At 36.0% G+C, this 57,671-nt stretch carries 28 protein-coding genes (2 of these 28 cut by a window edge); 1 reads left to right on the top strand and 27 read right to left on the bottom strand.

Annotation, left to right across the window (positions count from 1 at the left end; genetic code table 11):
- The 13 genes from QMO11_RS01760 to QMO11_RS01700 all read right to left on the bottom strand — a co-directional run.
- A protein-coding gene (locus tag QMO11_RS01760) for an endo-acting ulvan lysase-like protein (protein WP_282035746.1) crosses the window boundary here: on the bottom strand, positions 1 to 2,945 show its 5' portion. Its footprint begins 961 nt before the window's first position; the window shows 2,945 of its 3,906 coding nt (coding positions 1-2,945); the start codon lies at positions 2,943 to 2,945; the stop codon falls past the left edge of the window.
- Between the two features lie 79 nt (positions 2,946 to 3,024).
- Positions 3,025 to 4,443: a sulfatase gene (locus tag QMO11_RS01755; RefSeq protein WP_282035745.1), complete on the bottom strand. Its 1,419-nt coding sequence runs from the start codon at positions 4,441 to 4,443 to the stop codon at positions 3,025 to 3,027.
- A gap of 434 nt (positions 4,444 to 4,877) precedes the next feature.
- Entirely contained in the window at positions 4,878 to 6,644 is a 1,767-nt protein-coding gene (locus QMO11_RS01750) for a sulfatase family protein (RefSeq protein ID WP_282035744.1), read from the bottom strand.
- A 74-nt stretch (positions 6,645 to 6,718) separates the two neighbouring features.
- Positions 6,719 to 7,600: a hypothetical protein gene (locus QMO11_RS01745; RefSeq protein ID WP_282035743.1), complete on the bottom strand. Its 882-nt coding sequence runs from the start codon at positions 7,598 to 7,600 to the stop codon at positions 6,719 to 6,721.
- 143 nt (positions 7,601 to 7,743) lie between these two features.
- Positions 7,744 to 10,722 carry a glycoside hydrolase family 2 protein gene (locus QMO11_RS01740; protein ID WP_282035742.1) on the bottom strand — a complete coding sequence of 993 codons (2,979 nt, stop codon included), beginning with the start codon at positions 10,720 to 10,722 and terminating at the stop codon, positions 7,744 to 7,746.
- A 32-nt stretch (positions 10,723 to 10,754) separates the two neighbouring features.
- Complete coding sequence (locus QMO11_RS01735) at positions 10,755 to 13,481, bottom strand: alpha-L-rhamnosidase (RefSeq protein WP_282035741.1); 2,727 nt, start codon at positions 13,479 to 13,481, stop codon at positions 10,755 to 10,757.
- A 98-nt stretch (positions 13,482 to 13,579) separates the two neighbouring features.
- Positions 13,580 to 15,751, bottom strand: coding sequence for a beta-xylosidase (locus tag QMO11_RS01730; protein WP_282035740.1), 2,172 nt, complete (start codon positions 15,749 to 15,751; stop codon positions 13,580 to 13,582).
- Positions 15,752 to 15,918: 167 nt separating this feature from the next.
- On the bottom strand, positions 15,919 to 17,304 hold the full coding sequence (locus QMO11_RS01725; protein ID WP_282035739.1) for a cellulase family glycosylhydrolase: 1,386 nt from the start codon (positions 17,302 to 17,304) through the stop codon (positions 15,919 to 15,921).
- 106 nt (positions 17,305 to 17,410) lie between these two features.
- Positions 17,411 to 18,346: a hypothetical protein gene (locus tag QMO11_RS01720; protein ID WP_282035738.1), complete on the bottom strand. Its 936-nt coding sequence runs from the start codon at positions 18,344 to 18,346 to the stop codon at positions 17,411 to 17,413.
- 119 nt (positions 18,347 to 18,465) lie between these two features.
- Positions 18,466 to 20,181 (bottom strand): RagB/SusD family nutrient uptake outer membrane protein, encoded by a 1,716-nt coding sequence (locus tag QMO11_RS01715; RefSeq protein ID WP_282035737.1) that lies wholly within the window; start codon positions 20,179 to 20,181, stop codon positions 18,466 to 18,468.
- Between the two features lie 19 nt (positions 20,182 to 20,200).
- On the bottom strand, positions 20,201 to 22,999 hold the full coding sequence (locus QMO11_RS01710) for a SusC/RagA family TonB-linked outer membrane protein (RefSeq protein ID WP_282035736.1): 2,799 nt from the start codon (positions 22,997 to 22,999) through the stop codon (positions 20,201 to 20,203).
- Between the two features lie 39 nt (positions 23,000 to 23,038).
- Complete coding sequence (locus tag QMO11_RS01705; RefSeq protein WP_282035735.1) at positions 23,039 to 24,886, bottom strand: RagB/SusD family nutrient uptake outer membrane protein; 1,848 nt, start codon at positions 24,884 to 24,886, stop codon at positions 23,039 to 23,041.
- A gap of 20 nt (positions 24,887 to 24,906) precedes the next feature.
- A complete protein-coding gene (locus QMO11_RS01700; RefSeq protein ID WP_282035734.1) occupies positions 24,907 to 28,083 on the bottom strand; it encodes a SusC/RagA family TonB-linked outer membrane protein in 3,177 nt (1,058 codons plus the stop codon).
- A 574-nt stretch (positions 28,084 to 28,657) separates the two neighbouring features.
- Between QMO11_RS01700 and QMO11_RS01695 the strand changes: the two genes are divergently transcribed.
- Positions 28,658 to 32,707 (top strand): hybrid sensor histidine kinase/response regulator transcription factor, encoded by a 4,050-nt coding sequence (locus QMO11_RS01695; RefSeq protein ID WP_282035733.1) that lies wholly within the window; start codon positions 28,658 to 28,660, stop codon positions 32,705 to 32,707.
- Positions 32,708 to 32,951: 244 nt separating this feature from the next.
- On the opposite strand, the gene QMO11_RS01690 is transcribed toward QMO11_RS01695, so the two are convergent.
- The 14 genes from QMO11_RS01690 to lpdA form a co-directional block, all read right to left on the bottom strand.
- Positions 32,952 to 36,479 (bottom strand): alpha-L-rhamnosidase-related protein, encoded by a 3,528-nt coding sequence (locus QMO11_RS01690; protein WP_282035732.1) that lies wholly within the window; start codon positions 36,477 to 36,479, stop codon positions 32,952 to 32,954.
- A 102-nt stretch (positions 36,480 to 36,581) separates the two neighbouring features.
- Complete coding sequence (locus tag QMO11_RS01685) at positions 36,582 to 38,828, bottom strand: glycoside hydrolase family 3 N-terminal domain-containing protein (RefSeq protein ID WP_282035731.1); 2,247 nt, start codon at positions 38,826 to 38,828, stop codon at positions 36,582 to 36,584.
- Positions 38,829 to 39,031: 203 nt separating this feature from the next.
- Positions 39,032 to 41,878 (bottom strand): family 78 glycoside hydrolase catalytic domain, encoded by a 2,847-nt coding sequence (locus QMO11_RS01680; protein WP_282035730.1) that lies wholly within the window; start codon positions 41,876 to 41,878, stop codon positions 39,032 to 39,034.
- Between the two features lie 106 nt (positions 41,879 to 41,984).
- Positions 41,985 to 43,100: a glycoside hydrolase family 88/105 protein gene (locus tag QMO11_RS01675; RefSeq protein WP_282035729.1), complete on the bottom strand. Its 1,116-nt coding sequence runs from the start codon at positions 43,098 to 43,100 to the stop codon at positions 41,985 to 41,987.
- Between the two features lie 94 nt (positions 43,101 to 43,194).
- Positions 43,195 to 45,102, bottom strand: a complete 1,908-nt coding sequence (locus QMO11_RS01670) for an ulvan lysase-like protein (protein ID WP_282035728.1) — start codon at positions 45,100 to 45,102, stop codon at positions 43,195 to 43,197.
- 387 nt (positions 45,103 to 45,489) lie between these two features.
- Positions 45,490 to 46,512, bottom strand: a complete 1,023-nt coding sequence (locus QMO11_RS01665; RefSeq protein ID WP_282035727.1) for a transaldolase family protein — start codon at positions 46,510 to 46,512, stop codon at positions 45,490 to 45,492.
- A 161-nt stretch (positions 46,513 to 46,673) separates the two neighbouring features.
- Positions 46,674 to 48,716, bottom strand: coding sequence for a transketolase family protein (locus tag QMO11_RS01660; protein WP_282035726.1), 2,043 nt, complete (start codon positions 48,714 to 48,716; stop codon positions 46,674 to 46,676).
- Positions 48,717 to 48,795: 79 nt separating this feature from the next.
- Positions 48,796 to 49,461 carry a transaldolase family protein gene (locus tag QMO11_RS01655; RefSeq protein ID WP_282035725.1) on the bottom strand — a complete coding sequence of 222 codons (666 nt, stop codon included), beginning with the start codon at positions 49,459 to 49,461 and terminating at the stop codon, positions 48,796 to 48,798.
- 145 nt (positions 49,462 to 49,606) lie between these two features.
- The gene (locus QMO11_RS01650) at positions 49,607 to 50,887 is read right to left on the bottom strand and encodes a zinc-binding dehydrogenase (RefSeq protein WP_282035724.1); all 1,281 of its coding nucleotides are present in this window, start codon (positions 50,885 to 50,887) and stop codon (positions 49,607 to 49,609) included.
- A complete protein-coding gene (locus QMO11_RS01645) occupies positions 50,856 to 51,539 on the bottom strand; it encodes an HAD family hydrolase (RefSeq protein ID WP_282035723.1) in 684 nt (227 codons plus the stop codon). The genes QMO11_RS01650 and QMO11_RS01645 overlap by 32 nt, the downstream gene beginning before the upstream one ends.
- Positions 51,540 to 51,573: 34 nt before the next feature.
- On the bottom strand, positions 51,574 to 52,713 hold the full coding sequence (locus tag QMO11_RS01640; protein ID WP_282035722.1) for an SDR family NAD(P)-dependent oxidoreductase: 1,140 nt from the start codon (positions 52,711 to 52,713) through the stop codon (positions 51,574 to 51,576).
- A 65-nt stretch (positions 52,714 to 52,778) separates the two neighbouring features.
- Positions 52,779 to 53,987 (bottom strand): PHP domain-containing protein, encoded by a 1,209-nt coding sequence (locus QMO11_RS01635; RefSeq protein ID WP_282035721.1) that lies wholly within the window; start codon positions 53,985 to 53,987, stop codon positions 52,779 to 52,781.
- An 85-nt stretch (positions 53,988 to 54,072) separates the two neighbouring features.
- Positions 54,073 to 56,541: an alpha-ketoacid dehydrogenase subunit alpha/beta gene (locus QMO11_RS01630; RefSeq protein WP_282035720.1), complete on the bottom strand. Its 2,469-nt coding sequence runs from the start codon at positions 56,539 to 56,541 to the stop codon at positions 54,073 to 54,075.
- 46 nt (positions 56,542 to 56,587) lie between these two features.
- A protein-coding gene (gene lpdA, locus QMO11_RS01625) for a dihydrolipoyl dehydrogenase (RefSeq protein ID WP_282035719.1) crosses the window boundary here: on the bottom strand, positions 56,588 to 57,671 show its 3' portion. It continues 278 nt past the right edge of the window; 1,084 of the gene's 1,362 nt are visible here — the last part of the coding sequence; the start codon falls outside the window, past its right edge — the gene reads right to left on this strand; the stop codon is at positions 56,588 to 56,590.

Raw genomic sequence — 57,671 nt, 5'->3', positions numbered from 1 at the left:
TCGCGCACTACTGTACCAGCTGAATTTAGATCAACCATCTCATCAATTCTAAAACCTGATGCAGATGAGTTCATATTTACTTTATCCCAATAGGCAATATCAATCCCTCCATGATCATAATGTTCAAATTCCACTTTACCAGGAATTGTATGTGGTTCCTGATTATCGGTAAAAGCCCATTGGCTTGGCGTTAAAATGGTAAGAGTGCGCTCTTCGATTTGTCCTTGAGCATCTTTAGCCTGCAATTTTAAAAGATAAGTAAGCTCGTTCATATTGGTCAGCTCAGGTACTGATGACCAAAAAAAAGGGGACTCAGTTTTGACACCCACATTTATATCGTTCACAAATAAAGTAACTTCAGTGAAATCAGTCCCTACAATGGCTTCAACTGCTAAATCAGACCCTTTTGTAATCTCTTGGTTATTGGCCAAATCCTTAAATCCCAACACACGACTTAAATCGGCTGAAACTTCAATTTTTTTTTGACCTTTTTTATCACTGTCTGCATCTAAAGAATACTCACCATAAACCAAGCTAGTCCCTTCTCCAATGTAAAGTGTTACATAAGCCTTGTCTAAAACCTGCTCGGCACGCACAATGGCAAACCTACCCGTAAATGAGATTCCTTCCTCAGCTAGGTTGAGTACTTCAGTATCATCCTCTTGGCAAATAATATAATCTGTAATTACCTTATCGCCAATTTGACTATTAACTTTTGCACCAACAATTTTATCACCGTTGTATAAATGCTCAACGGATTTAACACTTGTATTAATTGATTTTGATGGCTCAAAAATATGTACATATGGTTTATCCCATGCTTCTCCTTGTTGCCTGATGGCGATAATCTGAGTTTCTTTATCTTCGTAACCTCCCTTTGCTTCTCGGGTGCCAGGCCCCACAGCTTTAGTGTATTCGCGAGCTACCCCTGCAGCAGTAAACATATTCATATAAGTATTGGTAGTAGTTAGATCGAAACGAACTTTTGTAGCCTCACTTATAGATGCAGTTACTTCAGTATCTTCAAAGAATCGCCACCCTGGTGATTGGTGCGTATCGCCAATATCATTCTGATATCGATTTGTAGTACTTGTACTTAACTCATTATTACTAATATCAAAAATGTGCATTTCATCACCTAAATTATGATAGACATAATCATGAAAATTATTCTCCCCCAAAGATTTAGAGCGAAACATATCAAAATAATATGCCGTTGTTTCACTTGTTCTAATGGTACTTAATGTACGTTGCTGCTGATCGTTATTTATTTGATCATCTAAAAATTGCGTAGCAAAACTAAAATTCTCATTAATTGGATCCTCTAGATGTTTTGGTTCTGCAGCTACATTAACGGTAGTGTTCATGTATAAATCAGAATTTGAATTCCACGCACCACTTTGTATACCATGCGATGTGCCATTCACAATCATAGTATTATTACCTGCATGTCGCCAAAAATACCCTGTATGTATTGGATCGCTCCTTTCTGCTAAAGTATGTGGCAAGCCACCATTAGCTGCCATTATATAACCTGCACCATACAATTCCATAGTTATACCGGTACAATGCGAGTGTACATAATGTGCACCGCCTATTATACCACAAAGACCATAATCCTCGTTGTTGTTCTCAACATAATTACGCTGTAAGGCAACACCTGCATGTTCAATTATAACCGTTGGTTTTTGAAAATCTATTTGTGAATCCGATAATTCTGGAATATCTACACCCCAAAATAATTGATCAAATGCTCTGTAGTTTCCAAATGTGGTAATAGGTACAATTGGATCGTATCCACCCTTAGCATCGTAACCTTGGCGTAATGCCACTTTAGCTTTTTGAGCATATGCCTCAAAGCCTCTCCTCATGGCTAAATTAAGGGTATATCTATATATTTCAGGTGTTTTATCAATATCTCTATGCGAGTCACCATAACGAACAAAACGCCTGTTAGGTAATCTTAAATTATCGAATAAGAAATTTCCGTCAAGAATATGCATATTCCCATTCATCACATTCATACTCGGCTTAAGCCTATCCACAAGGTTAAGTATCAACGTTACATTTTGCATAAAACTATAACTAGTAGACTCGGGCCAAACGCCTTGTGCTCCAAACATTGGTAGTATGGTTTGTGTAAATGAGTTTTGTTCTTTTGTTCCTGTATTCCAAAATACATTAAACATGCGCTCGCGTTCCGTATCATCATCAACACATAGAATGCTAAACAATACGCCTGGTGCCCTTAAAATAGGGTGGTTACTCACCATTTTACCATATTTAGTATCATTACCTCCATGTTCGTGAAGGGCATTCATGGCAATATTATAAACTGCTTTTTGTGCTTTTACATGATCGTAATTAATGGTTGAACCTGTAGATTTTTGGTAGACTCTGGTTCCTGTTGTTTTCATGAAATTAACCACAAAATCGTAGGCAATGGCAAACTGAGCATAACCTGCTCTTGGATCATAAAAGTCACTGCCACTCATAGCGGTATTGTGCGGAGAACGATTCGCTAATTCTTCTATGTAATACCATAAAATATCGGCTGCAAATTGTGCGTATTTTTCTTCTCCACTTACATAGTATACCATACCGGCATATGAAGCATAGTTAAGAACTTTGGAATGTTTAGTATTGTTAGCGCTAGCAGCTGCTTCAGATAAGTTATCATCTGATGCCAATTCCGGAATGGTATTTAAAATTGCATCGGGATTTGACACATGCGTATTTACAATATCGTCGATTGCAGCTTTGGCCTTTGTTATAACAGCATTTGCCCATGGGTAAGTCTCCATTTTCTGTAGAATGGCATCTTTATCTGCCTCAGTACCCCAAATAACAGGATGCTGCATAGATTGAGCTGACAAAACCGTTGTAGACACTAGTAGTACTAGCACTAATATTCTACTAAATAAAGGTGTAAATCTCTTTTTCATTATATAGATTTGAAGGTTTTCAATGTGTTTTTTGGGCGTTTTGGTGCATACTCATTTGGGTACTCGCCATGGATTTGAATTAATTTTTATTGGGGTAAAAAGATCTTCCGTCGGAAGGAAATTGCTTTTCTAAAAGTAGTTTCATTCTCTTCTCTTGTTTAGAAAACTCGGGATTACCTGCATAATTTTGCGTTGCAATTACACTATTTTTATGATGGTATAATTCTTTCCCAATCAACTCTTGTGTATCGCTCATGCGCCATTCTGTATAGCGCCATTCACCATCGGTACACGTTACACCCATATATTTTTCGCCTCTTGGATAAAGACTATAAGCGGCCTTACTCCATTTCTTATTGGGATTTTTTAATAGAGGTAACAAACTATTACCATCTAATTGATGGGTACTTAATCCACATGCCTCAGCAAGTGTTGGAAATATATCCACATACTCAACAAGGGCCTTTGTTTGTGCATTGCGTAATGTTTTAGTATTACTAGTAGGCAGGGTAATAATGAGTGGTGCATTAACATCAATCTCAAAGTTAGTATGTTTACACCAAGCCCCATATTCTCCTAATTTCCAACCATGGTCGCTCATTACAATTACAATTGTATTTTCTCTTAAATTGAGTTCTTCAAGCGTTTGCATCACTTTACCAATCTGAGCATCAGTGTAGCTGATACAAGCATGGTAACCATGTGCCAACTCCTTTGATAAATCATCTGTTAACAAACCTTCTTTAGGAATTCCATTATAAGCACGCAACTCGTTCCATTTTGTTAAGGCCAATGAATTCATATTTTTAGGGGTTTCTTTGCTGGGCACAATAAATTGGTCTCTATCATATAAATCCCAATATTTTTTAGGTGCATTAAATGGTAAATGAGGCTTTGTAAAGCCAACGAACATCGCAAAACTCTCGTCTTTTACTTTACGAAGCGTCTCAATGGCTGCATTGGCTGCCCTACCATCTTTATATGCTTCATCATTTACATCAGTACATTCAAAAGCTGGCCCTTTAGAGCCTTTTTTATTATTCATAGCTATGTTTTCTGGTTTAGCATATGAATTCGGCTCCTTCTGTATATGTATTGAGAAACTTTCTTTATCATCGTGCCCATGATGATATACTTTACCTACACTAACTGTGGTATAACCATTGTCCTTTAAAAACTGCGGCATGGTAACTATTTCCTTATTCACCTTTCGCAAAGGCGTGAACAAATCGTAAATACCAACTGATTCTGGTCGCATCCCTGTTAGTATACTAATACGCGATGGTGCGCAAATAGCCTCTTGACAATAGGCATTTTTAAATAACATACCCTGCTTTGCAAGAGCATCAATATTTGGGCTTTTAACAATATCATCTCCGTAACACCCCAAATCAGACCTGAGGTCATCGACCATGAAAACTAAAATATTGGGTTTATCAGCAGCTGATGATACACCTATTACATAAAAAAGTGCTACTATGATTAATGATAATTTCATCATAATTTATTTACTCTATTAATCGATTCTATTAAATACTTATTGATTATAGAATAAAAATATGGCAATAACATTTTTTAACTTAGCACTAAAGTCTCATTACTAAAAGTGTTGTTGCGAAAGGAAACATATGTGACACTCTTGCAACATATGTGACATTATTACACATAACATACTCTAAAATAGAACTTATATGATATTAAGAGGCTGTCTCAAAACTCATTTTTTTCGGACCACTAACTTTCAATTTATAAGTTGACTCAATTAAAGACACCTTCATTATTATCAATTCAAGGAGAAGTATTGAGTGATGGATTGTTTTGGTATTTTTAAGTTAACGTTAGCTTACGAATTATAACTAAAGAGAAGAGGCTGTCTCATTCTGAGACAGCCTCTTAAATACTTTGTATATACACATTACCCTATGGATACAATCACTTATAATTAATAATTTGAGTAACAGTATTCGCCTTAAATCCGATGCGGTGTGCTTGAACTTGCAAAGTAATACCTTGAGGCACATTAAATGGATTGGTATATATTTCCCATGGTCCTTGGGCTTTTTTTCCTTTCTTTACTATTCTATATCCAATAGAAGCTCCCTCTGTTGCACATGTTATAGTCACCAATTGATTTTCGATTTGTACTTTTGGTTTTTGAGTTACGGGTTGAGTATCGGAACCACCCCATAAATCATTAATCAATTCACGCTCTGGTAAATTAGGGCGATCACCAACATTCCTTATCCATCTATCCATTTCTACACGTAACTCCACTAGCTTATCTTTGTACTGTGGCAAACTTGCAATATTATTTAACTCGTAAGGATCGGATTCGCAATCGAAAAGCTCCTCTGTTGGCTTACTCTCCCTAAACCATTGTGCTTGTATACTATTGAGCTGTCCTAAATCGCGTAATCTAAGTAACTCCTGCATAGAAGGAATTTGTTCTCTGTACGAAATTGGCAAATAATACCCCTGCTCTGGACGATAATTGCGGATATATTTAAAACGAGAGTCTCTAACAGCCCGGATAGCATCCGTTATTTCATCGAATCTATCAGCTGCTCCATAAATATATTTGCGTTTCTCTGGTTCTGTATATTTGCCCAAGAAAGCTTGACCCTGTAGGTATTCAGGAGGTTCAATTCCTGTTAAAGATAAAAGTGTAGGTGCAAAATCAACAAAACTTAATAACTGCTTATCAATTTTGCCGGCCTCTTGCTGTTTAGGGAAACGAATAATTAAAGGCGTATTTAAACCCGAATCGTATATCAAACGCTTTTCGCGAGGTAATGGACCGCCATGATCTCCATAAAAGAAAATGATCGTATTATCTAATAGCCCATCCTCTTCTAATTGTTTTAACACCACGCCAATTTGGCAATCCATCTCAGCAATGTTGTTGTATAATTTCCACATATCACGTCGGGTAATTTCATCATCAACTAAATATGGAGGAATAGTAAACTTGGTATCTTTGGAAAGATGTTTACTTGTATTTTCTTCGCTTAAACGCTTTGGTCCCCATTTGTATGATCGATCACCTGAATGATAATGACGCGTTTCTATTTTTCGAAATCCGTAAGGTTCAAATAGGCCCGATTCATGCGTTTCTGTAAAATTAAAAACGGCAAAAAAGGGTTGCCCTTCCTTTTTGTTTCGCCAATGCGCATATGGGCTACTTTCGTCCCATGCTGTAACTGGAGCTTTAAATTGATAATCGGTTTTATAATTATTAGAGCAATAATAGCCCTGACGCCTTAGTAACTCACTAAGCATCTTCACTTCGGTATTAGGAACTCCTTCGTAAGCTGGCAAGCCCGTTATATGCATATCTGAGTTGGTTCGCATATTGTTTGTGCCAATGCTAGTTGGGTACATTCCTGTGGCAATTGCCGAGCGACTAGGTGCGCAAACGCCCGAAACCGAATACATATTAGGATACCTAATTCCTTCGGCAGCTAATTTGCTTAGGTTTGGTGTTTCTATGGTTGAATCGCCAAAAGATGGAATATAAGCACCCATATCTTCTGTAACCAACCACAAAATATTTGGTTTTTCATCGAGCTTTAAGTGCGAATAATCTGGTTCTTCTGATACCTTAAGTTTTGAATTATTATTTGTGCACGAAGACAGAATAAATAAAACTACTATAATTGCCAAGCTGCTATAGTGAAGTTGAATTCTTGTGTTTTTCATTTTATTGATGATAAAAGAATTAGACTAATAAATTGACTGTTATACCAAAAGGTTATTTGGCAACCTATTGAAGGTTATTTCTTCTTTGGATTACTCTGTAGATAATTCAGTAAGGTTACTTTTAGCTGTTCAACAGTTCCTTGCTCAACACCATTATTCACATTTGCTCCAGTAATCCAATACCAAACCATGCCAGCATCAGAACAGTCCCATCTTCCTTTCTGAAATTTAACAACATCATCTATCTCGGCCATTTTACCCATTAGCCATACAAATTGCATCCGATCGTCGGGATGATTTTTGGCCCAATCCCATTCCGACTCATTTACCTTTAATTTTACGTTTTGATCGGGAATACGCACTTCTTCAACCCCAAAATCAAGAATCTGCTGCCATGTATAAAAATCCCCAGCATCGTCGTTAGCCGGATGGTGTGTAATCACTTTTACAAACTTGCGTTTTTCTTTTATGGAAAGTGCTAAGGCAAAGCCAATGATATCTGGTTCTCCTGCCTCAATAATCCAAAGTGGATCTTCGGCTGTTGAAGCATCAATTTCTTTACACAATTCCTGTATTGTTTCGTCGCTTTGCCATTTTGCATCCCAAAAGGTAATATGCTCAAATCCTCCCCAACGGCGGGCAGTTCCATCGCAAGTAGTTTGCATCATGGCATGTCTTTCGCACTCTGCTTTACGAGAGATTCTATGAGGCACCACTAAATCACAGCAATGAGAATAATGTACCAATCTATCGGATAAACCTGTAGCCTGCAATAATGCTAAAGATATGGCGGTTCCTCCTAAATCATCAGGATCAGGAGAATTTCCATCGGCAACAATGGCAATACGCCCTTTGGGTGGTGAGATCGTAAATTCCTCAGAAACCTTTTGCGCCTTAGTAATGGTAAATAATTGACCTATAAAAGCGATGCTAAATATTATTAATTTCGTTTTCATGTGTTTGTTTTTTATCTGTGCTCACAAATACAACTCTCTAATACTTTAATATTATTATTAAGTTGATTATTGCATTTTACTTTTACCTACAAATGGCAAATTCAGTATATCGAATTCACCATCTGCTTTTATTATATTTACGTTTATTTCTTTTTGGCTATTACCACATACATTCTAGCATCTTCAGGAGCATCGCCATCGCAGTTTCCTGCCATAACCACACTTTCTCCGGCTTTTACTTCGCGTTTATAGAGGGACATTTTTACTTTTCCAATCTTAAAATCATCACCCGTATCTTGATATTCTTCTTTGATAAAATCGGGCAAATTAACACGATCATCATGTCCAATATATAGCGTTAAATCCTTACCTGCAATAAACTGCAATAAATCACGTGCCCAATAACGACTATCAGAATTTGGAATACGAACATACTCTGCTCCATGCAAATAACTAGGAATTACCGTGTAATTAATCATTAAATCGGTATACGGTTTTTTGCCCCAAAATACATTGGTACGCAACATAGCTTCAGAATCGCCGGTATAACTAAACTTTTTAAACAATTCACTTTTGTTAGTTACGCCAGGAACATACGGCGGAATATAAGGAATATGTGCAGGCAATGGTTCATCTTTTGGAATTACCTTACTCACTTGTGGTAAGTCTGTAGATAAACCGTTTTTGAAATCTACTTGCTTAGATTTTAGTGTTATTGATGCCGATTTAATTCCATCGCGCTTTGCGGTAACCGTTACTTTACCATCAGCAAGTAGGGAGCGAACTGCAACTCGATTGATACCACATTCAGTATCGAGGTATAAATTATTGGTTGAGTTCTCTTTTCCGCTATTGTATCCGCCACGCCAAATGGCAGGGCCTGATATTTCAAAGTCAACTCTTCCCTTGTCCAAAGGACAGCGCATACCATTTTCATCCACAAGCTCTACATCTATAAGTGCAATATCAGAACCATCAGCTAACCAACCTTTGGGTCCTGTTATTGGCGTTAGTTTTATGGCTACAGGGTTACCTGTCGTTTTTTTAATTTGAGAAGTTTTGAGTTTTCCATCAATAAATGCTTCTGCCCTTATTTCACCAGCTTTCCATTTTACGGCATCAAACTTATATACATAACCATTGTTTGGTTCGGTATCTTCGCCTATCAACTCATCGTTTACATATAACTTAACAGATGCACAATTTGAGATAACATAAATTGGTTTTTCTGTTGTTTCGGTATAATTCCAATGTCCAACAATATGCACTTGCGGCTCTGGGCGCCACATTGCTTTTAAAGCATAAAAAGCTTCTTTTGGTAATCGAACACCATCAACCTCACCACTGGCTCTTGTTACTTCAGTGGGGCATCGGCCTCCATGAGGGCCATCGGTAAATACCCAGTTAGCACCACCTGAATGGTAAGGCTTTTTACCCATTTTTTTCCACCAATGCTCAGCTTGTCTTACTGCAAATTGTTCCGAACCAAATTTATATGTATTTCGTTTAATGTTTTTATGATTGAAATAATTATCATCCGGAGTATATTTATCCCAGGCCCTACGTGGCGCTTCATCTCTACAATATTCACTTTCGATAATTGGTAAATTAGGATATTCACCTTCCCAACCCTCTGTACCAATTTCTATACTGATGTATTTTTCTGAGCATGCTGCATTATCTGCACGCCTATTTCCCATTAATCGCTTTCCATTAGGATCGTATGTATCAATTACATCTAAAATTTGCTCGTAGTGTGCTGCTGATTCAGCCCAGTTACCGCCTTCCCAAATAAAAATTGAAGGATGGTTTCTATAATAGACAATCATATCTCGGAATGCCGCAATGCGAATATCCCAAGTTTCACCTTCATCTTCCGACTCTCCTGCAACGCCAGGCATTAAGGTTACAAAACCATATTTATCGCCCATGGCAATTTCGGCAGGAGAACCCGCACAATGTCCCCAACGAATAAAATTACCACCCGCTTCGTCCATCAGTTGATAGGTAAAATCTCTTAACCAATCTGGTAAAGCCGCGCCTAAGCCAGCCCAACTATTGGTAGGTTTTTGTCCCCAACCATGCAGTTTTGCGTGTTCGCCATTAATATGAAAACCCGAATCTTTATTGAATTCGAAATTACGTATCCCTAAAGGCGATTCGTAGCTATCAATAACCTTATCCCCCTCTTTAACAATAGAAAGAACCGAATACATATAGGGGTTACGGGTATACCATAATTTCGGATTTTGAATCTTTAAGGTGTTTTCAAATATTAGCTTACTATCCGCATTTAGTATTCCATTCGTTGCGGTCTTCTTAACTAAGTTACCATCGTTATCTAAAATATGCGCTTCGATGGTGATGTTCTTATAGCTATCATATTCGTTTTGAACTTCTGTTTTAACGCTTACTGTAGCACTTTCTTCGCTAATTTGATCAGCATATACATACGTACCCACCGTTTTTAAATTATCGTATATGGGAAGTGTAATATGTAATGGATCCATGGTGTATAAAAACACATTGCGATAGATACCTCCATGTGTTGGATGCCAATGCTCGTGATTCCAAACTAGTGGAAAATTGTCTCTAAAATGATCCCCTCTATCGTTATTTACTTTAACGGCAATTACATTGTCCTCGCCAAAGTTAATATACGGTGATAAATCGTATCCAAAGGGAATAAAACCGGTTTGATTTTTACCGATAAATGTACCGTTAATATATACATCTGCAATTTGACGAACAGATTCAAACTCAATAAACACTTTTTTGCTACTTTCTGATTTTGGTAGGGTAAAATGTTTTCGGTACCAAACCGTTCCTCGCCATTGATTGGCTTCTCCATCATGATGCCCCAGACTTAAATCGTCGAAAGTATCAATATCATTAAATGTATGCGGACAACTCACTACAGACCACTTATCATCCGCATAGTTTTGCGCTTCTGCTCCTGCCGGATTCTCTTTTATAAACCGCCAATCTAAATTAAAATTATACTTGGTTCGATTACTTTTGAGGTCATCTGCATCATATTTCTTTGCATTACATTCTATCACGATGCTAAAACATAAGGAAAGTGCTATGAGCAATAATATATTGGTTTTTTTATACCACATAAGAGTTGATTTTATATAATTACACTTTGGGATTAATACACTATTTTATATTCACCTGATCCTAAGTTAAAGGATACATCGTTCCCAATATTTGTGCTTTCGTTCACTATTTTATTTAAAGGTTTTTTATTAACCACGATGTTTTTCCCAAGTGCTTTAGGCAAGGTTATACTAGCTGTTGCATTGGGAGGAATACATATATTATAAGTCATTTCTCCATCTTGAAGCGACCATTCAGACTTAACCTCTCCGTACATTGAATTAATTTTGGCACTTGCATTTGTTAATCCTCCACCTGGGTGCGGACTAAATAATATGTGCTTATATCCAGGGTTTTCTTCGTCGATTGCTACGCCAGCTACATAATTATATAACCACTCACCAATGGCTCCGTATGCGTAATGGTTAAAACTATTCATACCATCAATTATGGTTCCATCTGGTTTTTGAGTATCCCAACGCTCCCATATGGTTGTAGCCCCCATAGTAACTGGGTATAACCACGATGGATATTCTTTACGGTTTAATAGCATAAAGGCTAAATCGTCTCTATTTACAGCCGATAAGCTGCTACATAATAGTGGCGTGCCTAAAAATCCTGTAGTTAAGTGCTTAAACTTTTTAACATCGTTTGCAAAATAATTACTGGCTTGTTCCTTTAGATCTTCCGGTATCAAATCGAACGATATAGCAAGTGCATAAGCTGTTTGTGTATGTGAAACTAAGCGCCCATTAGGTGTAATATACTCTTTAGCAAAAGCAGCCTTTATTTTGGTAACCATATCTGCAAACTCTGCCGCATCATTATCTTTACCTAATATCTTAGCAACCTTTGCCATAATAGAAGTAGAATATGAATAATAAGCTGTGGCTATTAGATCTTGCTCTGTGTACGCACCTGGATAAGCCGGTTTATCAGTATTATATGATAACCAATCGCCCCAATGAAAATGTCTTTCATTCCAAAGGTAGTCATCACCCGATTTATTTTTCATGTATCCAATCCAAGCTTTCATACTTTTGTATTGCTCCTCCAAAATTCGTTTATCGCCGTAAGCACGATAAACTGTCCAAGGCACAATTACTGCTGCATCGGCCCACCCTGTTGCGCCTCCTAATTTGTTATTCCACATATCAGGAATAATATTGGGCACCTGCCCATTGGGTTGTTGATCCAAGGCAAGATCTTTCAACCATTTTGTATAGAAGGCTGCCACATCAAAATTAAAGGCTGCAGTCATACTAAAAACCTGAGCATCTCCAGTCCACCCTACACGTTCATCGCGCTGCGGACAATCGGTTGGTATGTCCAAGAAATTGCAGCGTTGTCCCCATTGAATATTGCTTTGTAGCTGATTTATTAATGAATCGGAACAAGCAAATGTACCTGTAGGTTTCATATCAGAATGAATGACAATTCCTGTAATATCATCTGTTGTTGCAGTGCCAGGATAACCTTCTAATTTCACATATCTAAAGCCATGAAACGTAAAGAAAGGCTCATAAACTTCTTCTTGATTGCCCTTTAAAACGTACACATCGGTTGACTTAGCTGAACGAAGATTTTCAGTAAAAAAGTTACCTTCCTTATCTAAAACCTCTGCAAACTGCAAAGTTACCTTATCTCCTTTTTTTCCTTTTACCTTTAAACGAGTATAGCCAACTATATTCTGGCCTAAATCCATTACTAACTCACCTTTAGGTGTAGTAATTATTTCTATTGGTTTGATTTCTTTAGTAACCTTTACTGGTATGCTATTAGAGGCTACAAGTATTTCTTTAGAATGGTTAATTTGTTCTACATTGTTCCATTTTTCACTGTTGAAGTTGTAGTTTGCCCATCCTTCTTGTTCGAGATTGGCATCGTAAAACTCACCATTATAAATATCCGATTCTTTAATGGCTCCATAGGATGCTTTCCAATTATCATTGCTTGTAACAAGCTTACTTGTACCATCGGTATATTTGATATGTAATTGTGCTATTAATGCCAATTTATCGCCATAATGACTATGATCGCCATCCCAACCAATATAACCACGATACCAACCATCACCAAGCATGGCTCCGATGGCATTATTTGAACTTAGCATATCCGTTACATCATAGGTTTGATATTGTATGCGTTTGTGAAAAGAAGTAAATCCGGGTGTAAAAAGCTGATCGCCTACTTTTTTACCATTGATAAACATTTGATATAAACCCAAAGAGCTTACATATAAACGAGCAGACTTAATTTCTTTATCTAATGTAAAATCGTTACGGTAATATTGAGATGGTAAAGATGTTTTGGATGGTTTTTCATCTTTCAATGAAATCCATTGGGCTTTCCAATCCGAAGTATTTAATAAGCCTAATTCGAAATAAGCCGGCTCACTCCATGCGCTAAGCTTATTTTTATTATCCCAAATACGAACCTGCCAATAAACGCGATCGCCCGATTTTAATGTTGCACCTTGATAGGGTACATTGATTGATTGGTTTGAGTTAATCTTGCCCGTAGACCATAATTGGGCTGATTGTGTACCCAAATTTTGAATAGTTTTGGCAGCTCTAATTTCGTAAGCAGTTTGACTTACATTTGAGCTAGTTGATTGGATCTTCCAACTAAATCGAGGTGATGTAACATCAATACCTATAGGATTATTTAGGTACTCGCAAGTTAAACTCCCCACCTTGTTTTTAGCATTTAGTTGAATGCTAAAAGACATTGTAATACCTAGTAAAATGGAAATAATTATAGACCGAATATATTTCATAATAGTGCTATACAATTAATTGATTATTTGGAAGTAATATATATTGAAAAACCAATATTAGTAATGGAAAAACCATACTAATATTGGTATATTATTTACTATTTATTAACCGTTAATATTACTGTTTTCAAATCCGATTCTTGCGATGATGAACCTACTGAAACCGTAAAAGTTCCTGGTTCAACCACCTTATTTAAATCTTTGTCTAATAAGGATAGGTTTTCAAAGTTGAGTTCAAATTCAACTGTTTTTGTTTCGCCAGCCTTAAGGCTAATACGCTCAAATCCTTTTAACATCTTATTGTATCTGCCCACCGAGGCATAATCATCGCGAATGTACATTTGAACAACTTCATCTCCATCTCGTGAGCCTGTATTGGTCACCTTTACAGAAACAGTTGCTTTGCCATCTGCTTTAATTGAGCTTGCACTCAAGCTTGGCTGACTATATTCGAATGTTGTATAGCTAAGTCCGTAACCAAATGGAAATAATGGAGACTTGTCTGAATATCTATATTTACCCTTACCTGAGCCAATAAAATCAGGACGCTCTAGATATGTGACAGGAACTTGTCCGACCGAACGAGGAAAAGACATGGTTAATTTACCTCCTGGATTAACATCTCCAAAGATAACATTCGCAACAGCATCACCTGCTCGCATACCACCATACCAAGTCTCAAGCACAGACGGAATATTTTCTGCAATATAGTTTATACTTAAGGGACGACCATTAATCAGAACAACAATAACTGGTTTCCCTGTTTTATGAATGGCTTCTACTAATTCCTTTTGAACACCATACAAATCTAGATCAGAACGATCACCGCCTTCGCCACACGTTTTATGTGAGCTACCTACAACTAATACAACTGCATCTGATTTTTTTGCTGCAGAAACGGCTCCTGCAAATCCATCTTTTGAAAAACTATCAATATCGCAGCCTTTAGCGTAGTTTATTTGTACTTTGTTTCCTACTTTTTTCTTTAAACCATCCAAAACCGAAACATAATATGGAGGTAAGCCTGAGTATCCTCCTAACAACTTATAGGTTCCTTTTTTTGGCTTTTTTTCGTGAGCATTAGGCCCAATAACAGCTAAAGATTTAATTTTTGATAAATCAAGAGGTAGTAGATCATTATCATTTTTAAGCATGATAATAGATTTCTCGGCTATCTCTAGTGCGAACTCACGATGCTCTTCACGACCAGCATTTGCAGTTTTCTCATCAATTTCTATTGGTTCCGCATCGAATAAACCCAATTTATATTTTGCCGTTAAGATACGTGATGTAGCTTCGTCTATATACTTCATCAATGAATGGTCCTGCTTTACAGTATCCAACAATACATTTTCGTGATAGGTAGATAATTCAACATTTTTGCCAATTACCAAGTCCATATCTACACCTGCTTTCAATCCTGCGATAGCTGCTTTAGTTCTGGTTTCAGAGATAAAATGCATGGTTTCTAATCTGCCCACATCATTATTATCTGAAACAATAAAACCATCGAAACCAAGCTCATCTCGTAAAATATCTTTCAATAACCAAGTATTCATATGACATGGAATGCCATTAAAATCCTGATGCCCCGGCATAACAGAACCAACCTCTGCTTCCTTTACAGCGGCCTCAAACGATGGAAGATAAACTTCACGTAGACGACGCTCCGACATATCACTAAATCCACCATTAATACCACGGCGATTCTCAGGATATCCCACAAAGTGCTTTGCTGTTGCAATCACATGATTTTCATCGAACTGCTCCTCTCCTGTCCCTTGCAAACCTTGAATAAATGCAACTCCCATTCGTGAAACCAAATAAGGGTCTTCTCCATATGATTCTTCCACACGACCATAGCGGGCATCTCCTGCATAAACATCTAAGTTAGGTGAGTAACAATGTGTAACACCTAAAGCACGAGCTTCTAGCGCTGTTTGTGAAGCCATTTTTTTGATTAATTCTGGTTCCCAAGTAGATGCACAAGCAACAGCCTGAGGGTAAACAGTTGTGTTACCATAGTAGTCAAGCACTAGCCATAAACCGTGCAATGCCTCTCCGTATTTCATAACAGGAATACCTAATCGTTCGTTAGCAGGGGCATCTTGTGTCATTTCTGCTATTTTCTCTTCGAGTGTCATCTGTGCCAAAAGAACTTCTACTTTATTGGCAATTTCTGCATCTCTACTATTTGTATCTGTTGCTTTTTGTGACTGACACCCCATTAATAGTAGGGTGAAAAGTGCTATGATTATAGGTTGTTTCATGTGTTTATTTTTTTTATTGTACAGAAATTGCAAACCAAAATTGCAATATTGTTTTTTTAAGTGTATAGTGTTTCCTAGTAAATAAAATGAAATGTATACCAGGTGTACAATAATAATTACTGAGTATTAAAAATAGATTCGATCAATAAACTCAGTCTATACTGATCTTAATTTTTATGATAAGTTATAATACCTGGAACTATGCGAAAATGAATTTCCTCCATATTATCTGGCCATTTTAAAATTTGTAATTGCTGTTTTTGACTGTTCCAAATAAAATCACTAGGATTAAAGTTAGAATCTGGCTTAGAAACTTCCAATCCTATTTCCTTTAACGGATTATGATATAAAACCATTTTATCATTAATAATAATTGAAAATCCGTCGGGGTAATGTCTGTTGGCTCCAACAAAAATGCATGAGTTACCTTTAGCATTATCTGGTGTAAGAAATACATCTAAACTTCTTGTTGGGAAATTATACTTAAAACTTTTAATACTACCTGCTATTGCTTGAGGATAGGGACGTGCAATAATATCTGTAATATATTTTCGCTCTATGGTGCCAACTGCATGTTCGTCTTGAAAAATAGCCCAAGTTGATGGTCCACCTGCCATAAAATGTTGTTTATGCGGATTACCCGAAAACCAAGCTTTAATTGAATTTACACCAAGGCTATCGAATAATTCGGCGGTACGCATGTAAAAATCCATATAGTTTAACTGCCCTAACCTTCCATTCATTGTAGAATCTGTAGTATCAAATGTAGGGAAACCCCACTCGCCAATATACACAGGTGCCTTTAATAGTTTTGATTCTTTTTCGAATCGTAACATGGTTGGTTTAACTAGATGTTTGTCTTTTTGATAAATATGAGGTGCAAATAGAATTTTATTTCTATTAATTGGTTTACTAAACTCAGCATATTGATTGCCATTGATGGCTTCCCCTTTATTCATAAAAATGGACTGTACCATACAATATTTTTCGGGGTTGATGGCTTGACATTCATCTATCAAACGCTGATATAATGGAATCAGATATTTGTTGGTTAGTTTATCGTAAGAAATATCCATTGATAATTTACGAGGTTCGTTCACTATATCGTATCCAATTACCGACTGTTCATCTTTATATCTATTCCAAATTACTTTCCATGCATCAATATAAGCTTCGTTAAGCTTGTTTTTATTTTGCCAAAACTCTTCCCATGAAAAGCCTTTAACTCCATAAACAGTCATTTTAAATACTGTATTTATGCCAACGTTTTTGCCTAAACTAACTAAGGTATCTAACTTAAGTAAATAGTTTTTATCTAGTGCTCCATTTTTAATATTTCCCAACTTACCTAATTCCAAACGCACTACCTGGCTATTGGCTCCTAAACGAACCATTCTCATATAATCATCTGAAGAAAAATAAGTATTGTTAGTTACCACCACAAAACCACGATTGATAACCGTTCTACCCTGGGCATCATGCAATCCATGCGTGCCTTTTGCAGCTAGTGTTACTGTAGTGATAATAAATATAGTTAAAAGAAAACTTCGCATTGTATGATATTTAGAAAAGTGGAAACGTTATGGTATAACCTTACAATAGAAATAATTGTTGCCCTACCCTTTTTAAGCGGTAAGGCAACACAAAATTTAGATATCACTAGTTCAAATAGTGCAAGTATTCACGTGTTTCGTTAACTCCATCTCTCAGTCTGTTTCTAAATATTAGCTCATTAGAAACGTGATATATAGTATCGTTAACTACTCCATTTACAGGTAGCATTTGGTATTTGAAATTCAACTCAAAATCCCTTGTTTTCGGATCGTAAGTATTTGTTCCTTCTAACTCTACAACAGGCTGACCATCTATTGACTCTATACTAATAGCATCGCCATTAACCGTTAAATCAAAAGCCAAACCACTTGTAAATGCCGAAGTTGCAGAGGTTGCAGTTACTGAGAAAGGTGCACTTGTTACAAAACTCCATGCATTTTTATCTTCCTCACTTGAATACATTTCAGTAACTGTTGCATCACTTACAATACTTCCGTTTAGTTCCTTTTCAATAACAGACTTATATAGATACATTCCTTCGATACCAGCCATATATCTAACAGAAACATTAACAGAATCGGCACGAATAGAATCCAAAGAAGAACTTACTAATTTAACCGGTAAGGTATATTCACCTGTTAAGGCCATTGGATCTGCTAAAAAAGATGTTGAATCCATTGATACTGAAAAATACCCGAGAAACTTTCCTTTTGGTATAACAGTCATAATAGAACCACTTAAATCTTCAGAATTATAATAAGTTTTAGGCATTAAAACTCTCATGTCATCAGCGCCATCAAAATTTACATTTTCTTGATAGATCATGTACTCTAACTCGCGATCTTCTCTATTTTCAATTACACCAGCCATTGCAGCTCCAATTTTAAAATTTAACCCCTCTCCTACAACAAGAGTACGAGTGTAATCAACATCTGAAGCAAAATAAGCAATGGTTTCATCGAGCTTAGGATCTAAATAACTATCATCGTAACAAGATGTTAAACCTATGACGCAAACTAAAATTAATAATATATTTTTCATGTGTTTAAATTTTTATTAATGTTCGCATGGAACGTCCAAGTATCTTATATTATCTAATTGATCAATTTCGATAATATAGATTACTTGTTCGTTTCATGGTATACATTATTTATTAAAAATTACCATCCCTTATTATTAAGAAGATTTTCTGTTTTTACCATTTCTTTAAATGGCAGTGGCATGTATGGAGATGCAAATGAACGACCTTCTGCAGGTTCATCTGAATAGATACCATAGGCAGGTGTATTTATATAAGATACATCCTCAGCTCCAGCACTCCATCTTCTTTGGTCCCAAAACCTAAAATCTTCAAAACAAAGTTCTATTCGTCTTTCATTTTTCAATAGTTCAACAAAATCATCTTTACCTGAAATAGTAGGTAAGTAAACATCTGCTGTTCCTAAAGAACGCTTTCTTACTTTAGCTAGGATAGCACGAGCTGTATATCCATATGTTGCATCATCAGGGCTGCCTGTTGCATTTACTGCTGCTTCAGCAAAATTTAAATATAATTCAGGACGAGTTAATAGGAAAACTGCTCTTGTTGTTTTCTTTTGTTTACCTGGTTCAAGACTCACGCTTGGATCTAATAACTTCTTCAAATAATAACCAGAGCGTGTTGCATTAGGCTCTGAGCCCAAAGCATCTTGCCCCCCCTCTTTAGTATCTAAAGTAATACCTGCAAAACTTTGACCATCGCTCGCAATAAACTTATTCAAACGTTGATCGCGATTTGCCATCTGGTTATCTGGATCATAAGTATATGTTGGCGATTGGTTGATAGGGTATCCATCTTTCATAGGAAATGCCTCAACTAAATTTTGCGAAGGGTTAAACCTTCCGTTACCACCATATGCTCTTGGAGGGAAGTTCTCTTTCTCTAAGGTAAAATCTGTTGCTACAATAGGCCCTCTGAAAAATAAATCCTTGTTATTGTATTTGGCATCATTTAAATTGTTTTTATTAAAATATGCACTAAATGCCAATAAATCATCATCTCCAATTGCGTCAATCGCTTCTTTTGCAGCTGCAGCAGCACTTTTCCATAATTCCGTATTATTATCCTTATTAAACGCAGGACTAGCATTTAAAAGTAAAGTACGCGCTTTAAGTGCAAGTGCAGATATTCCATTTGCTCTACCAGCATCGTTAGTTAAACCTTCACCTACGGTACCATTACTCTTTGTATATGCAAGAGGCAAGTACTTAAATGCGGTGTCGCAGTCTGCTGCAATTTGATTTACACATTCTTGATAGGTGTTACGCTTTAAGTCCAATTCATCAGAATACGTTAGATACTTTGTTGAAATAGGAAAACCATAAACCTTATCGTCTTCGGCAAGACCACCATACTTTTTTAATAAATCGAACTGATACCAAGCTCGTAAAAAATAGGCTTCTCCTAAACTAAGATAAAATATCTCCATGTTCACCACTGAATCAAGATCAAATCGAACGGGTGTAGGTATTAATTTGGTAGTATCAATAACCATATGCTCTATAAACCAATTTACTGAATTGATTTGCATATAGCTGCTTTCCCAAGTATCTCCTAATGGATTATTTGTGAATGAAATACCACCACGTGCTGCCTTTGATGACTTGTAATACTCTCTGTTTGCAATAGCATTATCTGTTGCTGCCTCGTAATCAAATGTTACGCGATCTTCGATACCATCATAAGCTTGATATAAAAACCCCAAAAAATAATTTGGCGATTGTATCGCTGTTTCAGTTGGCATCGATTGATCCGGTACAGTATCTAAAAAATCGGAACAGGAACTCAATATCAATATAGATACCAAAGCTGAAAGTGAAAATTTATATAATTTCATAATATTCGTTTTTAAAGTATTAGAATGAAATTGATAACCCTGCGGCGTATGTACTAAACAATGGATAATCAACAACCCCTGCTGTTAACGATTCAGGATCTAAATCATTGATCTCAGAAACTGTAAATAAATTAGTTCCGTAAACATAGAATTTAACTTCTCCAAGATGGATAGTCTCAGACAAATGACTTGGTAGTGTATAAGATAAGGTTACATTCTTGAGTTTTAAGAAAGATCCATCAGCTATCCAATACGAAGACGTTTGGGTATCATTAACTGGAGTACCTGTTGTTAACATTGGATGCGCATTTCCGTTTGGTAAGCCATTAACAACTGCAGTAGAATACTTACGTGTATCGTAGGCATGATAATAATTTGTATTATTAATCAATCTATCATACTGTCCATAACCTAAAAAGGATGCGTATAACTCAATACCTTTCCAACCAAGATTAATATTGGCTCCATACATTAAACGCGGTGTAGAGTTACCAATTACCTCTTGGTCATACTTATCAATTACACCATCTTCGTTTACATCTTGATACATAATATTACCGACACGTATATCACTCGGATCCATATAAGAAGGAACTGCTCCGTTACCTGCTAACATATTATCAATATCAGATTGGGAGTAATAGCCTATCGCATTATATCCTCTAATATCATCAACAGCATCTCCTACTGTGGTGTAATTAGGATCGGGCAATTCATTTATCTTAATTTTCTCGCTCTTAGACATAGTCATATGTGTACCAATAGAGTAGGTCCAATCACCAGTTTTACCAAAGTAGCTTAGCTCAAGTTCTGTTCCTCTTAAGGCTCTTTCGCCATAGTTTACACTTGGCAAATAAGAATTACCTCCAATTATACCTGGCATAACATTATTCAACTTGTTAATTGTACCTGTAGTTAGATAATCAAAGTAAGTGGCTTTAAATCCAAAGTGTTTAAACAAACGTCCTTCAACATTTATATCGATTTCTCTTGTTGTGGGCCAATCGATATTTTCGTTAGCAATACGAGAAAATTTAGCTGGGTTTAACAATACAGATGAGTTTAATTTATAAGCATTGTTATCAACTGAATTAATGGTCCAGCTGTCTTGCCACAATCTATTACCAATAGTACCATCAGCTGTTATACCCCAAGCACCATTAAGCTTAAGAAAGTTAAGCACAAAACTATTTTCTAAAAAGCTTTCCTTAGAAATAACCCATCCTGCTCCTAAAGCCGGTAATAATTTATACCTATTTTCTTTTGCATAACTTGTAGAGCCCACATAAGCTAAAGCACCTTCAGCATTATATTTACCTTTATAAGAATAATGTGCACGTCCGCTGATGCTAGTTTTATTGTAATCATCTAAAGTACGTGCTATTGCTAATGATGACATATGATACAATAAATCTGCATTTACCTTATGATCACCAAATGTTCTATTCCAATTACCTTGAATGTTTAAAGCCCAACGTTTTGAATAGTTATCATCTCCCAATGTTTGAGATGTTGCTAAATTTTCAAGCTGCAACTCATTTAAAGTTAAGGGATTTCCATCTTCATCAAACTCTGCAATTTCGTATATACCTACTGTATTTACTTTATTTAAGTTCTGTTGGTGTGCAATGTCAAATGCAAATGTTGGTTTAATGCTTAAACCTTTTACAACATTTCTTAAATCAAATTCGAAACCAATTGTTGATTGCATTTGTACGTAGGTTTCTTTAATATATCCACTTTGAGCTTGTGCTCCGTAAGGATTATCCTTAAAACTTGCAGTACCCGCAACTGTATCTTGTGCAGCAAATATTGGATAATCATTTGGTCTACGATCTGAAAGTGTAGCCATTTCAAATTTACCCGATCTGCTTCTTTCACCTAGGTAACCAGAAAAATCGGCTAGTACTTTAATGTAATCGTTGAAATTTGCATCCAAATTACCTCTCAGGTTAATTAAATCCATTCCCAAAGGATATTCACCATATTTTTCAAGGCCTCCTTCGTTTTGATAACCAGCCTGAAAATAAACTTGGGTTTTTTCATTACCTCCATAATACTCTGTATTAACACGGGTAATATTCATTGAATTGTTTAAGAATTCATCGTAGTAGTCAACGTCAGGATACTGATAAGGACGCGATTGGTCTTTGTAGTAAGCAATCTGCTCGTCAGTATAACCTGCTCCATCAGGCATTATACCACCATTGTCGTTTTCAATAGCTTTATTATATTGGGTTGCATAATCTGCAGCATTTAAATATTCGGGTATTGCAGTTGGCATTTTAATACCTCGCTGTATTGTAGCACGAAACTCGTTTTTATTCTTAAAACCACGTTTTGTGGTTACTAAAACAATACCATTAGTCATACTACCTCCGTATAAAGCCTTAGAAACAGGATCTTTTAAAACTTTTATTTCTGCAATTTGCTCTATTGGGATATTAATTAATGGCCGTTCGAAACCATCAATCATTACAATATAACTTCCTGAATTACCACGAATATATGTTGTGAAGTTGTTTTCACCAACATTACCATTATTTTGTAAAATAAAAAGACCTGGTAACTTACCTGCTAATGATTCTTCTACACTAATTGCAGGATAGTTAACTAATTCATCACCGGATACACTATTAACATTACCTACTAGTTCATCGTATTTTCGTTCTCCAAACAATACACTAATAGGATCTGATACATCAACCTGTATACTATCAGTATTTTCTGCCATTTGCTGTGCTATAGAAGAACTATAACTCATTACCATAATGGCAACAAACAATACTATTTTATTTTTATATTTATGAAACATCATTTCTGCTTTGTTTTACATTTAACAAAAGATTCCATTTAATTACCATCCTGGATTCTGCTTAAAATTAGGACCTAAGAAGATATTCGAATTTGGAACAGGAAATAAATAGTGTTGCTCTTGCCAATTTAATTGACGTAGCTCATCTAATTTCACAACTGTATATTCAAAATCATCCTCTCCTACTTTTTTAATATGCATGGCATGCTGCTCTTGTATTTTAGGATCAGTCATTAATCGCCATCTACGTAGGTTGTAAAATCTCTTGGCTTCAAAAGCAGTTTCTACTCTACTCTCGTTTCTAATTTTCTTTTCAAAATCATCAATAGAACCTATAGTTAATGATGGTGTTGAACCATCAAATGCTGGCATATTAGCTCTTGCTCTTAACTCATTTAACACCTCTACTGCTGATTTCGAAAACCCTGAAATTCCTACAGGTGCACCTGTTGGTCCCCAAGCACGGTTAGCTGCTTCTGCATAATATAAATAAACATCAGCCAAACGGATATAATTAAACATTTGATCTGAACGTGCATTATTTTTATAATTAGCATCTGCTTTAAGTTTCCAATTATAGTAACCTGTAATGGTATATCCATTTGAAGGTGTTCCTTGCTCAGTTAAAAGTAGTTCTCCTGCTACATCATTAGATTGATATGACTCATTCCATATTTCAACGTTTCGTCTTTGACGAAGTGTCATTGGGTTTTCTTGTCCATTATATACAATACTTAAATCGAATCTAGGATCACGGCCTGTATGGTTTACTCCATCACCAAAGTAAGGATGTTTTTTATACTCATCTGTTGTTGGGTCAATTTCATCACCATTACTCCATGTAAAACATTGAACTAAATCTTCTGTTACTGATTCTGCCTTACTTCCTGATCCAAATGGTTGCGATTTAATACCAGAATAGGTCCAATGTGGTTGACCTTTTTTCCACTGCTTATTTTTATGCAAGATACCGTACAATACCTCTTGAAAAGTTTCTTCACCACAACCATGATATAAAGAACGCCATTTATCTAATGGTACTAATCTATAATAACCACTACCTTGAGCGTATGCAATAGCCTCACCAGCTGCAACTGCAGCATCTTCCCATAGTTTTTTATCATTTGATGGATTTGCAAAAGGACTTGCTGCAAATATTAATGCTTTTGCCTTGTAGGCCAATGCTGCCATTTTTGATGGACGCCCCCAATCAGAAGAAGCAACAATGTCAGGACAATATTGAGCTGCCATATCAAAAGTTTCGGCAATCTTAATCATTGAAGTAGCATAATCCTCACGCGGTAAATCCATATCCTCGCTAGGATCAAGCGGTTCATCAAGCCATGGCATTCCTCCCCAATTTTGAACAATTTGGAAATAGAAGTGCGCTTTCATAAAATAAGCTAAGCCTAGAATACGAGCCCTACCTTGCTCAGTTCCATCTACCATTCTATCAATATTATTAATTGACATTAAAGCAACCCTTATAGCTCTCCATTTAACATTAAAACGTCGGAAATTATTTGGCTGCCACCTAAAGTCTTGGTCTTTTTCTGTAACCAAGAACTCCCCTCTTCTAATTTTCCACATTTTTTCACCTGCAGAGAATTGTCCAGACATACAATCATCCGAAATTCTATCTCTAGAACCATTTAATTGCAAGGGCAAGCCATTTTGTTTCATCTTAGACCAGGCCAAATCAGTCCACGGATCAACATCCCAATGATCTTTAATAAGTAATTGATCAATAAACTGCTGACTTTTTTCATAGCTACTAAACACCTCTTCTTCACTAAAAGCAGTTGCATCAGGTGTTTTATCTAGATAATCTTCACACCCAGTACAAACTACAAATAGAAGTACCAAGTAAAATATTATATTATTCTTCATATTATTCTATTTTAGAATGATTAGAAATTCACTTTTAAACCTAAAGTAAATCGCTTTGGAACTGGGTAATTACTATTATCAGCATTTGGCTCAGCTTCTGGGTCACCTACTGTTACTTCAGGAGCATAGGTAAGTAGATTGTTTCCTTGCAAATAGAACCTTAATGATGATAAGCCTATTTTATTAACAAAATCTCCTTTTACATTGTACCCAAACTGAATGGATTTTAAACGCACATAATACGCATGTATTCTTGCTTTCTGTCCCATATTCCATGCACCCCATGCTCCATATTCAGCGTCTCTTTGTTCGGGCGTCCAAACTTTTTCTGCTCTACCATTAAACAATATACCTTGCTTATCAATATTAGCTATTGGAGTACCCCAAGCGCCAAAAGTACGAGATACATGAGAGTTACCTTGAATAAGAAAGTTACAATCAAAGTTTTTGTAAGACATTCCTGATGATAAACCAAAAGTATAATTTGGTCTACTTGTATAACCGTGAGGTACAGCGTCATTTGAATTTATAACGCCATCTCCATTAAAATCAAGAATCATATCAGTACCTATAGTCTGCAAATTGTTATTTGCTAACTTATAATTTATCATATCGTCCATATTCTGGTAGTAACCAATATTATATGACGAACGCGTTTGATCAATAGGCATTCCTGCTAACTTCTGATAATCAGGTGTAAGTATTGGGTCATCTCGTTCGGTAATTCTATTCTCATTAAAGTTAAAATTACCCTTAGCCCATACATTAACCTCATTGTAAGTTTTTTTCCAGCCTAATTCTATTTCGTAGCCATGTACTTTTGTTGCTCCAATATTAAGTGGTTGAATTTCTTGACCAAACCATGAACCAACAGCTCTTCTACCCATTAAGATACCATCACGCTCTTCGGCGAATAAATCTACACCTAAAGTGAACATATCTTTTAAGAAACCAAATTCGAAACCAAGGTTATGTTTTATTGAGCGTTCCCATTGGGCATAAAGGTTAGGAACTTTACCTTCTTGTATGGTGTTTACACTCCCTGAACTTGTCATATCACCAGTATTAGCATTTTTATCTTCTGTATATTCAGATAAATACAACCAATTAGACCCGGTATTATCATTTCCACTTTCACCATACGAATATCGAATTTTAAACTGATTCATCCACGGTGCAGCTTGCTGCATAAAAGATTCGTTGGCTACATTCCACCCCAAAGCGAAAGCCGGAAAAAAACCAAATCTATTTTCTGGAGCAAATTGTTCTGAACCTGTATAACCAGCATTAAATTCAACCATATACTTATTCCTGTAATCATAAGTTGCTCTACCTACCCAATCCTCTTCATAATGAGGGAAAGATGCTCTTGTTTGACTTTGACGTCTTTTAAAGAGGGCTAAAGCCGTTACATTATGAGCATTAGCAAAGGTCCTGCGGTAGTCCATTTTAATTTGATACATATAATTCTTACGTGGCATACCATTTCCAACAGTACCTCCATTTCTAGTACCATTATTATAAGCAGGACGTACAATAGTTTCTTGATCTTGTGTTTTATTTATATATCTAATCCACTCGTAATCATCCTCACCAATTCTATTAAATATAAAATAATCCGCTGCATCCTTCATAGTACCATTAGCATACTGAGCCTCATTATTATAAGATATTAATGCATCAGCAGATAAGCCTTGTGTGATAAAACCTAAATCTTGTTTTAGAGTAAAATCAGTATTTAACCTATGCTTAGTAGTAGCATTTACACCACTATGATTATTAATAAAGTAAGGTGTTTGCTCACCTGGTTGTATTAAACTACCACCAACACGATCACCTTCGTATGGCCAATTAGCATCAGGGTATTGTGCAACAAATTCTGCGGGATAAACCATAGGTGAATCGTATGGTGCATTATATAATACATAATTTGGTAAATATTGATACGTAGCACCTGGCTTATTTGTAGAACCAATAAAACCACCTGCCGAAATAGACACTTCAGTGGTATTTGTAATTTTGAAATCGAAGTTACTTCTAAAATTATACCTATCGTAGCTATATCCTGGATCATACTGATTCTGAGTAGCTCCTTCTTTAAATACACCATTTTCAGAAACTGCTCCTAAAGAAACAAAGTACTTAACTGTTTTTGTTCCACCACGAGCAGAAATATTAACCCTTGAATCTAAAGCAAAGTCATCAACCATATATTCAGCAGGATCAACATCTGGATAAATGTAAGGCAAATCTTGATTCTTGTAATGTGCTAAGATATCATCGCCAAGAACCTTACCCCACTCTTGTCGGTTGCGGTAAACTTTATTTAAACCAACCCATGTATTATATGAGTCTTCAAGATCTCTTTTTAAGGAGGGTTTAACTAAGGTAGCTTCTGCTTGTACAGAGATTTCCATACGCCCTAACTGACCACGTTTTGTTGTAACCAAGATAACACCATTGGCACCTTTAACACCAAAAACAGCTGTTGCAGAAGCATCTTTAAGCACCGAGATACTTTGCACCTCATTTGGATCTATATTATCCATACTACGTTCTACCCCATCAATAAGTACTAGTGGCGTATTGTCTCCGCCAAAACTAGACATACCACGTATGTATATCTTTGATTCTGCACCACCCGGAACACCCGATTGCTGAACACTTACTAGTCCAGGTATTTGACCCGCTAAAGCATTTGTAACTGTTGTTTGACCAGTTTGTGCTAAAGCTTCGCCTTTTACTTGCGAGATTGCACCCACAACACTCTCTTTCTTTTGTGCACCATATGCTACAACCAAAACTTCTTCAACACCAACTGTTGCTTCTTTTAAGGCAACCTTATATGTAGATGTAGCTCCTATACTCACTTCCTGAGTTAAATAGCCTATAAAAGATATAAGTAAAGTGGCATCACCATCATTAATTGCTAAATTAAAATTACCATCAAAATCAGTAATTGTTCCTCGGGTTGTCCCTTTAATCATTATAGCAACACCAGGAATTGGCTCACCATTATCATCGGTTACATTACCTGATATATTTCTAGAGTTGTCTTGAAGTATATCGGATGATTCAATATTACCAGCTGCTTGTAAGCTAGCAGTTGGTAGTAATGCAATTAGAAAACATATTTTAAAGGAGAGTAACATTTTCCAAAGTCTTCTAAATAAGGAAATTTGTTTCAAGTTTTTCATAAATTAATTTTTTGTTCATAATTCTTCTTGACTTAAAAATTCTACAATCAAGTTTTAAAGTGTTAATATTCCTCAATCATATTAAGCTATATTAACACAGTCTGAATTTGTTTTACGTCATGGGCACCTTTCATTTATAGTTTAACACGATACGAATATAGGTGCGCGACATTTCACATCTGAACAGTATTGTCTCATTACTAGAAAATTAGTTGCAATTATAAATCATGTTGCAACTGATGCAACATTAGAATCATGAAACCTTTAGCTATTGCGCATACATTATAGTAATTTTAAATTTTAATTTTAGTAACACTTGACGATATTTTTTAACAGTTTATTCATAATATATGGTATATAGTTAGCAACTGTTTAATTTTAAACTATAACTCTAATCCAAATTCTTTAAGTTATTTTTTTAGAGTTCTGTAAGCATAATAACTACTGTATAAAAATAATCATACTTAGAAAGTGAATATCATCCTAAAAAATTACACATTAACACATTTAAAATTTATATGATGGATATTTTTAATCTCCTAAAAGTTATATTTGAACTTTAAATTATCGCTCTATGAAAAAAAATCAACTACCTATAATATTAGGATTTCTTTGGGTAATTCTAAGTTCTAATATTTCTACCAACAATATTGTAATAAGACAAATTTCACCTGAAGGAGGCTATAGTAGTAAATCGATTAATTCAATCACTCAAGATAAATTTGGTTTTATATGGATGGCTTCTTATAACGGCGTTATCAGATACAATTCAAAAGATGCCCAACAATTTGTATATAATCCAAGCTACGAAAATAGTCTTCCCAGTAATACCATAAATAATGTGACCTGCGACAAAGACAACAATATTTGGGTTGCTACAAATAATGGAATAGCTAAATTTAACCGAACAACACAAAATTTCGAGAAAGTAGACTATACCTACGAGAACGGTGCAATAGCTCAGAACGTAGTACAAAACATTATTATAGATAGTCAAGATAAAATTTGGGTAATTGACAACATGCACTTTGGATACTTAAACCCTAACACACAAATATTTACCAGAATTAATCTAGGCCCCAAAAATAAACCAACTTATATGCACCAAGACAGTAATCAAAATATATGGATTGGTGCAAACGACGGTAAGATTTATTTGGTAGATACAAAAAATAACACGATCAATTTTAAGAAGAGAACATTACATACGAAAGTAAATACAATTTTTGAAGATGAGCATACCTTATGGGTGGCTCACTTTCCGAAAGGATATGTTAGATATTCTATTGATGAGGACCTAAATCTCAAGGATATAAGTACAGGTAATATACCTACAGAAATATTAAATAGTACCGTTAGAAAAGTTTTAAAGGATAGTAAAAATAGAACATGGATTGGCACATATGATGGACTATATATGATCCACAATAAGCAGGTTACAAAATTAAATACCGAAAAATCAATACCCTTGATACACAACTCAATATATGAGATATTTGAAGATAATCAAGGTGGTATCTGGATTGGAACCTGGTCAGGAGGTGTAGCGTATATACATCAGTCAGATAATAACTTTACTTATTATAAGCATCAAGATACTCCAAGTAGTTTAAGCAATAATATTATAAGCTCTTTTACAGAATCGTCTCATGGTAATATATATGTTGGTACCGAAAAGGGAGGCTTAAATTTATTTGATAAAAATAAGGGTACATTTAAACCAATAAAACTATTAAATAATAAAAACCTAGATAATGTTAATGTTAAATCAATTGCCATTGATAAATATGATGGAGTGTGGGTAGGTTGTGCTTTTAACGGGCTCTTTTACAAGAGCAAGTATCAAAAAGATTTTATTAACTACAAACGAAGTAGTAAAGAGGGTTTAAACATATCTGGCCGAGGAGCACTATCTTTATGTCCATGTGATTCTGGAATGTGGATTGGAACAACAAGAAGTGGTCTCAACTATTATAGCTTTAAAACAAAACAAATAAGCTTTAAGAGAGATACTCCTCCATTCTCAATTATTGAACATCAATCTATTCGTTCTTTATTTATTGATTCAAGAGATAACCTATGGGTATGTACATTTGGTGGCTTATATAAAATACACTTACCCCTTGGCAGAATTAGTTCTTTTACAACTACCTCTACGGGAAAGTATAGAACCAAGGTAAATGAATTTAATTATGTTAACGAATTGTCTGATGGAAAAATATACACTGGTACTAATTCTGATGGAATAAATATATATGACCCTCAACATGATAGTATCTATTCTTATCACGCAGATGGTTTGTTACTTAATAAAGATGTCTATGGAATTATAGAATCAAATAACAAGGATATTTGGGTTACTACAAATAATGGAATTGTTGCAGTTAAAAGCAATAAACCGCGATTATTTCAAGCAAATGATGGCTTACAAAGTAATATGTTTAATCCAAACGCCATATACAAAGATAGAGATGGAATACTATATTTTGGAGGCACTAATGGCTTTAATACTTTTAATGACAAACAAATAAACACAAACACACGCCCTCCAAAAATTCTGATTAGCGAAATAAAAGTAAATAATACCAAAGTCATAAACCCAAACCAAATAGATAGTTATCAATACGAAGGCATGTCATTAAGCCCCGGAAAAAACTCGTTATCTGTTCACTTTACTGCTGATAATTATTTACTACCAAAGAAAAATAAATTTAAATACAGGTTGGTAAACTACGTTAATGAGTGGACAGAAGCAAGCTCAGTAAATACAGCTAATTTTGTTAACATACCTGCAGGAGAATACACCTTCGAGATTGTTTCAAGTAACAATGATGCGGTATGGAATCCTAGGGTGACCCAAATTCCATTTATAATAGAGCAGTATTGGTACAAAACAAACTTAGCTATTCTTCTATACTTTGTTTTATTTATGTTCACTGTTGGGTTCTTTATCCGTATATCCATAAGTAAGTCCAAATTTCAAAGAGAACTCAGTTTAGAAAAGATAACACGCGAAAATCATGATGAATTAAATGAAATGAAACTGCGTTTTTTCACAAATATCTCGCACGAATTTAGAACACCACTTACACTGATAACACTTCCTATCCGAAAACTATTAAAAGAACCCAATTTAAACCCCGACCAAATACAACAACTAGAAACAGTTAATAGAAATACCAATAGATTACTCCAACTGATTAACCAAATAATGGATATCAGAAAAGTGGAAAAAGGACAAGCTAAAATTGATTTAATTGAAATTGATATTGTAAAACTTTTAAAGGAATGTTCTCTTGATTTCCAAGAAGAGATTAAAGAAAAAAACATTAACCTTAACTATACAAATACGGATGATAGTATTCTAATTGAAGGAGATGTGGCTAAACTTGATAAGGTTATTTACAACATTTTATCTAATGCATTTAAATATTTACCAGAAAATGGCACCTTAGAAATACACATTTCAAAAGCTCATGAAATATCAAGCACAACTATATTCCAAAATCAATTGAGTTATGGTAATTGTGAAGCACCTGACCGTGTTCAAATAAGCATTACTGACAGTGGTAAAGGTATTGACAGTGAAGATATGTCGAAAATTTTTGATCGCTACCAACAAGGAAAGAAATCTAATACAAAAAACTCTACGGGTATCGGCTTAAGTCTTTGTAAGGAATACACACTTATGCATAATGGGCAAATCATAGTGCAAAGTACACCTGGTAAAGGAAGTAAATTCACCATTGTTCTTCCTATGAAACAAAAGGCCCAAAAAGTGTATTACAATAGCCATAATGTGATCGATAATTTAAAATCGTGGACACCAAAAGCTGAAGATATTACAACATCTACCCCTACTGCAACTAATAAAAAAATAAACATATTAATAGTTGAAGATAATAATGAATTAAGAGCATATATTAGCGAATTGTTAGAGACGTATTATACCATAGAAACTGCTACTGATGGTTCTGAAGGTCTTGCTGTGTTAAACTCAAAAGAAATAGACATAGTAATATCTGATGTGATGATGCCCATAATGGATGGTTTTGAGTTATGTAAAACCATAAAATCACAAATCGAAACAAGTCATATCCCTGTTATATTATTAACAGCACTATCATCTAACGAAAACACATCCTTAGGTCTTGAACACGGTGCTGATGCCTATCTTTCTAAACCTTTTGATGAGAAATTACTATTTAGCCAAGTAAAAAATCTACTGCTTCAAAGAATTAGATTACAAAAAAGCTATGTAAAGAATTTTATAGCACATAAGCCCATCGAAGTGGGCGAAGTAGATAACTACTTTTTAAAGAAAGTAAATACTATTATTGAAGAGAACATAACTAATGAGCAATTCTCGGTTGAGCTACTTGCTGAGAAGATTGGTATTTCGAGAAGTCAGCTACACCGAAAAATGAAGCAAATGACTAATATGACCAACTCCGACTATATTATGATGGTTCGCATCAGAAAGGCTAGTGAGCTATTGTCTAAAAGAGAACATACTATTGATGAAGTTGCGTTTATGACTGGGTTTAACAGCCATTCTTACTTCTCTAAATGCTTTAAAAAGATACATAGCATTACACCTAAAGAATTTGTACAGAATCTTTAGATATACTCGAAATAACAAGCCCCTTAGCTCTTCTGTTTGACAGAACTAAGGGGCTTTTATCTTACTATCCAATTACTATTTGTTGTATTACATATTTTAAAAGAGCTCAAATTATAAGATACAAAAGGACAAAAAAATACTCTATGCTAGATAAATATGGTGGTGGCAATTTATCGTTTGCATAGAGTACTTTGTTTAGGGAATTATTATTTAATTCCAATGCTTATACTAAACCAAATTCATACTAAAATGAACTTACTTTTATGCTTATAATGTTTACACCAGGGTTCAGTTGAATAGAACCATGTTGAACATTTACAAACTCATTATTTATACTCACCTCGTCTTCTGGTGCAACTTTTAGTTGAAATGCTCCTACCATATTACCTGGGAGTTCTACTGTATATTCTTTAACGCGCGCACCTCTTTTAGCGTAAGTACAATTTATTAAACCTTTAATGGTTGGAACAGTAATAGATGATTTTTTAAGATTTCCCATTTGCGGTGCAATAGTTACGGCAGAACAACCCGCTTTTAGCGGTTTTATGCCCCACATCTCGCGAGGAATTATATTTGCAGGAGCGGCACCCCAAGCATGGTTCCAATCAGTATTACTTTTATATTTAATATCCCAAGCCTCTAAAGTAATTGTAGATCCTACTTGAATCATATTATACCAACTTCTATCATCGGTAGCTGTCATTAAATCTAATGCGTATTGATCCTCACCAGCTTTATATAAAGCCTCTAGTAAATATTGCGCACCATATACACTACAGGCCATACCTCTACTTTTAACGTGCTTTACAACACTTGCTTTTCTCGATTCTGGAACAACATCAAATGCCAGTAGAATCATATTAGCGTGTAATGAAGCATGCTCCGTGCCAATTCCATCAACATAATAACCTTGTTTCTCATTAAACAATTGCTCATTTATCGATTTCTTCACCCTTGCTGCTCTATAAGCAAAATCGAGTGCTTCTGAAGGTTTATTTAATAGATTTGCAAATTGTTCCATTATAATCATATTATGATAGTAAAAACCGTTTACTACGGTGTTTATTGGTTTCATCACATAATTATCTCTTTCCCCTGGTATTGGTCCTTTTCCACCAAAGTTTTTAGCTGCTGGTGGCCAATCTACAATATCTTTTAAAACACGTGTGGTATCTTTAAAACCTAGTTTTTTAATTAATTCAACATTATGATTGGGCGATTTAGTACTGATAAAACCATCTTCAACCTCTAAAGACATCAAGGTCTTTACTTTTAAACGCTCATAATATTTCTCAATAAGTTCAGTGTTGCCCGTGTACATGTAATCTTGATACATCAACATGGCAACATGCAATTGCCATTCTGTTGGCCACGTAGGTTTGCTTACAAAAAAGTATTCTATTGTTTTGCGCGCGATGGAATATTCATTATCAACACAATAATGACTTAACTGATTTAAATAAGCATCGGCCTCGTAAGGAATTCTTTCACGATCTCCATCAACATAATAACCTGCAAACGAAGTTGCTTTTTGAGAATATTTACACAAATCCCAAACCTGATTTAAAATGGAGTTTGATGAACTAAAGTCACTATTTTTATCATTAAAAAAATAGAAATACGCTTCCTGTTCAATATTCTCGGCAGTAAGATTTTTAGCTCCTACAATTTCGGCATATCTAAAAGGTAACAATACCGGAAACGAATCAGGTAATGCAACTGCCAAGTGATTTGTATTTCTCTCATCGGCCACTAATGGTAATTGATATGTAGTTTTTCCTGGCACTACTTTTAGCTGTACTTCTTCGTAACGAATTTCAGCACCCGGATTTCTATCAATTTTACCTCCTTCTAATTTTTCGCCAACTCTAATGGTAAGCATTTCGGGCTGCTGCACACTATAATTTAAGTTTATTGTAGCAAAAGCCGCTTTGCCGAAATCTACAAAGTAAGATCCATCTTCGTTTTTTGTGAAATTGAAGGGCTTAATGTTTTCTATTTGAAAGGCATTATGCGTTGTAATTTTATCGCCCCATTTGCCCGTAGTAAACTTTTGAAAATTAGAATACTCAGCAACTCTATTATCGCCATCAAAATATCTAAGCTTCCAGAAATAAGATGTATTTTCTTGTAACGGCTTTCCAGCATACTCTACATTACTCGATTGCGAACTTCTAACGTTACCAGAATTCCACATATCTCCAATATTCTGATCAATCAAAGATTTAGATGAAGAAACCAATATTTGGTAACCCTTTTGATACTTTGCGCTAGCAGGAATAAACCACGCGAACTCGGGCTTACTATCTATTACTTTGATACTACTCGGATCGCGAATATATTCAACCGTTAAATTAGTTGCTGCTTTGGCAAATGGATCGGCATAACGCTTTGCCAACTCATCATTCTTAGCACGAAACTCTGCTAATTTTTTCTTATACTTTGCTTTACCAGCAAGATTTTTAATCTCGTGCGGATCCTTTGTTAGATGATATAATTCTTCTGAAGACTTATCGTTTATATATCTAAAATATTTCCATTCAGCTGTTCGCACACCTTCACTCGGAGGTATGTTATCAAACTCCCAAAGGTGCTCTATTAAAATTGTATCGCGACCAATTGATTCTTCTTGTCCTGATACGATAGAAACCAAACTTTCTCCTTGATACTGACTAGGAATCTCTACATCAGCCAAATCAAGTATCGTTGATGGAATATCAATATTTAAGGCCATATCATCAATATCGAGATGCTTATCGGCACGCGGATCAAAAACAATTAATGGAACACGAACCGAGTTATCGTACATAAGCCATTTTCCGGCTATTTGGCGTTCTCCTAAAAACTGACCATTATCTCCTAATAAAATAATTACCGTGTTTTCGTCTTGCCCATTTTCTTTTAACTTTTCTCTAATTTTGGTAATCTCCAAATCAACACCATAAATCATTCGGTAATAGCCCTTCACGCTATGCTGGTATTTCTCAGGAGTATCATAACGCCATCCCCATCGTAAACGATTAAAACCATCTTTAACTGGCTGTGGTAAAGCATCAAAGTACTTATCTTCTGACAAAGCTGCCTTAGGAAGATCTATATCATTATATAATTTACCCGGTTCTTCTTGCCAAAAATATTGCAATGGAGCCCCATCATGAGCGTGTGGCGCACTAAAACTTAAAGACAAACAAAATGGTTTATCCTTAGGTGCATTATCAATAAAATCAAGTGCCTTTTGTCCGGTATATCTAGTTAAATGAACCGTATCTTTACCTAAAGTTTTGTAATAATACCCACGGTAATCTTTATACCTGTTTTCTCTATCATAATCTTCGATCTCGTCGAACATTTCCTCTTTGCCTGTAAACTTAACACCAAATTTACCATAGAAACCAGTATAATATCCCGACTCTTTTAATAAACGCGGATAAGCTTCTTCCATTAATTCGCTGCGGATTTCACCACTTTGGAAGGTGTAACGATGTGTACGCTCATGAACACCAGTAAATAAACTGGAACGACTAGCTGAACAGATAGGCGTTGTTGCTATTGCTTTGGAAAAAAATGCTCCTTCCTGAGCCAATTTGTCCATTTCTGGCGTTTGAATTTCTTTATTACCGGCATAGCCTAGAGCATTCCAACGCTGATCGTCGGTAAGGATAAATATTATGTTCGGCTTTTCTTTACTTCCGGTTTGAGCCTTTATTTGCTTTACGCAAATAGTACTTAAGCACATGAGTATAAGAAAAAAATGCACTCTAATTCTTTTCATAATTATTAGTTTTATTCATGCTTTGTAAGATATCGTTAATAATTAAAGGGCAATGCCAAAATCAGCTGTGGCTGACGACTATAGCAATACCCTGTAAAATATTTATTCGTAATAAAAACTTGCACTTTCGTAGCTTGCGCACGAACTACCAATGCGTAGTTCAAAATCACCTTTTTCAGCTTTAAATTCCATATCTGCTCCTGTAAAGGCAACATCATCAATTGAAATTTCGAAGGTTACTTTCTTTGTTTCACCAGGATTTAACTCAATTTTTTGGAAGCCTTTTAATTCTTGAACAGGACGAACCACCGAACCAATTAAATCCTTAAGATACAATTGCACAACTTCTTTTGCCTTAACTGTGCCTTTGTTTGTAATCTCAATAGAAGCTTTAATTGTAGAATGATCGGTCAGTTTGTTATCTGATAATTGAAGGTTTAAATACTCAAAAGTGGTATAACTCAAGCCAAAACCAAATGGATATAAAGGCGTAATATCTGAAAACAAATACGACTTTTTGTAATTGATTTCTTTCTGGCTATAATGAAATGGCAGCTGACCAATGTTACGTGGCACAGTTACAGGTAGTTTAGCAGAAGGGACTGAATAACCAAATATTGTTTTTGCAAGCGCCTCGTCGCCAAATTCACTTAATTCCCAACAATCTAAAATAGCATTGGCATTTTCGCTTATGGCATTAATGGCTAATGTTCTGCGGTGCTTAAGAACCACAATAATAGGTTTGTTTAATTTCTTTAATTCCAATAATAATTCATCCTGATGACTCACAGGATCAATACAATCGCGGTCTCCAATGGCATTATTAAAAAATGCTTCTTTTGAGGTAAATTCATCACCCCCCGCAAATAAAACAATTACATCAGCATTGCGTGCCACTCTAGTAATTTTAGAAATACCTTTTTTACAATCCTTTTCAGATGTTAATGTAGGTGCTCCTTTAACTCCGTTGGTTAATGCATAACCTTTTTCGGCAACAAAACTATAATCTGAACCCGCTACTTTTTTGAATGCTTCGATGGAAGCAGGGGACAAAACCGGACCAACCAAAGCAATCTTGGCCTTCGCATTTTGCTTTAATGGCAGTGTACTTTTCTCATTCTTAAGTAATATGATAGACTCTAGATCGGCATCATGCGCCAACTGAGTAGCCTCGGCATTTCTTGTTTCATTTTTAGCCTTTGCCACATCAGCATAAGGATTATCGAATAAACCAAGAATAAACTTAGTACGTAATACTCGCTTCACTGAACGATCGATATATTTTTCTAACTCCGGATTTGATTCTACCATTTTTGGTAACAAAGCATAAGCATCATCGGCATATAAATCAACATCCATACCTGCTTTTAATCCTATTTCGGCAGCCGCTTCGGGAGTTTCTGCTACTTTCATAAAATAATGTAAACGACCTATATCGTTTGCATCAGAAACCGTATATCCTTCAAAACCCCATTGATCTCTCAAAATATCAGTTAACAACCATTTGTTGGCATGAGATGCTACGCCATTAATATCGGCATGCGAAGCCATAATACCTAGAGTATTGGCTCGTTGTATCGCAGCCTTGAATGGAGGGAAAATTTCATCAATTAATGTTCTTGGCGAAATTTCCATTGAAGCAAAATTCTTTCCTCCTTGAACTTGAGCATATCCTGCAAAATGTTTTGTAACGGCACCAATATGTGTACTGCTTAATCCCGTAAAATTACCTTGTAGCCCTTTTACTGCACTCACCATCATTTCAGAAACCAAGTGAGTATCCTCACCAAATCCTTCGCCCATTCTACCAAAACGAGGATCACGAGCAATATCTGCCACTGGAGAGTGCGTCATGTGTAATCCGCGCATTCTAGCTTCCTGCCCCATTACATTATACACTTGATAAACCATATCTTTATTCCATGTAGAAGCCAATGATATTGGTCTTTCGAATCGAGTAGTTCCTTCGGCATCAACACCATTGTACGACTCGGTAATAAACATAGATGGAATGCCTAAACGGTTATTTTCTATAATATATTTCTGCAAAAGGTTATTTAGCTTAGCCGATCGCTCAGGAGAATAATGCTCGCCTGGGTTTTTAATACCTGCCGCGCCTAATTTCAATCTTTCTTTAACGTAATCGGACAACACTAAATTGTCGTTCTCATCAAGTTCGATACCTTTATTGGCATGAAATATTCTCATTTGAGCCACCTTCTCGTCAAGCGTCATTTTCGCTAATAATTGGTCGACTTCTTTTTCAAATAGCTTTTCGTTTGATTTTGTACTCGTAGTACAGGAAACAGCTAATAATACAATCGTAATAAGTAATAATAAATTCTTCATTATATTTTTGTTTTTCACCCTGTTTGGAAACTTTATTCGAGTTTAAAACTATATCATCCCATTGGGTTATTCTGCCATTTTTGTAGAGTAAGCTAGCAATTTAAGTGCGTACTATTACTACGCACTTAAATTTGTTGCACAAATGCAACATCAGTACAAATGAGCTGATATTCATACCTATGGGAAATCAGCTCATTTATTCGTTATTCAAGCTCCTTTAAGGAATACTCTATTAAATATTCTCCCGAACCTAATACTAATTCACTAGAATTATGAGATAATGCAACATGTTTTTTTCCATTAATACTTAAGGATGATAAAATGATATCATCAGTATTAAATATTGCCTTAGTGTTAAACGGTATTGATAATTTCATACTCACAATACCATCTTTTTTATGCCATGTATTTTTTATTTGACCATATGGTGTAGGCACACATACTTTTGTTTTTGATATAGCTTGTGGAGCCATTGGATTCACAGAAAAGTTCTTAAATCCGGCACTCTTAAACAAGGGTTTTATTCCTCCTAACGATTCATAAAAATAAGCCGCAAAACCACTATGCATCGGATGATTTAATGAATTAGTTAAGCCTTCCATTTCATCCCAATAAAACTGACGTTCTGGCCAAGTAGTAAAACCATAATTCATAATATAAGTTTGACTTGGAAAGGTTGGGGTGGTTAATAGTTTATAAGCTAAATCAGCTTTTCCGTACTTGGTTAAAACCGTATATATGTACCTATTACCATGTATTCCTGTAGCATGATGCCCTCCCTTTACCGCTTCAATATTGTAAACTAAACCATCGATAACAGATTCTATTTTCTCGTTTGAAACCATACCAAATTGAAGAGCCATAACCGTTGCTGTTTGACTACCGTACCATAAATGCCCTACCAAGGGAATTCTTTCTAGATATTGCTTGTCGAAAGCCTCTTTTAAAGCTACTTGCTCCTTTTGTAAAGTTTCTGCATATGCATCATCCTGAGTTAAGGATGCAAAAGATTTCATTACGCCAAGTATATCATAGAAATATGTATTTGCCGAAACAACCGGGTCACATTCCATGGCTTTAGGATTCTGTCTCCTATCCCATAGCGGAGGACACCAATCACCCATTCCATTATCGATTATACCATCCTGATTTTTAAACGATAAATAATAATTGGTAAGTTGCTTCATTTCTTTGTAATATTCCTTTACAATTGAGGCATCGCCATAATACAGATAATTATACCACGGCAAATAGATTGCTGCAATCCCCCAATCGAGTTTTGCAATACTAGATGTTCGCTTTCCTGGAGCTATCATCGTAGGCACTAAAAAACGTTGCGTTGGATCATTTTTACCAGGAGTAGGACGCATTTGGGTACGAATGTCTTCCATATATTTTTCATAGAACGTTTTCATATCGTAATTGTACAGTGCATACTCGCAAAAAGCATGTGCATCACCGAGCCAACCGCATTTTTCGCGATGCGGACAATCTTCCGGAATTCCATGCAAATTATCAACAATGGTCCATTTACTGATGGTGTCCATTTTATTAAATAATTGGTCCGAGCTTGCAAAACTACCGGTTTGTTCAATATCGTTGGCAACCACAATGGCCTGTATAATATTCACATCTGGATTAGTACTTATGCCACTTAGCTCAGCATATCTGAAGCCATGATACGAAAATTTAGGCTCCCAACTTTCAAGGCCTTTACCCTTGCAGATGTAAGTTAAAATTTGAGCCATACCATTGGCACCGCCGCCCGTTGATCCTAAAAATATATCATCACCCGCCTGCGTTAAGGCTTCGGTTGTTCGAATAGTAATCACCTGGCCTTTTTCTTCTTTTACATTGATCTTAACCCAGCCAGCAATATTCTGCCCGAAATCAACAATCCATTTCCCACTTGGCGATTTAAAAACCTTTTTCGGTTCCAAAGTATACAATCGCTTAATTGGAGGCATTTGGTTAGCACTTACCTTATTTAATTTGGGAGAAACAGTTTTTACTTTACTCCATTTCTTATCGTTATAATTTACTTTATTCCAGCCCTGTATCTCGTAACGTGCATCGTAGGTATCACCTCCGTAAATATTATCAAATACAATAGGCCCAGTAGAGTTTTTCCAAGATTCATCAGTCAGTACCTGAGCAGTACTTCCATCGTCATATTCTATATCTACCATTAACTTAACAGCAGGTACCCCAAAAGATAGATCTCGCTCCGATTCTGGATCTCGTTTCCAACAAATACTCTGACCGTAAAAGCCATTTCCTAGAATTATTCCTATGGCATTTTTTCCTTTACTTATTTGATCGGTAACATCGTAAATTACATAATAAGCTTGCTTATCGTAGTTAGATGGTGCCGGATCTAAAACATGATCGCCCGTTTTTTCTCCATTAATATACAGTTCATAATAACCTAAACCACATATGTACGCGCGGGCACGCTTAACCTTTTTTGTGGTATTTATTTCGTTTCTAAAATAACCTACAGCATGACTCGTTACTGATGTAGGCTTTTTCATTCCTGATGTTTTATAATCTCTAAATCTGTGTTCTGAGCGTCTATCATCCTTGCTCAAAGACACCCATTTTGCCTTGTCCCAATCGCTGCGATCTAATAATCCCATTTCGAAACTATTTATAGCTGACCACCCAGACTCATTACCTTCTTCGTCCCAAATCTTCACCTTCCACCAATATTTTGTAGCTGAACCTAAAGCTTTTCCGCTGTAAAGTATATTGATAGATGCTGAACTCTTAACCTTACCGGAGCTCCACATATCTGCTTTATCCTCTGATAAGAATTCCTTTTGAGATGCCACAATAATTTGATAGGCTGACTGCTCTTTATTGTACCCTGATGCCTGTACAATCCATGAAAACTTAGGATTTGGCGATTCTATTGCAATGGGATGTAACTGAGAATTACATTTTAATTGAAGAAGTTTTAAATTTTGAGCTCCTATATCAATAAACCCAGAACATACTACTAACAAAAGAAGTATAAAAAGGTGAGATGTTTTACTTTTTGAATCCATAACCGTATATAAATTAATACCTGATTAAAATAAAATAAGGGGCTATTATTATCAGAAATAACAGCCCCTCATCTTTCGCTAAATCAATATGATAATTTGAGTAATTCTATTTTTTATCTGAAACTAGTTGGTACATCTCAGCACCTGCACTTAGAAATGCACCAGCTCCATAAACCTCTGTTTTATCGGCCCAAGCATTCCCAGGAGCCGCGCCAATTGGTTGCACATATCCTAACATACCATCTGCAGTGATATGACTTACTAAAGAATTCCATCCTTTTATGACACTTGGTTCATAGGTTTCTTTGTCCAAGATACCATTATTAATTCCCCACGCTAATCCGAAAACATAAAATGCAGATCCACTAGTTTCCGGAGTTGGATAAAACTTATCGCCTAGTAAACTCATGGCCCAATGTCCTTCTTCTGTTTGAATACTGATGAGTTTTTTAGCCATTTTTTTATAAATCTTCAGGAAGTATTTATACTCACTTGAAGACGGATCAAATTCGTCCATTATATTGGCTAAACCAGCAAATACCCATCCGTTACCTCTTGACCAAAATATTTTTGTGCCATTATCTAATTTACCCATATAACCCTGATCGCGGAAATACAGATTTTCTTTTTTATCAAATAAGTAATCAGTAGTGGCCTTAAATTCTCTCATTAAAAAATCGCGATACATCTCATCGCCCGTAATATTGTATAACTTAGCCCAAACTGGAGGTGCCATAAATAATGCATCGCACCAACTCCATCTATCGTGTTTATAAAACTTATTTCCCTTCCAAACTAAAGATGTTTGCGCTGGATGATAATTTATATAAGTGAGTTGCTCTTTTGTGGGTTCAATCATCTTTTCATCGCCATATTTGCGATAAAGCTCAATATACATCTGACCTACAGTGTGGTCATCAGCATGATACATACGATTGTATAACTTATATTCGTTTTCCTCACTAATCTTCTTCATCCACTCCCAATAAGAATTGTCATCGGCCATATCTGCCCATTTCACCATACCTACATATAGTGCTCCATTAGTCCAATGTAATGGGTGATGCGGCCCATTTTTTCCACTAAAAGTATCACCAAAGTGTTCTATTTGCCAATCGGCAACACGTTTCATATCTTTTTTAATATTATCCGGACTTATATCCTGAGCAGATAAACATGCCATTATAGAGAATAGCATTGTTAGTACATAGAGTTTTTTCATAACGCTTGAATCTATTTTATTTATTTTTTCTGAAAATTCGGATTGCTTAATTATTGTTTCCAACCCACCTAAATTTGGGATGGAGATTAATAACTTATATCACTTGTATTTTAATATTGATGTTTTGCTTATTTTCTATAGTTGCTAAAATGGGTAAGGCCTCTACTCCGGGAACCATATTAAAAGTTCTGGTTTTGGGCATATCCTTAATTTTTAAAGACACATTAGATGTGATTACAACTGTACCTGTTTCTTTCTTTATTCTAATTTCGTTGCTTGTAAGCTGTTGAACAAGTTCTGATGATGCCGAAATAATTGGTAAAACAAATTGCGTTGCATTTTTAATACTTTCGGATGTTTTAGCAAATATCTGCACAAAATCAGTCGCCCACTTATAATCGATTTCAAAATTAGATGCCGTACCACTAACTTCTTGATTATTTTTATCTCTTAACTTGGCTTTTGCCACGCTTGTAATGACACCATTGTTATCACTTGAGGTAATTTTTGCCGTTAAATCAAAAATATTAGAATACCAATGATCGTCCTTAAATGTTTCTATACGAGGCGTAAGAGCTATATCTTCTCCTGGAGCAGGCTGTTGGTTACGCACTTCCACCAATTTATAGATAGCCATACTACCTGCAAGTAACAAACCTACTTTATTATGATATAAAGCCGAGATTACCCCACCTGTAGGATGCTTATAATCACCATCTTTATAAATAGCATCGTATGCCGTTATGGTTCCACGCCAATCGCCACGAGCCAATAAAGTAGTGTCCAACTCATCATAATGTTTAATTCCATCAGCGACAGCTCTAGGTAACGGTGCTCTATCATTTAACTTAGATAAATGTGCCCAATGATCTAATAATGTTGTAAGTGGCTTTGCATGAGCAAATGTATGATGTATGCATGTTTTAATACCATGACTAGAATAATGGAGGCCACCCTGCAACAAACCATCTGCAGTGCAACGCTTAAGCAGTTCAGTATTTTTAATGGCAGCGGTAGCAAAAGCGGGATTTTTATGCGCCATCATTGCATATGAAATTGAGCTTCCATCGCAGGTTCTACTCCCCCAATATGTCCATTTATACTGACGTGTACCCCAACTATTATCCCAACCACCATCAGGCATCATAAATTCTAAATGGCTTTCTAAGGATTTAGACACTATTTGTAGCAATTCTTCATCTCCCTCGTGCAATGCATACATTACAATACTGTTCAACGATTCTTCTACATTATAGCCTAAATCAACTACAGGAAGTCCTTTTGCGCTAATTTTATCACTTGGTTTTCCTTCGCCATAAAGCAGACCATTTGGATGTGTAAAAAACTCTTTTACTCCACTGGCCAATTCTTTACTTCGGTTTATATAAATGGGTTTGTCTAATACCCTACCAATTAAATTAAGCGCATATATTGCTGTAGCGCCATAATTGATATTTGTAAAAGTTAAAGTGAATTTTTTATGGATAAACTGTGCTGCTTCGTCTAACCGTTTTTTCCACGCCTGTACCCTAGCCTCATCGAGCAAATCGCTATGGTAATATAAAGCCTCTGCTAAAGAAATAGCACCAAAAACAGTAGTTCCGTTCCACGACTTTGGATCCAGTGCATTGGACCAACTGCCATCTGGCAAGGTGACATTATAATTGGCCCATTCTAAAACGGCAATACCTGCTTCCAAATACTTATCCTCCCCCGTTTGTTTAGCCATATATAAAAAAGGATATACAGCATCCATGCATCGCGCATGCACCACATCACATGTTGGACAAACCAATAATCCATGTGATTCTGGTTCAGGTGGAATAATAATTTGCTGTTTAAGCATACCATCGCACCAATCCTTTAATAAATCAAATACTAATTGTTTAAATTCATTTGAATGCTCATTTTCTCCTTCACAAGAACTCATTAAAGCTCCCATTGGTAATGATAATCCTATTCCTGCTAAAGCAGATATTTTAAAAAAATCTCTACGCTTCATATTTTTATTTATAAGACCTTTGTTAAATAGTTCTTATATAAAACAGCCTACAAAAATAATATCAGACCTGCTTTATAAAATAATTTATAGAGTAAACTTAGCTGAATACATAGCCTAAACTTAATACTACAGTTCTATTACTAAAAGTATAGTTGCATTGATATTCTCATTGTGTCATTTATGCAACATCTGTTATAAAAGGGCAGAATAATAAGTCTGATAACGCATTTATATCTTGTACAAATAATGAAGCGGTGAGAGACGTTATTTTACAAATTGACTCTCGGAGAATTATTAAGAGAAAATCAATTTGTAAAATCATGATATTGTTTTACCTGAATAATTTGCGAATTATTCAGGTAAAATTATAGGAGCTGAAAACCGACGCTATAAAACTTCAAGTTTTACTAAATCCTGAACATCGAGCATACCCACGGGTTTATTATTGGATGTTACTATGATATTATCAACTTCCTTTTCCTTAAAAATTTCAACTGCTTGGTGCAACTTTTCATTGACATCAATTACTATCGGGAATTTCATATCGAAATCTGACATACACATTGATAATACCTTTTTACCTTCAGAACTCATACCTCTACGCAGGTCGCCATCCGTAAAGATACCTTTAATATTACCCTCAGAATCCACTATTGTAACAGCTCCTGTGGCTGACTTTGTCATTTCTATGGTTGCTTCTGTTACCGTTGCATTTAAAGAAACAATCGGATTTTTATTACTCAGTACCTCGCCAACGTGTAAAGTCATTTGACGCGTGTGATTTACAAACTGTTGGGTACCAATACTAGTAAAGCTATTGTTGTTTAAATTTTTAAGTATGTTCCAAGGGATAGTTATATTATGAGCGCCTAATTCTGTTGCATCCTTAATATGCTCTGGATACCTTACCGAAGAGAACATTATCTTACTATCGTAATCATATTGATTTACCAGTTTAACACATTTGTCTACCAAGTTAAGCGCATCATAACCCTGATCTTGCATACGCCCAACAAGAACACAAACATAATTAGCACCGGCAGCCATGGCCATATAGGCCTGTTGGATATTGTAAACTAAGTGTATATTTACCATGATACCTTCGTTACGTAGCATTTTACATGCCTGAACAGCGATTAATGAAGCCGGAATTTTAAATACTGTTTTTTCTTTATCTAAACCCAAAGCCAACAAACGTTTTGCCTCTGCCACAATTTCTTCAGCACTATCGCCTAGCGCTTCAATCATTAAAGTGGGTACTATTTTTGATAATTTTAGTATTGCGCCATCAATATCGGTTATGCCATTTTTGTGCATAAAGGTTGGCGTAGTCGTAAGTCCATCTATGAAGCCTAATTTAAAGGCTTCTTCAATTTCAGCAATGTTTGCCGAATCAAGATACAGTTCCATACAATTTAGTTTTGAAACAAAGTAGCTGTTACAAAAGATACTTACTTTTGAAACAGCTACTTAATTATAGTTTGTTATTAATTAAAGCCCAAAGGCATAAGAATATTATTGTAATCAAGGTTCAAATAATGTTAACCTTCTGTTTTATATCAGTTGGATATTTATTGCAAAACTTCGCTTAAAACATTTTGCTTAACCTGCTTGTAAACATTTTCGCCGGTAAACCCTAACTTTTTATCAAGAATGGTATATGGTGCTGAATATCCAAATGATTTTAAACCCCAAACAAATCCATTTTCTCCAACAAGTCCCTCTAAATTAACCGGCAAACCTGCTGTTAATCCAAAACGTGGTACTCCTGTTGGTAAAATTGATTGCTGGTATTCTTTAGTCTGTCTGCGGAATAAACCTTCGGATGGAACTGAAGCTATTCGCACTTTAACACTATCTTCTCTCAATAACTTAGCACCTTCCACTAGCGTTGATACTTCTGAACCACTTGCCAATAAAACAACATCGGGTTCGCCAATACAGTCCTCGATAATATATGCTCCCTTGCTTGATTGTAAAGCTTCTTCGTATCTATTCTTTCCTGGTAAATTAGTAATATTCTGACGAGATAAAATTAGTCCTGTTGGCGTTGATACATTTTCTAGGGCCATTTTCCACGAAACAGTACCTTCGATAGCATCGGCCGGGCGAAGAACCAACATTGAGTTGTGTCCATGATGATTTTCGAGCTTTTCCATTAACCTAATTTGTGCTTCCTGCTCAACAGGTTGATGTGTAGGACCATCTTCTCCAACTCTAAAGGCATCGTGTGTCCATAAATAAATTACAGGTAGCCCCATTAAAGCGGATAATCGAACGGCTGGTTTCATGTAATCCGAGAATACGAAGAATGTACCACACACTGGGATAATTCCGCCATGTAAAGCCATTCCATTCATTACACAAGCCATGGTTAATTCACATACTCCAGCTTGTAAAAACGAACCTGAGAAATCACCTTTTGTAAAGGCTTTGGTTTTTTTAAGGAAACCGTCCGTTTTATCTGAATTAGATAAATCGGCAGATGACACAACCATATTCTCAATATCATCGGCAAAATAAGATAATGCTGTGGCAGAAGCTGCACGAGTAGCACTATTGTCTTTTTGTTCTATTTTTGTATAATCAAATTCGGGTGCTTTTTGAGAGAAAAAGCGATCTAATTTTTTGGCTAAATCTGAATTCTCAGCCCGCCATTTTTGTTCTGTTACTTTCTTTTCTTTGGCTATTTCAAGAAGCTGCTTTTTCCGCTTGGCATAAAGGTCAGCTACTTCTGGGAATATTGCAAATGGATTTTCAGCATCACCACCTAGAGATGCAATTGTTTTACCAAAATCGGCACCTGCTGCTGATAAGGGTTGGCCATGTGTAGAACACTTCCCTTCAAAATTTTCTCCTTCAGATGTAACACATCCTTTGCCCATTATTGTTTTACCAATAATTAAGGTAGGCTTGTCTTTGCATGAATGTGCAAAATTGATAGCTTCTCTAATTTGATTGGCATTGTTTCCAGCAATGGTAATAACTTCCCAACCCCATGCCTTATATTTTTGTGCGGTATTTTCTGTTGTTACCTCCTCAACACTAGTTGATAACTGAATATCATTGGAATCGTAAAACATTACAAAATTGCTCAATCCCAAATGACCGGCAATGCGACCTACTCCTTGCGAGATTTCTTCTTGTACACCACCATCTGAAATAAATGCATAGGTTTTATGCGCCATCCAATCACCAAAACGTTCCACCAAAAAGCGTTCTGCGATTGCAGCTCCCAAGGCCATTGCATGCCCTTGTCCAAGGGGCCCTGATGTATTTTCTACACCACGCATAACATCAACCTCAGGATGGCCTGGTGTGACACTTTCCCATTGTCTAAACCCTTTCAGGTCGTCCATGGTATAATTACCTCCAAGTGCAAGTGTAGAATAAAGCATAGGCGACATATGTCCTGGGTCTAAAAAGAATCGGTCTCTATGTGCCCAATTCATATCTGACGGATCGTAATTTAAATATTCGGTATAAAGAATATTAATAAAATCGGCACCGCCCATGGCACCCCCTGGATGACCCGACTTTGCTTTTTCAACCATTGCTGCTGATAATATTCGAATATTATCAGCAGCTTTTTCTTGTAATGTTTTATCTGGCATAACTGTTCTATTTTTTATAATTGAATAAAGGCTCTAAGCGAAAAATAGAGAGATAATAAAACGCTCGAACCTTTATTCTTTAAAATTCTATATCATATAATCCTTCGGCGTCTTTCTCAAACCACTCAACACTCATATCTGTCATTGGGTGACTGCGAAGCCTTTCTAAAATTTCGAAGCTAATCGTAGCCGCCTGACTTCCCATCATGCTAACTCGATGAACCTGATCTACTGTTTTAAAACTTGCTGCTAAAACGCCTGTTTTTAATCCATACCTTTCAATATTCTCTACTATGTTTCCAACTACTTCGATACCATGCGATGATATATTATCTAATCTGTTCACATATGGAGCCACCCAATCAGCACCTGCTCTAGCAGCTACCAAGGCCTGTTGCTGGGTAAAAATGGCTGTTGCTGTTACCTTAATACCTATGTCTTTTAAAAGCGACATGGCTTTATATCCTTCTTCGGTAACTGGTATTTTAGCATAATAGTTATCGCCCAAACTAAATTTGGTTTTATAGGCCTTTGCCTCTCTAACCATATCTTCTGCCTTGTTACTGATCATTTGAACATGTAACATTTTATCACCCACTAGTTCAATCAACTCAGGAAGAATAACCGACATTGGTTTTCCTGCTTGAGCAATTATTGTTGGGTTTGTAGTTACCCCTTCCAATGGAAAGTAGTTTAACAGTGTTTTTAGTTCTTCGATATTTGCTGTATCTGCTAAATAAATCATCTTATATAGTTTATAATTATTAATATGACAAAACTACATATAGTAGGCTTGAGAATAGATGATAAGGATTATGCTGAGCAAAAAAAAAGCAATATTATATCTACACCTCAAGTAATTAAACCTTTATTTTAGGCTAAAACATCGCCTAATAATTTAACGCTTTTGCATTTACCAATAGCATTTCTTCAGCTTCAACACTCCATAAGCCCTGATTTGCCTCACATATATCTGCTAACATGCTATATATAGCTTTAGTTTTTCCTAACTCGCGAAAATCAGCAATAGGTGTTAAAGGCATCTCTATATGGTTATAAATTAATTTTTTTCCTCCAGGTATATTGGGCAAATCGTATGTTGCATCAATAACCGCATTTAACCCTCCAATATGTGTTACCAAACCTGCAGGATCGAGACCTTTAGACATCACCTCTAAAGCTTCCTTCATATCATCGGTATTACCGCCACTAGTTCCTACCACATGGGTAAAAGCATAATGCACATTATAAAAATTCATTTGTGCCTTAAAATCAGGATTAGATGGTCCTGCAAAGAAATTTAAACAACCATCAAAACCTAAAATAGCGTCGGCCTGCTCAATCACTGGCGGCACTGGTGCAAAAACAAACACATCGTTATAACCTTCTCCTCCTGAAATTTCTTTTAATCCGGCCACAGCATCACCCATTGCACCTGTATTGATATACTCTAATTGAATACCTCTTGAAGCAGCATAATCAACTGAATAAAGAGAAGCAGCTCTATCAAGACGAGTTTGGTCGATATCTGTAACTACTAATAATGATGGTTTTCTATCTTCTCTATTTAGCACATAATTAATTGCTGCTAACCCCATGGGTCCAACTCCAGCTAACAATGCCATTTTCCCACCATCTACAATCTCCATATTATGAATATATGACCCTGGAGTTGTATGATAATTTGCATGCATTGCACCAATTACACATGACAAAGGCTCGGATAAAGAAGCTGGATAGAAGCCCTTACCTTCATATGGCAATAAACACCCCAGCTCCATCACCTCATTAGGTATAACAACATAAGTGGCATCGCCACCAATATTGGCATAAGAATATCCTGGCGCACTTAATACACCAACTGGTCCTTCGTTATAATTTAAGGCCGGTTGAATAGAAAACTTATCTCCGGCTTTAAATTCATTTTTCCACTTAGCGCCAACTTCAACTAACTCGCCTGCAAACTCATGTCCTATTATGATAGGATTTGCACTTACATCATCGGGCACGCGTTTATGTGCCTCTCCCTGACTAGTTGCCTTGTATGATGACATACAAAGGCTATCACAAACCACCTTTGCTAAAATTTCATTATCCTTAATCTTTGGTAAATCAAATTCTTCTAAACGAAGATCTTTTTTACCATACAGTCGTACAGCTTTCGTTTTCATATATGTATGTATTTTTTATATAATCAGTAATTCGTTGAGGTGAATGGATAACATTTATATTATTTCCACCTAAACTAGGGTTACCATAACCCCATGAAACACCCATAGGAATCATACCCGCAGCGATAGCTGTTTGTATATCAACGCAAGAATCTCCAATAAATAATATTTGATCTGGATTACATTCAATTTGTTTGGCAAAGTGTAAAGCTCCTTTGGTATCAGGTTTATGAGGAAAATGATTACTGTGACCAATAACACTTTTGAAACCCCAATTACTTAGGAATGCATTAACCACTTTATTGGCAAGTGGCTGCGGTTTATTGGTAACAATTGCCATAGGAATATTTTTGCTCGTAAGCGCATCTAAAACATTGGCTACCTCAGGAAATAGTTTTGTTTTTGCATTTAAATGCGCTTCGTAATACACCTTATACTTTGTAATATAACTAAGCGTATTTTCCTTACGAGCATGAGGAGGCAATGAAGCCTCCTCTAGAGTTCGAGCTCCATTTCCGATCCACTCAATGTATTTATTTACATGATGTGTTGGATAACCAAACTCAACTAGCATTCTATTATTTGCATCAGCAATATCTTCAATAGTATCCAATAAGGTTCCGTCCAAATCAAAAATCACTCCCTTAACCATCTTATTAGCTTTTTATTATTAACTCCCAATAATTTTAATTCAGCATTTCTTGCCCTCCAGTTACCGGAACAGCCTGTCCGGTTTCATACTCTTGCTCCATGATATAATACACTGCTCGCATTACATCAATTACGGTGCAACCGCGTCCAGCAGGTACTTGAGCTTCGTAAAATGCTTTTACATCATCAATACTTTTAGCCCCTTTAACCTTTCCTGCATTTAGATATTGTACAAAAAGCCCTTTTTCTGGGTCGCTCCACAAAGGGCCATCAAAGAAGTTTCCTGGGCAAATTGAATTTACTTTAATGCGCGATGGCATTAATTCCATGGCAAAAGATTGGGTTAAACCAATACCTCCAAACTTACCTCCGGCATATGCAAAATTTCGGTTACTTCCTTTTAAACCCGATTTTGAGTTAATTTGAATGATATCGGCAAAATAGCCTGACTTATGGGCTGTTTGCAGTTTTAAAACAGCCGATGCATATTTGGCACAATTAAAATATCCCGTATAATTTACTTTGGTCATAAACTCAAAATCATCAGGAGTCATTTCATCTAAACCACCAGCTCTTAGAACTCCTGCATTTGAAATAAACACATCAAATCCACCAAATTCGCATACGGTGTTGTAAATTAATTCTTGTACTGAATTAACATCAGAAACATCTACTTTTGTAAAAAATGCTCTATTAGCACCAGCCATAGTATTTAGCTCAGCTGCATATTTTTTACCCTTTTCTTCGTTTAAATCGGCAATAATTACATTGCCACCATCCTTAATCATAAACTCAACCAATCCACCGCCGAAACCTTGAGCTCCTCCGGTTATTATAGCTGTTTTACCAGATGCACGACCTGACTTAATTTTATTCTGGTCAATTGTCTTTTGATATAACAAACAGTCAACTTCGTAAGCTGTTTCGGCAACAGCAACCAGACCTAGACCTTTTAAATTAATTAACTGTGGAAAATTACCTTTTGCTTCTTTATAAGATAATACTCCTTTTTTAATTTCGCTTAATACAATTTCTGCTTCGCCTTCTGTATCGAATGCTATTTGTGCTATTGATGCATCTACATCTGCTGAAATGGTCGCAATTTTAATTTTATCTTCAGATAAAATCATTCGAAGTGCTGGAAGTATCTTTACTATTTTTTTATCAATTGCCATGTTTGTATCATTCTAATTATAATCAATAGACTAACACTAAATCAGTCTTGACTATTAGTTATGTTTTACTCGAAACTTTTGGATATAACCGCTCTACCGATTTCTACAAATGGCTGCAGGCTATCTCCATTTCGTTCTCCACTCTCTTTTACAAAACCATCCTTCCCTTGGCTAACAAGATATTGATGCGCCGCGACTACACAGGCGCCATTGAAAGACAATTCTTTTAAGTCATCATCCAAATCAATATGACCTCTGGTTTCCACTTTTAAAGGAATCATATCTGGACTATTGTGCTCTGTTCCGAAGGTTACCAAAATATTGTTCTCCCAAAAGAACTGAGCATATTCCTTTAATCGATTTAAATCATTCCGGTTTGGAATAAATTCAACTGAACTAATATTTCTTAATTTCAACTCCTTAAGTAGAGTCTCTTTATCTTTTTCGAAAGCAGTATACTCTCCTTTGGGATTATCTGCCAACAAAGGATATGTTGGAATACCACCTGCATTTAATATGATTTCTTTAATTAAACCTACATCGAGAAAGGCTTTGGAATTTTCCTCAACAAAAGCAGGTTTTCCTGACTTTAGTAGATTATTTCTTATTTCGTTTTCGCATGCAGCTACATCTTCTAAGTTCACCAAAGGCTCAACTCCTGAATATAATTTTGTAAAGAATTCTGTTCTCTCTTTTAAACTCGGATATTTCTCAAATACCTTAATGCGAATTGCCTTAGCTAAATGCCTTTCTCTAACTAAATCCACAGCATATTTCTCAAGTATTTCTTCAATTGAGATACGTATATCTGAATTTATATTAGACAAAATATCATTCACCTTTGATGTCATGGATGAAACACGGTTAGTAATTTCTTCCTTAATTTTGTTTACTATTTTTTGATACGACTCATCTAATTTTGGAGGATAAGACAATCCTTTACCCGATAAATAAGCACGCCCAGGGTTTGCCGGATCGTTTAAACGCAAGCCCTTTTCTTTATCCTTAGTACTAATACCAATAAACTCGATATTAAACATTGGATATATTTTGTGTTTTTTTGCTAGTATATTGAATTCTTCATACCCATCGGTAGAATAAAAATCATTTATCCCTAACACCTTAATATCTTGTTCCTCGGCTAAAGTGAAAATCTCTGGAATATCTTTAAATGCGCTGAACGAATATGGTGTATGAAGGTGTGCGTTTACATTAAATATTTGATTAGTTTGATTGTTGTATTGGTTTAGCAATTCTGTTAATTCGGGAAGCATGTGTAGATTATTTTTATGAATTAATTACTAATGAAAAAGCACAGGTGCACTCTATAGAGTGCAACCTGAATTAATGACCAAATTCTTATATCCCTAACTTACTTCTTCTGATTATTTCAGCATTAGTAAAGTTATTTGTAACTACATGGTCTTTAAGCGGAACTATTTTTTCGTGAATAGCATCTATCATCCACTCTTTACATGGAAAATAGAATTCCTCTAACTCGTAAGCTGGAGTTATCCAGTTTCTTGAACCAACAACTACCGGAGGTGCATCTAATTCATCAAAGGCTAGTTCTGTAATGCGCTGTGCCATATCCTTAAGGAAAGAACCGCGCTCGTTTGCATCACTTGTTAACAGAATACGTCCTGTTTTCTTAAGTGATTTAATTACTGTTTCGTAGTTAAAAGGAACGATAGAACGAGCATCAATAACCTCGGCTGACATGCCAAACTTTTCCTCTAACTCCTGTGCTGTTTCAAGAGCTCGATAAACGGTTGCTCCAATTGAAAGAATTGTAATATCAGTACCTTCTCGTTTAATATCAGCATCTCCAAACGGAATTTCGTAATATTCTTCGGGCACACCGCCTTGGTGAAATTGCTCACCTATATCGTAAATTCTTTGACTCTCGAAGAATACAACAGGGTCAGTTCCTTGTAATGCAGTATTCATTAAGCCCTTCGCATCGTATGGCGTAGCAGGGAAACATACTTTTAAACCAGGTATATGTGCTACTAGAGAAGACCAATCTTGTGAGTGCTGTGCTCCATACTTTGAACCAACAGATACACGAATTACTACAGGCATTTTAATAACATTACCCGACATGGCTTGCCATTTAGGAAGTTGGTTAAACACCTCATCACCACAGCGGCCTAAGAAATCACAATACATAATTTCAGGAATAACCCTACCGCCACACATTGCATAACCAATAGCTGTTCCGATAATAGAAGCCTCTGCAATTGGCGAATTAAATAATCTATGATAAGGTAAAGCCTCGGTTAATCCACGATACACAGCAAATGCACCGCCCCAATCTCTATTTTCCTCGCCATAGGCAACTAAGGTTGGATCTTTATAGAAACGATCTACAATGGCTTCGAATAAGCCGTCGCGCAATTGGTACTGCTTTATTTTAGAAAATGGTTTACCATCTTTATCAAAGGCAAAGCGTTCCTTTTTAGCAATTTGCTTTACGCGAGGATTCTCTTCCATTGGGTGATTTACATCTACCGGTCGATCTTCCATTTTATCTACGCTACCCTCAGAAAACATCATATTTCCGATAATCTCAGGATTTTTTACCAAATCCATACGAGGAGATATTTCATCATTGATAGCAAGTGTCATGGCATACTTGATCAATTCTGTAATATCTGCACTGATAGCATCCAAATCACTTTGAGTAGCTATACCTGAAGCAATCATCTCTTTCCCATAAGAAAGAATACAATCCTGTTTCTCCCATGCATCAATTTCTTCTTTAGAACGATACGAAGATGCATCAGAAGGAGAGTGACCACTATATCTGTAAGTTAAAACATCCAATAAAACAGGTCCCTTTTTCTCACTTAACAATTCCATTTTACGTTTATACGCATCAATAACTGCCAAAGGGTTGTAACCATCAACACGTTCAGCATGCATACAATCGCGGTTTACTCCAGCTCCTATACGAGCGGCAATATCATAACCCATTGTTTCGCCACAAGTTTGACCGCCCATACCATATTGGTTATTCATTATATTGAAAATAATAGGTAAACCACCTTTGTGGGCACCTTCCCAAAGCTCTTGAAACTGATCCATTGTGGCAAATGATAAACCTTCCCAAACAGGGCCACAAGCCATAGAAGCATCACCAATATTAGCCACAACTATACCTTCTTTCTGGTTTACTTTTTTGAATAGAGCAGCACCAACTGCAATATCACCAGAGCCACCAACAATTGCATTATTAGGATATACACCAAATGGTGTAAAAAAGGCGTGCATAGAACCACCCAAGCCTTTATTAAATCCTGTTTCACGTGCAAACACTTCAGCTAACGTTCCGTATATTAGAAATTTACGCGCTAACGACCTCAAATCGCCCTCATGATCCTTTGAAACAATTTTTAAAATTTGGCCATCAAAGAAATTAGTCATAATATCTTGCAAAGCTTCATCATCAAGCTTATTGATTGCTGACATTCCTTTGGCAATAATTTCGCCATGCGAGCGGTGAGAACCAAAAATAAAATCTTCAACAGACAAATGGAAAGCCATACCAACAGCAGCAGACTCTTGTCCGATAGAAAGGTGAGCTGGCCCTGGGTGATTATAGGCAATACCTTCGTATTCACCCCTCACTTTTATTTCATTAATCATGGTTTCAAACTCTCTGATTAATGCCATATCGTGATAGATGCCAATCAATTGCTCTTTTGAATAATTGACTTTTTCTTCCTCAATACTTTTATCATATTGATTAACCGGAATTTCTTTAAATTCGATTTTACCTGACTTACGGACCTGCGTAGGGTCGATGAATTGCGACTTTGGCATAATATATATTTTTTAAAAAATCGTTTAAATTATTAGCACCAATTGATTAGTGCCCAAAATTGAATATGGTTTCCTTAAAAATTTCGGAAACGGTAGGATGCGGAAAAACAATCTCCTCTAGTTCCTTAAGCGTTAATTCAGCCTCGATGGCCATACATGCGCCATAAATCATTTCGCTTGATGGATTACCAATCATATGCACCCCTAGAACTTCGCCGTACTTGGCTCCCACTAACACCTTACACATTCCTGAACCACCTTCGTTCTCTGCTATAAATCGGCCTGCGTAAGCCATTGGAAGCTTAGATACTTTGTAGTTGACACCCTTTGCTTTTGCGGCTTCTTCAGTTAAACCAACTCCTGCAATCTCAGGGTTTGTGTACACTACTCCCGGAATAGCATTATAGCGCATTTGATCTTTGCGTCCGGTAAGGTTATTTACAACTACCTCTCCTTCTCTGCTAGCAGTGTGTGCCAATAACGAAAATCCGGTAACATCGCCTGCAGCATAAACATTAGGAATGTTAGTGCGCATCATTTCATCTACCTTAATACCACCTCGGTGTAACTCAACCCCTATATTTTCGAGTCCGAAACCTTTAACTACAGGTTTACGCCCCACACTAACTAATATTTTATCTGCTGAAATATTTTGTTGCTTTCCTTCTTGCTCAAAACTCACAGTATTACCATCTACCTTTGTAACCTTAGATGACATATGAAACTCCACTCCTTTTTTTACGAAATGCTGACGTAGCATACCACTCTGCTCTATATCCATACCACCAAGAATCTCGTCCATCATTTCGATAACAGTAACCTTAGTACCAAGACTACTAAAGAAACTAGCAAACTCAATACCGATAACGCCACCACCTATAATTACTAATGATTCTGGTTTTTCTGTAAGTTCAAGAATTTCTCTATTGGTTAAAATGGTTTCGTTAGGAGTTCCTAAACCTGGAATAGGAGGAATAAATGCTTCGGAACCTGTTGATATTAAAATATTTTTTGAGTTTATTGTTTCCTTTGAAGTTTCAATCTCAACACCTTTTTGAGAACGCCCTTTAATGGTAGCTGTATCTTTAAGCACAGTTACATTAAACATTTTCATTTTTGAACCAACGCCA

Source organism: Saccharicrinis aurantiacus (assembly GCF_947489045.1).
In the GTDB taxonomy this organism is placed as follows: domain Bacteria; phylum Bacteroidota; class Bacteroidia; order Bacteroidales; family Marinilabiliaceae; genus Saccharicrinis; species Saccharicrinis aurantiacus.
This window is presented reverse-complemented; position numbering and strand designations above follow the sequence as displayed.

Excerpts from the sequence above, each read along its gene's own strand:
- QMO11_RS01755 (WP_282035745.1), bottom strand. The coding sequence starts at position 4,443 with ATGAAATTATCATTAATCATAGTAGCACTTTTTTATGTAATAGGTGTA.
- QMO11_RS01750 (WP_282035744.1), bottom strand. The coding sequence starts at position 6,644 with ATGAAAAACACAAGAATTCAACTTCACTATAGCAGCTTGGCAATTATA.
- QMO11_RS01745 (WP_282035743.1), bottom strand. The coding sequence starts at position 7,600 with ATGAAAACGAAATTAATAATATTTAGCATCGCTTTTATAGGTCAATTA.
- QMO11_RS01740 (WP_282035742.1), bottom strand. The coding sequence starts at position 10,722 with ATGTGGTATAAAAAAACCAATATATTATTGCTCATAGCACTTTCCTTA.
- QMO11_RS01735 (WP_282035741.1), bottom strand. The coding sequence starts at position 13,481 with ATGAAATATATTCGGTCTATAATTATTTCCATTTTACTAGGTATTACA.
- QMO11_RS01730 (WP_282035740.1), bottom strand. The coding sequence starts at position 15,751 with ATGAAACAACCTATAATCATAGCACTTTTCACCCTACTATTAATGGGG.
- QMO11_RS01725 (WP_282035739.1), bottom strand. The coding sequence starts at position 17,304 with ATGCGAAGTTTTCTTTTAACTATATTTATTATCACTACAGTAACACTA.
- QMO11_RS01720 (WP_282035738.1), bottom strand. The coding sequence starts at position 18,346 with ATGAAAAATATATTATTAATTTTAGTTTGCGTCATAGGTTTAACATCT.
- QMO11_RS01715 (WP_282035737.1), bottom strand. The coding sequence starts at position 20,181 with ATGAAATTATATAAATTTTCACTTTCAGCTTTGGTATCTATATTGATA.
- QMO11_RS01710 (WP_282035736.1), bottom strand. The coding sequence starts at position 22,999 with ATGATGTTTCATAAATATAAAAATAAAATAGTATTGTTTGTTGCCATT.
- QMO11_RS01705 (WP_282035735.1), bottom strand. The coding sequence starts at position 24,886 with ATGAAGAATAATATAATATTTTACTTGGTACTTCTATTTGTAGTTTGT.
- QMO11_RS01700 (WP_282035734.1), bottom strand. The coding sequence starts at position 28,083 with ATGAAAAACTTGAAACAAATTTCCTTATTTAGAAGACTTTGGAAAATG.
- QMO11_RS01695 (WP_282035733.1), top strand. The coding sequence starts at position 28,658 with ATGAAAAAAAATCAACTACCTATAATATTAGGATTTCTTTGGGTAATT.
- QMO11_RS01690 (WP_282035732.1), bottom strand. The coding sequence starts at position 36,479 with ATGAAAAGAATTAGAGTGCATTTTTTTCTTATACTCATGTGCTTAAGT.
- QMO11_RS01685 (WP_282035731.1), bottom strand. The coding sequence starts at position 38,828 with ATGAAGAATTTATTATTACTTATTACGATTGTATTATTAGCTGTTTCC.
- QMO11_RS01680 (WP_282035730.1), bottom strand. The coding sequence starts at position 41,878 with ATGGATTCAAAAAGTAAAACATCTCACCTTTTTATACTTCTTTTGTTA.
- QMO11_RS01675 (WP_282035729.1), bottom strand. The coding sequence starts at position 43,100 with ATGAAAAAACTCTATGTACTAACAATGCTATTCTCTATAATGGCATGT.
- QMO11_RS01670 (WP_282035728.1), bottom strand. The coding sequence starts at position 45,102 with ATGAAGCGTAGAGATTTTTTTAAAATATCTGCTTTAGCAGGAATAGGA.
- QMO11_RS01665 (WP_282035727.1), bottom strand. The coding sequence starts at position 46,512 with ATGGAACTGTATCTTGATTCGGCAAACATTGCTGAAATTGAAGAAGCC.
- QMO11_RS01660 (WP_282035726.1), bottom strand. The coding sequence starts at position 48,716 with ATGCCAGATAAAACATTACAAGAAAAAGCTGCTGATAATATTCGAATA.
- QMO11_RS01655 (WP_282035725.1), bottom strand. The coding sequence starts at position 49,461 with ATGATTTATTTAGCAGATACAGCAAATATCGAAGAACTAAAAACACTG.
- QMO11_RS01650 (WP_282035724.1), bottom strand. The coding sequence starts at position 50,887 with ATGAAAACGAAAGCTGTACGACTGTATGGTAAAAAAGATCTTCGTTTA.
- QMO11_RS01645 (WP_282035723.1), bottom strand. The coding sequence starts at position 51,539 with ATGGTTAAGGGAGTGATTTTTGATTTGGACGGAACCTTATTGGATACT.
- QMO11_RS01640 (WP_282035722.1), bottom strand. The coding sequence starts at position 52,713 with ATGGCAATTGATAAAAAAATAGTAAAGATACTTCCAGCACTTCGAATG.
- QMO11_RS01635 (WP_282035721.1), bottom strand. The coding sequence starts at position 53,987 with ATGCTTCCCGAATTAACAGAATTGCTAAACCAATACAACAATCAAACT.
- QMO11_RS01630 (WP_282035720.1), bottom strand. The coding sequence starts at position 56,541 with ATGCCAAAGTCGCAATTCATCGACCCTACGCAGGTCCGTAAGTCAGGT.